Raw genomic sequence first — 55054 nt, 5'->3', positions numbered from 1 at the left:
CGTGCGAGGCGCGCGGGAACACAATCTGAAGAACGTCGACGTCAGCATCCCGCGCGACGCGCTCGTCGTGTTCGCCGGCGTGTCCGGGTCGGGCAAATCCTCGCTCGCGTTCGGCACCCTGTATGCCGAAGCGCAGCGCCGCTACCTGGAATCGCTGTCGCCATACGCCCGCCGCCTGATCGATCAGGTGGGCGTGCCCGACGTCGACGCCATCGACGGCCTGCCGCCCGCGGTGGCATTGCAGCAGCAGCGCGGCACGCCCAACGTGCGCTCCACGGTGGGCAGCGTGACGACCCTGTCTAGCATGCTGCGCATGCTGTACTCGCGTGCCGGCACGTATCCCGCGCGCCAGCCCATGCTGTACGCCGAGGACTTTTCGCCGAACACGCCGCAGGGTGCCTGCCCGCACTGCCACGGCCTGGGCTATGTGTACGACGTGACCGAGGCGTCCATGGTGCCGGACCCGTCGCTGTCCATTCGCGAGCGGGCCATTGCCTCGTGGCCGCCCGCCTGGCACGGGCAGAACCTGCGCGACATCCTGGTGACGCTGGGCTACGACGTGGACAAGCCGTGGCGCGACCTGCCCAAGAAGGATCGCGACTGGATCCTGTACACCGACGAGCAGCCGACCGTGCCCGTCTACGCCGGCTTCACGCCCGCCGAGACGCGCGCCGCGCTGCGCCGCAAGGCCGAGCCCAGCTACATGGGTACCTACACCGGCGCGCGCCGGTACGTCATGCACACGTTCGCCACCACGCAAAGCGTCATGATGAAAAAGCGCGTGGCCCGCTTCATGACCGGCGCGCCCTGCCCGGAATGCGGCGGCCGGCGTCTGAAACGCGAGGCGTTGTCCGTGACCTTTGCGGGCCTGGACATCGGCAGCCTGTCGCAACTGCCGCTGGCCCGCATCGCCGAGATCCTGACGCCCGCCGCCGAAGGCCGCTTCGACGACGCGGCCGGGAAAGCCGGCACGACCCGCAGCAAGGCTGCCGGGGTGCGCGCCAACGCGCGCCGCGTGGCGGCGGGCGGGCTGTCGCATGCGGGCAGCAGCGACGTGCGCCGCACGCCGGACGCATCGCCCGAGAAACGCATTGCCGCGCAGCGCATCGCGCACGACCTGGTCGAGCGCATCGGCACGCTGCAGGCGCTGGGCCTGGGCTATCTGGCGATGGACCGGTCCACGCCGACGCTGTCGCCCGGCGAATTGCAGCGCTTGCGCCTGGCCACGCAGATCCGCTCCAACCTCTTTGGCGTGGTGTACGTGCTGGACGAGCCCTCGGCGGGCCTGCACCCCGCGGATGGCCAGGCGCTGCACCGCGCGCTGGACCAGCTCAAGGCGGGCGGCAACACGCTCTTCGTCGTGGAGCACGACCTGGATACGCTGCGCCGCGCCGATTGGCTGGTGGACGTGGGGCCCGGCGCGGGCCAGCATGGCGGACAGGTGCTGTACAGCGGTCCGCCAGACGGCCTGCGCAAGGTCAAGGAATCGGTCACGGCCAAGTATCTGTTCGATGCCCGGCCCGCCAGCCGGCGCACGCCGCGCGAGCCCACCGGGTGGCTTGAGTTGCGCGGCATCCACCGCAACAACCTGCATGGCGTGGACGCGCGCTTTCCGCTGGGGGCGTTCACGGCGGTGACGGGTGTGTCCGGGTCAGGCAAATCCAGTCTGGTCAGCCAGGCGCTGGTCGAACTGGTGGGCGAACATCTGGGCCAGGAGCTGCCCGCCGAGGAATCCGACAGCGACCTGCCGCAGCCCGGCAACCTGCCGCGCACGACGGGCCGCATCCATGCCGGCGCGCAAGCCATCAAGCGGCTGGTCAATGTGGACCAGAAGCCCATCGGCCGCACGCCGCGGTCCAACCTCGCCACGTATACCGGCCTCTTTGACCACGTGCGCAAGCTGTTTGCCGGCACCAAGGCCGCCCGGTCGCGGCGTTACGGCGCCGGCCGCTTTTCCTTCAACGTCGCGCAAGGGCGCTGCGAGACCTGCGAGGGCGAAGGCTTCGTCCACGTCGAATTGCTGTTCATGCCCAGCGTGTATGCGCCGTGCCCCACGTGCCACGGCAGCCGCTACAACGCCAAGACGCTCGAAGTCGAATGGAATGGCCGCAACATCGCGCAGGTGCTGGACATGACCGTGGACGAGGCGCGCGCGTTCTTCAAGGACGAGGCCGTCGTGTCGCGTCCCCTGACGCTGCTCTCTGAAATCGGACTGGGCTATTTGCGCCTGGGCCAGCCCGCCACGGAACTGTCCGGCGGCGAGGCGCAGCGCATCAAGCTGGCGACCGAGCTGCAGCGCAGCCAGCGCGGCAACACGCTGTACGTCCTGGACGAGCCCACCACGGGCCTGCACGCGGCGGATGTGGACAAACTGATGACGCAATTGCACGGCCTGGTCGACGCCGGCAACACCGTGGTCGTGGTGGAACACGACCTGCGCGTGGTGGCGGGCAGCGACTGGATGCTGGACGTCGGACCCGGCGCCGGCGAGGCAGGCGGCGCGATCGTGGCAGCCGGCACGCCGCAGGCGGTCAGCCGCGGCAACGCCGGCGTCACGGCGCAGTTTCTGCGGCCTTTCTTTGATTGAGGAAACATGGCGGTCATCGACCGGCCCTGAACGCGGCTAGGGCTGCTGCCGCATTTCGTCGGCCAGCGTGTCCCGCATGCGCTCCATGCTTTCCTGGCCGACCTCGATCAAGCCGCCGATCGGTTGGTCGATGTCCAGGATGAAGGTCAGCACCAGGGCGATCAGCGCGGCAAACATGCCGGTCGACACGGGCCGCCGCCGTCCGTACAGGCCAGTGCCGTAGGCGATGTAGGCCATCGAACCGGCGGCCACGATGAAGAGCAGGTAGTACACCGGCTCCGGCACGTGGTTTTCCAGCGCAACGCGCCGCTTTTCGTTGATCTGCGCCATCTCGTTGATGGCCTGGATGAACATGATGGTGGAGATGGTCGGCGGGTTCTCCGCCCGGGCCGCGACCGCCGCCCGGATCTGGCGTTCGATGCGGCGCGCGGTGGCGTTGGCGGCGGCAAAGCGCGGCGAATCCTGATCGGCCAGGTGGTAGTCCAGCGATGCCGAGGCGTATTCATGCAGCATCTTGGCCACCGCAGGCCGGTGTTCGGCGGGAATGAGCTGCGATCGCCAATAGGCGTTGCCGATGGCGTTGGCCTCTTCCAGCACCAGGTTCTTGCGCGTCTCGAAGCGCGTGACCGACATGGCGAACGTAAACCCCAGCAGCAAAGCCAACAGGCCCAGCAGCGCGGTCTGCAGCGCGGTGATGTGCGTCTTGGCGGCCTCATCGGCCGGCTTGCGCAGCCGGCGGCCGAGCCGGTAGGCAAGCTCGATGACGGCCAGGAAAATGATGAGCACGACGAAAAAGATGATGACTTCGTCAACTTCCCGCAGCATGCCGTCTCCCCCCGGTTTGGATGTGCGCATCAGCGTAAGCCGATTGCGCGGCGGCGGCAATCGGGCGTGGCCCTGACGCCCCGCCCGTCAGCGAAATGCCAACATCTTGGAGTAAGGTGTCGCTTCCCAACTTGAAGACCCCGCACGGAGCAGAACTTGAAATACCGCAAACTCGGCCGTACCGACCTGGACGTCAGCCTGATCGGGCTGGGCACCATGACCTGGGGCGAGCAGAACACCGAAGCTGACGCGCATCAGCAACTGGACTACGCGCTGGAGCGCGGCGTCAACCTGGTCGACGTGGCCGAAATGTACCCGGTGCCGCCCAAGCCCGAAACGCAGGGCCTGACCGAAACCTACATCGGCACGTGGCTGGCCAAGACGGGCCGCCGCAACGACATCGTGCTGGCCAGCAAGGTCGCCGGCCCCGTGCGCGACCCCAAGCGTCCCGGCCACATCCGCGACGGCAAGACCTTCCTGGACCGCAAGAACCTGACCGCGGCGCTGGACGCCAGCTTGAAGCGGCTGCAGACGAACTACCTGGACCTGTATCAGCTCCACTGGCCCGACCGCACCACGGCCACGTTCGGCCAGCTGAACTACCCGTGGGTCGAAGACGAGCACACCGTGCCGATCGAGGAAACCCTGTCGGTGCTGCAGGACTTCGTGCGCGCCGGCAAGGTGCGCCACGTGGGCGTGTCCAACGAAACGCCGTGGGGCGTCAGCCAGTTCCTGCGCCACGCCGAAAACCAGAACCTGCCGCGCATTGCCTCGATCCAGAACGCCTACAGCTTGCTGAACCGCGTGTTCGAGATCGGCCTGTCGGAATTCACGCACCACGAAGGCGTGGGCCTGCTTGCGTATTCGCCGCTGGCGATGGGCATGCTCTGCGGCAAGTACCTGGACGGCGCCAAGCCGGCCGGCGCCCGCCTGACGGTCTTCTCGCGCTTTACCCGCTACAGCAACCCCCAGGCAGAAGCCGCCACGCGCGAATACGTGGAACTGGCCCGCGCACACGGCATCTCGCCGACGCACCTGGCGCTCGCCTGGGTCAACCAGCGCCCCTTCGTCACCAGCAACCTGATCGGCGCGACGTCGCTGGAACAGCTCAAGGAGAACATCGACAGCGTCGACGTGACCTTGCCGGCGGACGTGCTGGACGCGATCAACCAGATTCACACGCGGCATCCGAATCCGGCGCCTTGAGACGAGCAAGGTGTGAAGGGCAGAAAGAATTCAATGCCCTGATCGGACGCTATTGATCTCCGTAGTGGTCTACGTGCAAAAGCTCACTTGCGAAAGCGGTGGGCTTTTTGCTTTGCATGAAGGGATGCCAATGCGTCAGGCCATTTTCGTGTTTATCTGATTCAAGCCGCTTTCTTCGGCGCTCAAACTCCGGTGCATCAGCAATTGCCAGGAGCCATGATGACAGGGCGCCCGATCATTCGTGTTGGCGACAAGACCACCCATGGCGGCACGGTGATGGAGGGGTTTTCGTCCTACATCCAGATTGGCTGCGCCACGGTGGCAGGATTGCTTTGCGCGCTGACGCTGTTTTGGTATTTCTGCCGACCGGTCGTGGTTATTCACTATTCGGCTGCGGGAGGTTCCCCGATCGGCTATGTCTACGATACCGACGTGTACCTCGCTAGAAGAACGCTACACCCCGGTGAGTCGGCGATGTATTACACCGATTGGCATCACGCTTCCGACTACTGGACCTCGGTCAGCTTGCCAGCGGAAAGCGGGGATCATGTGGAAGTAAACGGCCCGTTCAGCCGAGTGGATGTGTACGTGGGTCCGGATGCGAAGGTACAACGAACCACCATTCGACATGGCTTTTTTGCGCGGTTTAGCGAGCCAAGCGAACCCTGCGAGCCTACGGCGCACGAACCGAACGACAACGGTAGTCCGGGTAGATGAAGGCGATTAGCGCCGGTTACCCGGGGCGCGTTCTTCTGAAGCTATGTGCCGCCCTGTGTGCTTTATTGGCAACGCTATGCGCGAGTCTTATCCTTTGGGGTTTTCTGGCGCCTCCTGTTGTCGTTCACTACGCGCAAGACGCCGAAGCGCCGGTGCTGGTTTTCTTCAATGACAACGATCGCATCAGACGGGAGATCATGCATCCCGGCGAGTCAATCATCTTTCCGACCGCGATGTTCGCTTTGCCAAATTCATGGATTGATGTAAGCACGCCATCCGTCCATCTCAAAAGTCAGCAAATCCACGGCAAGTTCAGTCGCGTCGATGTGTGCATCGATGCGCAAGCACGGTTCAGCGCCCAGACAAGGCACGCGTATTTCGCGCGGTTCACGTCGCCAAGTGAGCCCTGCAAGGTTGCCGATCACGGCCGGCGATAGGCCGGCACTTCCCACAACTTCCCCGGCGCGAAGCCCTCCTGTTCCCCCTTCTTTGCATACCCCAGCGGATTCGCAATCACCCGGCAGCCGTCCTTCACGTAGTCCTGCGGACAGTGCAGATGTCCGTGTATCCACACGTCAGCCAGCGGCAGCAACCCGTCCAGCGCGTTGCAGAATCCCGCTGTCCCCGGCGTGACCCCGTAGCGCGGATCGGCGCTGGCTAGCGTGGGTGCAAAGTGCGTGATCGCTACCGTCGTGCCGTCGAAGGGCACGCGCAACGCGGCGTCCAGCCATTGTTGGCAGGCAAGGCCCTGCTCGCGCATCTGTTCGGCCATGAAGGGTGCGCCGTGGCGGCGCATTTCGGCCTTTTCCAGATAGAAGTCCGCGGCCCGGAACGCTTTGGCGCGTTTTTTCAGGACTTCTCCCAGCGCGTCGTCCGGCGCGGCAAGCGCGTCGAAGTCCGTCCACAGCGTCGTGCCCACGAAACGCACGCCGCCGATCACCGTGGTCTCCCGTTCCAGCCATAGGATGCCCAGGGTCTCGCACAGGTCGCGCAGGCGCGCATGGGTCTCGTCGAAATCCACGTTGTCGTATTCGTGATTGCCCGGTACGAAGAGAACAGGCGTGGGCCAGCCTTGGCGGGGCGAATAGTCGCCCAGGCCGAAATCGTCCCGCTCCAACCGTGAGCCCTGGCGGTATGAGCCGATGTCGCCGGCCAGCACCAGCAGGTCGGCCCCGGGCGAAGGTTGTGCCACGAAGGTGGGATCGGTTTCAAGATGCAAATCGGAAAGCAATTGGATCTTCATGGGCCCTATCTTAGGCGACGCGCGGGCGCGCTGCGTCCGACCGGCATCCATGCGACACTTTCCCCCAAGCATTTGCCGACCCCACGGCAATCACCCAAACCCATCACCCATCGGATACAGGAGGAACTCCCATGCGTATCGTGTTTGCCGCCGCAGCGCTTCTGCTTGCAGCGGGGGCGCAGGCCCAAGTGCTCAAGTGTGACCAGGCCTCGACCCAGACCGACATGAACCTGTGCGCGGACCAGGCCTATCGCAAGTCCGACGCCGACCTGAATGCCGCATACAAGGAAGTGACCGAGCGGCTGAAAGACAGCAAGGACGCGTTGACGCAATTGCAGGCCGCGCAGAAAGCGTGGCTGTTCTTTCGCGATGCCGAATGCGCGTTTTCGTCAGCAGGCGTTACGGGCGGCAGCGCGTATCCGATGGTGCTGAGCCAGTGCCTGGACAAGCTCACGCAGGCCCGCACCAAGGAATTGCGCGCGTACCTCGCGTGCGAGGAAGGCGACACCAGCTGCCCGGTGCCCCGCAAGCCATGAGCGCCGCCAGGCAGACTGGCGGGGATCCGCTCAAGCCAGACCCCGGCAGCCCGGACGCCGCTAGCCCGGACGCCGGCAGCCCGGACACCGGCAGCCTCGACCCTGGCCTGATCGTCGACGAGCACGGCGTGCCGCGCTGCTTCTGGCAGCCGTCCATGCCGGACTATCACGATCATGAATGGGGCCGGCCCGTGGCGGACGACCGGCGGCTGTTCGAAAAGATCTGCCTGGAAGGCTTTCAGGCCGGCATGGCGTGGATCACCATCCTGCGCAAGCGCGAGGCGTTTCGCGAGGCGTTCGACGATTTCGACATGGAACGCGTGGCGCGCTATACCGAGCGCGACGTGGAGCGCCTGATGGGCAATGCCGCCATCGTGCGCAACCGCGCCAAGATCGTGTCGGCCATCAACAACGCGCAGCGCGCGCGCGAACTGGCCGATGAAACCGGGTCGCTCGCCGGCTGGCTATGGTCGCACGAGCCGCCGCCGCAGGCGCGTCCGGCGGCCGTGGACCGGCACTACTGGGACAACAATCCCACCTCCAAGGCGTCGATCGAACTCTCGCGCGCGTTGAAGCGGCGCGGCTGGACGTTCGTCGGGCCAACCACCATCCACGCCTTCATGCAGGCCGTCGGGATGGTAAACGAGCACATGAGCGGCTGCGTCTGCCACGGGCAGATCGAGGCGGCTCGGGCGCGCTTCCGGCGCCCCGGCTGAATCAACGCGCCGCAACGCCGGCCCGCGCCCGCGCAAGCGCGCGGAGCACCGCAAAGGCGTCAGACCACGCTGATCCGCAGTTCAGCCAGCAGCGCCGCCGCCTGGGTCTTGGAGATGGTGGCGCCCGCCAGCCGCGCGGCGGCCGACAGGTCCAGACCGCCCAGATCGGCCTCGCGCAGGTCCGCGCCTTCGAAGTGCACGTTTTTCAGGGTGGCGTTGCGCAGGCTGCCGCCGTGAAAGACCGTCTCGCGGAAATCGCTGCCCGATAGGTCCGCGTCCGAGAAATCGAGCTGAAGCAGGTTGCACTTGCGAAACGACACGCCGCGCAGCAGGGCGCCGACCAGCCGGCATTCCTCGAGCGACCACCCCAGGCACGCGATGCCATCGAAATCCGAACCTGTCAGCTTGCATGCTCGCAAGCGCGCGCTGGCCAGCCGCGCACGGCGCCAGTTGGCATTGTTCAGGTCGCAGTTCTGGAAGGAGGCCTCGCTGGCGTCGGCCGAGGCGAAATTGGCCGACCCGCCCCGGCAGCGCAGCCATTGCGTGTCGGTCAGGTCTGCACCTTGGAACGAGGCGCCGGCGATCGCGCAGCCGCTGAATTGAAAGCCGCGCAGATCCAGGCGCGAAAAGTCCGCCTCCTGGAAGTCGCAATCGACGAATGACAGCGGGACGCCCGGGGCAGCCTCGATCAGGGCCAGCATCGCCTTGCGGTCGATATCCTGGCCCTCGATCGGTGGCGGTACGGTTTGCGTCATGCGGATCAGGCCGACGCGTCGGACTGCATGCGGCCCAGGATGAATCCGTCCACGGCGCTGGTGCGGCCGCGCCACAGGGTCGGCTGTCCCGCAATGGGCGTGCCGTCAGCGGTGAAGAACAGCGCGTCGGCCAGGTGGATGTAGTTGGGCAGCGGGTCGACGGGCTGCGGCAGGCGGAACACATCGCCCAGTTCGGCCAGCGAAGCGTGCACGGTCTGGCGCGTGTCATCGTCCATCGACGCCAGCGAGCCCGAAAAGCTGGCGGCGAAGGTGTCGAAGTACTCGGCGCCCGAAACGATCGAGCCGGACACCAGCATGCCGCCCATCTGCAAGGTCACGCCAATGCTCTCGATCTGGCTGCCGTTGTTGACCAGGTTGACCAGGAACTGCAGGAAGGCGTCCGCCGTGGGTGCGGCGGCAGCAGGCTGGCTGGCGGCGGAGGTGTCGATGCTCATGAGAGGGGTCTCTGAAAGGTTTGCAAGAGGCACAAGATACTCGAAGGACGCTGAAAATGGTCGCGCGGCAATCCCGCGAGAAGCGGGCCGATCGGGCGCCTGACCGGGCCTTCCGGCGGCGCGGGTGGGGAGTATGTTGGCACCCTGACCGCCATTCCCTTTGGAGCCTCCATGAACCGCGTGAATTTCCTGGGTATCAATGCCGGCGCCGGCCAACCCGCGTCCGCCCGCAACGCCAACGCCACTGCCGGCGAGGGCTTTCGCGCGGCGTTCGCCGACGCCACCGAGCGCAACCGTTCGGCCATGGGCCGTGGCGTCTCGGGCGCCTCGCAATCCGCGCCGTCGCAGGCCGAGCAGGAGTTCATGGACTACGCCGCGATGTCGATCGAGGACAAGATGTTCTACGCGGCCCTGGCAAGCCTGGGCATTTCCAAGGAAGAGTACGACGCCATGTCGGCCGCCGAACGCCTGGAAGTCGCCCAGAAGGTGTCCCTGGCAATGCAGCAGCTAGCCAAGGCCGAAAATACGAAGGAAGTGCTCTGAGGTCCTGACGGCCCAATGCGAAAAGGCCCGCTTGCGCGGGCCTTTTTCACATCACCATCCCCAGCAGGTGCCCGCCGCCGGCTTGCCGCAGGTGCGGTAGTTCACCGCGAACCACAGCTTGCCCGCGCCGCGCGGCGTGCCGTCTGACGTCTTGACGTCGTTGCGCGGCAGTTCTTCCAAGGTGTCGCGCGCGGTCTTGGTGGGCGAGCCGCTGGCCGCGTTGGGCGCCAGCACGATGCGGCCCAGGCTGGCGGCATCGCGGTCCTCGAACACGATATCCGTGTCGTTCAACGCGCTCATCTTCAAGGAGGCATCGCGCACGGCGGCGGCGTAGCTGTCGCTGGCGCCGGTCGGCAGGATGTCCTTGTTCAGCGTGCTGACCGCCAGGATCTCGGCGGGCGTGGCCGGCGCCTGCATCTTGTACTGATCCAACCCGGGCAGTTGGCCCGCCGCGGCCTGCCGGCGCAGCCAGTCGCCCCACAGGAATTCCGCGAACTCGGGCAGGTTGCCGTTGCTGTAGGCGATGTCGCGGGTGAAGTACACCAGCGAGCGATAGCGGTCTTCCTGCATGCCGCCGGGTTCCTGCGCATGGGACAGCCCCAGGCGCGTGGGCAGCTGGTCGACGGTGATGGGCTGATTCTGCCCGTCGCGCAGCCACGCTCGGCGCTCGTCCACCAGGCGTTGCCAGAAGGCGGACGCGGTCGTCAGATCGCTGTAGTTGGCGTCGACCTTCACCCACACCGGCAGCTTGGGGCCGCCGTCAAAGATCTCGCGCAGGGACGAGAACGTGTGGTGGCCGTCGGTCAGGTACAGATTGCCGTCCCAGCCCACCACCACCGTCTTCAGGTTGGCGGTGTGGGTGCCCGGCGCGTCCAGGCAGGCGAACGTGTCGGGCTGGTCCAGGCGGGCGGCGCGGGCTTCGGCGATGCTCTGGAACTTCTGCGCGCGCTCGGCGCCGCCCACGTCTTCGCAGTAATCGTCGAACTTCTTGCCGACCGTGCGGTTCAGGTAATCCAGCTGCAGCACCGGATCGGCCGCCCAGGTGGCGCGGTCGAAGTCGCCCTGCCAGCGGCCCAGCTTGTAATAGATCTGGTCATAGCCGATCGCGGCCTGCGTGGGGTGCAGTTCCTCGATGCGGACCTGGATCACGTCGCCCGGCTTGGTCTGCAGGTAGGCCGTATTGCGCGGGGGCGTTTCAGGTTGCGGTTCCGGAGCGGGCGTCTGCGGCGGCGCCGGGGTTTCGGCGACAGGCGGCTGGACGGCGTCATCGTCATCGTCGCCGCCGCCATTGCAGGCGGCCAGGACCAGCGGCAGCAACGCCAGGGACAGGGCGCGGGCAAGGCGCGTTCGCGGACGGAATACGGGCGAGAACTCGGAAGGGGAACGAGAAGGCATGACAGTTCGTGGGAGGCTGCGATCAGTAAGGGAGGCCGATCATGCCGGACGCGTGTTTCCTGCGCATTGCACGTCACCATGAATCTGACCGAGCATAGCTTGCGCGGCGCGCAGCAGGGAGATAATGGCAGCGCGCCCGGCGCGGGACCGTGGCGCGATACCGGAAAACCCAGGGAGGCTGCCGGCAATGGCTTACATCAACTTCTGGCGCGTCTGCTTCGCGCTGACGCTCAGCGCAATCGGCTTCGGTGCGGCGGCGGACGACCGGGGCGCGCAACTGCTGGAGGCGTCCGGCAAGGGCGACACGGCGCGGGTGCGCCAATTGCTGGCCGCAGGCGCGCCGCTCGAGGCGCGGGACGGGCAGGGCAACACGCCGCTCCTGCGCGCCACACAAGGCAACCACGCAGCGGCCGCGGCGGCGCTGATCCAGGCTGGCGCGGACGTGAACGCCAAGAACGGCATGCAGGACAGCGCCTATCTATTGGCGGGCGCGCAGGGGTATCGCGAGATTCTGGAACTGACGCTGACGCACGGCGCGGATCTGAAAAGCACCAACCGCTACGGCGGCACGGCGCTGATACCTGCTTGCGAGCGGGGTCATGTCGAGGTCGTCAAGCGTCTGCTTCAGGCTGGGGTGGATCCGAACCATGTCAACCGGTTGGGTTGGACCGGGCTGCTGGAAGCCATCATTCTGAGCGATGGCGGACCGCGTCATCAGGCCATCGTGGGGCTGCTGATCGAAGGGGGCGCGGACGTGAATCTGCCGGACAAGGACGGCCGCACGCCGTTGCAGCACGCCCGCCAGCGCGGGCAGACAGAGATCGTCCAGATGCTGGAGCGCGCCCGGGCGCGGTAGCGGCCCGGGCGGCGGGGTGGGCCGGCGCCGCGCAGGCGGACCGGCCCGGCACACGCTTAGAACTGGTGGCGGATGCCCACGCCGGCGGCGGTGCTCTTGACGCCGTCGATGAACGCGTAATCCGTGCCGTACGAACCGTAGGCGTACAGGTTGGTGCGCTTGGACAGGTCGTAGGTGTAGCCCACGCTGTAGACGTTCATGTTGGCGTCGCCGCCCGTCAGCTTGTCGTTGGACGGGGCCACGTGCTGCCACGATGTGAAAAGGCTGCCGGCCGCGCTGAGGGGGAACGTTGCGCCCAGCATGTAGGAATTGGCCTTGAAACCGTCCACGAAGCGGTTGATGCCGAATTCATCGCTGAAGGGCGTGCCGGCCGGCAGGTCCTGGCCAACGAACCAGCCGTCGGTAGTGCGGCCGTAAGCGGCGGCCAGCTTGACCACTTCCAGGTCGTACGACGCGCCGATGGCGTACTGGCGCGGCGTGGCGCCGTTGTCGATGGAACCGCGGTTGGAACCGTTCAGCTGGTCATACGTCAGCGTCACGTTCAGCGGACCTTGCACGTAGCGCAGGCCGGTCGTGATGCCGCGGGTGTTGTCGGCGGTCTTGAAGCCGGTCTGGTCCGTCGTCGTGTCGTCCACGCTGAACGAGTAGCCCACGGCGAATTCAAAGCCGTTCACCGACGGGGTGCGGTACATGACCATGTTGTCCCAGCGCATGGTGTTGGCCGCGCTGAACCCCAGGCCCAGGTTGGACTGGGTGTAGCTGGTGTAGAAGGGATCGATGTCGGCCAGGTAGTTGGAGCCGACCGTGGCCTGGCGGCCGAATTCGAGCGAGCCCCAGGCGTCGTTGGCCAGGCCGATGGTGGCTTGGCGGCCGAACAGGCGGCCCGACTGGCCGCGGCTGCCGTTGGCGGAGTCAAAGCCGCTTTCCAGCTTGAAGACGGCACGCAGGCCGTCGCCCAGATCTTCGGATCCGCGCAGGCCCCAGCGGGAGCCGGCCTGGATGCCGTTGATCATGCCGACTTTGGAACCACTGTAGCCATCGCCCTTGATCTTGTTGTAGCCGAGGCCGGTGTCGATGACACCATAGAGGGTGACTGACGGTTCTGCCTGGGCAACGCCTGCGAAAGAGGCCAGCATTGCCGCGGCGAGCAGCGTCTTTTTCATCCGGAAAACTCCTGTGTTGCAGTTGAAGAAAAAGCAAAAGGAACACGGCGCCAAGCATCAACCCGGCGGTGTTCCTCGGGGCATAGTGTAGAACAATGCGTTAATTGTCGTTATCCGCCGTCAATTTTTGCCAAAATTCGAAGTTGTTCTAGTGGCGCACGCGCCCGAAACCTGCGCAGGCGGATCGGGGCCGGATTGACCTGGATCCGTCATAGTGGCATCTTGCCCAAAACCCGAATCTTGGAACCCTCGTCTTGGAATTTCCCCAGCCGCTCGTCACGGTCGACGCCGTCCTTCTCACCCTGCGCGAATCCGGCCTGGAAGTCGCGCTGCACCAGCGCGACCGCGAGCCCTTCCAGGGCGCGATGGCGCTGCCTGGCGGCGTGGTGCACGCCGACGAGGACGCGTCCACCGAAGACAGCATCCGGCGCGTGTTGCGGGAAAAGACCGGTTTCGAGCCGCGCTACCTTGAGCAGCTGCAGGTGTTTTCGGGCATGGATCGCGACCCCCGGCAGTGGTCGCTGTCGGTGGCCTACGTGGCCCTGGTGCCCGCCGCCGAACTGGCCGCCGCCACGCGCGCCGAGTTCCGCTTTGTCAGCGTCGACGCGCTGCCGCCGCTGGCGTTCGATCACGCCGCCATCGTCCGGGCGGCCGTGGATCGCCTGCGCAGCAAGTCCACCTATTCCACGCTGCCGTTCTTTCTTTTGCCCGAGCGCTTCACGCTGACGCAGCTGCAGCACACCTACGAGGCGATCCTGCAGACCCGGCTCGAGAAGTCCAATTTCCGCCGCAAGATGGAAGCGTGGGGCGCGCTGGAGGCCACCGACGAACAGGTCGGCGGCGCGCAGCGGCCGGCGCGCCTGTACCGGCTGAAGGATTTCACGTTTTTCGACCGCAGCGTCGGATGAGGCGTGAGCGCGTCCAATCAAATGCAAAGATAGTTGCACAACGACAATAAGTAGGCTTATACTGGCGTCACTTAGTTTTGAAATGCCACTAAGGGACGATCATGTTCACCATCACTGCGGTCATTGAAGGACAACGCCTGACCGATACGCCGGCAGCGTTCCGGTTTCCGGGCGGCGAAATGCAGGTCACCATTCCGGCAGGGTTGCGCGAGCAGGCGGACGCCGCCCGCGAATTTCGCATCCATGCCTTGTTGAAGTCGGCCGACGACGTGATGCAGTTGTTGCTGTTGACCGATGCCCTGCGCCGCCTGAACCCCGCCGTGCCGGTGCACCTGGACATGCCCTACGTGCCGTACGCCCGCCAGGACCGCGTGTGCAATCCGGGCGAGGCGCTGGGCGCCGCGGTGTTCTGCAAGCTGATCAACGACCAGCAGTACGCCACCGTCACCATCGTCGAACCCCACAGCGACGTCACGCCCGCGCTGCTCGCGCGGGTTCGGATCGCCGATGCCGCCGCCTTCCTGAAAAAGGCGCTGGCCGCCCCGGCCTTTGCGCAGGGTGTCACGCTGATGGCGCCGGACGCCGGCGCCCGCAAGCGGGTGCAGGCGCTGGCCAAGGCGCTGGGCGTGGCGGATGTGCGCTACGCGGAAAAGGTCCGCGATCCGCAGACCGGCCGCATTACTGAAACCCGCGTGCCCGACGATATCCCGGCCCAGCCGGTGCTGGTGGTCGACGACATCTGCGACGGCGGACGCACGTTCCTGGAACTGGCCGCCGCCCTGCGCGGCAAGACCCGCCAGCCGCTCTACCTGTATGTCACGCACGGCATCTTCAGCAAGGGTCTGACCGAACTGAAGGCCAACTACGCCGAGATTTTCACCGCCTACGACTGGACTCGCACCGAAGACGCCCCTGTGCCGGGCGCCGCCGCAGCCGTCCTGGTCAACTAAGTAGCCAAGAAGGAAAACGCCATGAATGCCCCCGACACCCTGGCCCCCGCGCTCAAGAACGGCCTGAATCCCTTTCTGCAGGCGGATTTCTACAAGACCGGCCACCCGTTCCAGTACCCCAAGGGCACCAACAAGATCCTTGCCAACTTCACGCCGCGTTCCGCGCGCCTGGCGCCGGTGCTGCCCGAACTGTTCGACGAGAAGATCGTCTGGTTCGGCCTGCAGGGCTTCATCAAGGAAATCCTGATCGGTCTTTTCAACCGCGAGTTCTTCGGCAAGCCGGCCGCGACGGCGGTGCGCCAGTACCAGCGCCGCGTGGACAACGCGCTGGGCAAGGGCGCGGTCACGGTCGACCACCTGCAGGCGCTGCACGACCTGGGCTACCTGCCGCTGGAAATCCGCTCGGTGCCCGAAGGCGCCCGCGTCGACATCCGCGTGCCGCCCGTCACCTTCATCAACACCCAGCCGGAATTCGCCTGGCTGGTGACCTACATCGAAACCCTGTTCAGCTGCGAATCCTGGAAGCCGTCCACGGTCGCCACCATCGCCTTCGAATACCGCAAGCTGCTGACCTACTTCGCGCAGCTGACCGGCAGCCCGATGGCGTTCGTGGACTGGCAGGGCCACGACTTCTCGATGCGCGGCATGGCCGGCCTGTACGACGCGCGCAAGTGCGGCGCGGGCCACCTGTTGTCCTTCACCGGCACCGACACGATCCCGGCCATCGATTACCTCGAAGACCTCTACCTCGCGGATTCGGATCGGGAACTCATCGGCGGCTCGGTGCCGGCGACCGAACACTCCGTGATGTGCCTGGGCAGCAAGGAAGGCGAGATCGAAACCATCCGCCGCCTGGTCAAGCAGGTCTATCCGGCGGGCATCGTGTCCGTGGTGTCGGACACCTGGGACTTCTGGCAGGTGGTCACGGATTTTGCGGCGGCGCTCAAGTCCGAGATCATGAGCCGCGAGCCGGATGCGCTGGGCAACGCCAAGGTCGTGTTCCGCCCGGACTCGGGCGATCCCGTGAAGATCCTGACTGGCTACTTCTGCACCGATGTGCCGGGCGTAGACGACCGCGCTGCCCTGCAAGCGGCGCAAGCCGCCGGCTTTGAGGCCGTGCGCGATGCGGCCACCGGCAACTACTGGCTGCTGGGTGAAGACGCCAGCGCGCGGCAAGCCCTGCGCGCCGCCGAGGTGAAGGGCGCCGTGCAATGCCTGTGGGACACCTTTGGCGGGGTAGAGACCGAGCGCGGCTACAAGCTTCTGGATCCGCACGTCGGCCTGATCTACGGCGACTCCATCACGTTGACCCGGGCGCGCGACATCCTGGTGCGGCTGGAGCGCAAGGGCTTTGCCTCGGGCAACGTGGTGCTGGGCATCGGGTCATACACCTATCAGTACCTGACGCGCGACACCTTCGGCTGGGCGCTGAAGGCCACATACGCCGAAGTCAACGGCGAACCGCAGGAACTGGTCAAGGACCCGGTCACCGACTCCGGCGTGAAGAAGTCCGCCAAGGGACTGCTGCGCGTGGAAGAGACGCCAAGCGGCTACGTGCTGCACGATCAGCAGACGCCCGAGCAGGCGGCGGGCGGGGCGCTGGTGCCGGTGTTCCGCGACGGCGAGCTGCTGGTCGAACAAAGCTTGGCCCAGATCCGGGCGCGGCTGCAGGGATCGTGGGTGTGCCCCGATCCGGGCAGCATTCGCTGGCCGGCCTGCTGATGCCGCCGGCGTGAGCCGGCCGCCCAAGCGAAACGGCGCCCGAAAGGGCGCCGTTATTTTTACCGCATGAGGTTCAGGCCTGCCGGCGCGCGCGCTTTTCCTCGCGCACGAAGATCACCACGCCCACGATCACCATCAGCGCCAGCGCATACCAGGTGATGGCGTACGTCAGATGGTTGTTCGGAAAGTTGAGCATCGTCAGGCCGCCCACCGGTTCCCGCGCGGGATCCTTGCCGGGGCTGGACGCCGCATCCGCATCGATGAAGTAGGGCGCCACGTCGGTCAACCCGCGCGCCGCCGCGATGCCGGGCAGATCGCGCGAATACCAGAGGTTCGCGGCCGGGTCGTTGTTGCGCAGAAAGCCGCTGGCCGGCTCGCCCATGCGCAGCAGGCCCGTCACCTGGCCCGGGGCGGCGGGCTGGGCGGCATTGGCCGGGTCCTTGCGCCAAGCCGGCAGCACGAAGCCGCGGTTGACCAGCACGGTGCCGCCGTCCGCCAATTGCAGCGGCGTCATGACCCAATAGCCGCTGCCCAGTTCGGTCGCGGCCTGCACCAGCGTCTGCTTGTCGAAGTGGTACGTGCCGGCGGCGGTGACGTGGCGGTATTCCGCGTTGTCCGGGGTCAATTGCGCCCATTCGCTTTTGCCGGGGGCGGGCGTGGCGGGCGCGTGGGCCCGCTGATCCACCTGCGCGATCAAGGCGCGCTTCCAGGCCAGCCGGTGCACCTGCCAGGTGCCCAGGGCGCAAAGCCCGGCAAAGAGGGCGACCGCCAGCAACCCCAGGATGACCAGGGTTGCCTTGCTGCGCGGATGTCGGGAGGTGTCGCGTGAAGAAATGTCTTTGACTGCTGCCATCAGGGCATCTTGCGCATGTCATGCGGGGACATGGGCATCATGTTGGAGTTCAAGTGATACATGATCCAGATGGATCCGCTGAGCGTGATCACGACCAGCACCAGCGTGAATATTAACGCCAACATGTTCCAGCCGCTTTCGGACTTGGTGTCCATGTGCAGGAAGTAGACGATGTGCACCACGATCTGCACGACGGCGAACGCCAGGATCACCAGGCCCGTGACGCGCGAGCTGTCGATGACCCGGTCCATCACCAGCCAGAACGGGATCGCCGTCAGGATGGCCGCCAGCACGAAGCCGGTCATGTAGCTCTTGAAGGTGCCGTGGGCGGCGGCGTCGTCATCGTCATGGTGGCCATCGTGATGATCGTGGCCATGATGGCCGCCGTGGCCGGTGTCGGCCAGGTTATCCATGTGCGACGTCATGGCAGCACTCCCATCAGGTACACAAAGGTGAACACGCCCACCCAGATCAGGTCCAGGAAGTGCCAGAACATCGACAGGCACATCAGGCGGCGGCGGTTTTCCGGGATCAGGCCGTGCAGGCGGACCTGCAGCATCATCGTCACCAGCCAGACGATCCCGAAGGTGACGTGCAGCCCGTGCGTGCCGACCAGCGTAAAGAAGGCCGACAGGAAGGCGCTGCGCTGCGGGCCCGCACCCTGGTGGATGAGGTGCCAGAATTCGTAGATTTCTAGCGACAGAAAGCCCAGGCCCAGGATGCCGGTAACCGCCAGCCACAATTGCGTGGCGCCGATGCGGTTGCGCCGCATCTCCAGCATGGCAAAGCCATACGTGATCGAGGACAGCAGCAGCAGCGTCGTGTTCACCGCCACCAGCGGCAGGTCGAACAGGTCCGCGCCGGACGGCCCGGCCGCGAAGCTGCGGCCCAGCACGCCGTAGACCGCGAACAGGCACGCGAAGATGAGGCAGTCGCTCATCAGGTAGATCCAGAACCCGAGCAGCGTACCGTTCTTGGGATGGTGTTCGCCAGGAACGTAGAAGACCGGTTCCTGAGCCGGCGCGGCGCCGCCGGGCATGGGGTGGGCGAGGGTATCAGACATGTTGCGCTAGCAGCCTTGTGCGGGCGTCTTCCGTGGCGACGACCTGTTCGGCCGGCACGTAGTAGTCGCGCTTGTAGTTGAAGGTATGGATGATCGACACCAGGATCAGCGCGGCAAACGCCAGCACCACCAGCGGCCACATGTGCCAGATCAGCGCAAAGCCCAGCACCACGCTGATCCCGGCCAGCACGATGCCCGCCCACGTGTTCTTCGGCATGTGAATCGGAATGAAGCCCTGCTGCGGACGCTGGTAGCCGTGCTGCTTCATCTGCCACCAGGCGTCCAGGTCATGCACCCGCGGCGTGAACGCAAAGTTGTACACGGGCGGGGGCGACGACGTGGACCATTCGAGCGTGCGGCCATCCCACGGATCGCCGGTGGTGTCGCGCAACTGGTCGCGGCGGCGGTAGCTGACCACGAGCTGGATGATGAAGCTGGCGATGCCGCACGCGATCAGCAGCGCGCCAAAGGCCGCGATCTGGAACCAGATCTGCAGCGACATGTCCTCGAAGTGGTTCACGCGGCGCGTCACGCCCATCAGGCCCAGCACGTAAAGCGGCATGAAGGCCACGTAAAAGCCCACCAGCCAGAACCAGAACGAACACTTGCCCCAGAACGGATCAAGCTTGTAGCCGAACGCCTTGGGAAACCAATAGGTGATGCCGGCCATCAGTCCGAACAGCACGCCGCCGATGATCACGTTGTGAAAGTGCGCAATCAGGAACAGGCTGTTGTGCAGCGCAAAGTCGGCGGGCGGCACGGCCAGCAGCACGCCCGTCATGCCGCCGATCACGAACGTGACCATGAACCCGAGCGTCCACAGCATCGGCACTTCGAACCGGATGCGCCCGCGATACATGGTGAACAGCCAGTTGAAGATCTTGGCGCCGGTCGGGATCGAGATGATCATTGTCGTGATCCCGAAGAACGAGTTCACGCTGGCGCCGGACCCCATGGTGAAGAAGTGGTGCAGCCACACCAGGTACGACAGCACGGTGATCACGACCGTGGCGTACACCATGGACGCATAGCCGAAGAGGCGTTTGCGGCAATAGGTGGACACCACCTCGGAGAAGATGCCGAACGCCGGCAGGATCAGGATGTAGACCTCGGGGTGGCCCCAGATCCAGATCAGGTTCACGTACATCATGGCGTTGCCGCCAAAGTCCGCCGTGAAGAAATTGGTGCCGACATAGCGGTCCATGGACAGCAGGGCCAGCACCGCCGTCAACACCGGAAAGGCCGCCACGATCAGCACGTTGGTGCACAGCGCCGTCCACGTGAAGATGGGCATGCGCATCATCTTCATGCCGGGCGCGCGCATCTTCACGATGGTGACCAGCAGGTTCACCCCGGATAGCAGTGTTCCCACGCCCGCTATCTGCAAGGCCCATATGTAATAGTCCACGCCTACGTCCGGACTGTGCAGTATCCCCGATAACGGCGGATACGCCAGCCAGCCGGTGCGGGCAAATTCCCCGACGAACAGCGACATCATCACCAGGATCACGCCGCCGGCGGTCATCCAGAAGCTGAAGTTGTTCAGGAACGGAAACGCGACGTCGCGCGCGCCGATCTGCAGCGGCACGATGAAATTCATCAACCCCGTGACCAGCGGCATCGCCACGAAGAAGATCATGATGACGCCGTGCGCCGTGAAGATCTGGTCGTAATGGTGCGGCGGCAGATAGCCGGTGGAATCGCCAAAGGCCACGGCCTGCTGCGCCCGCATCATGATGGCGTCGGCAAAGCCCCGCAGCAGCATCACGATGCCCAGGATCACGTACATGATGCCGATCTTCTTGTGGTCGATGCTGGTGAACCATTCGTGCCACAGGTAGCCCCACTTCTTGTAGTAAGTGACGGAGCCCAGCACGACGATGCCGACGATCGCCACCACGAAGAACGTGACCAGCAGGATGGGCTCGTGGTAAGGAATGGCGTCCCAGGTCAGACGGCCGAAGATCAGCTTGGTGAGGTCAGGTTGATCAGGCATCTCGATTCCAGCAAAAAGACCGCGTTTACATGGCGCACGTGCCGAGCTGAAAAACCTGCCGCGCTACAGCAGCAATCCTTCGGTGGCCGTGCACATGGCGCCCACGTACTTGCGCGGCGGCGTGTCCGTGAGCCCCAGGCGCTCGCGCGTCTGGGGATCCAGGGTGGTCAGGTTATGCGCGCCCGGAATGCCGGCGCCGCCTTGCGAGTCGATCGCCATCGCGTCGCGCATGCACATGCGGTTGGGCTCGACGCATCGGTTCACGATGGCGTCGAACAGGCCCGGCGCAACGGTGGCGTAACGCTGCACCGGGTTGCGCTCGCTGGGTTGTTCAAGTTTCAGGTACGCCGCGCGGTCCAGCGTGGCTTGCGACTTGCGCGCCTGCCCGACCCAGTCGTCAAAGCCTTTCTGGTCCAGGCCATGGAAGCGAAAGCGCATGCCGGAAAACCCCGAGCCGCTGTAGTTGGCGGACAGGCCCTCGTATTCGCCGGGGTGATTGATGACGGCGTGCAGCGTGGTCTGCATGCCGGGCATCGCGTAGATCTGGCCGGCCAACGCGGGCACGAAGAATGAATTCATCACCGATGACGAGGTGATCTTGAACTGGATGGGACGATCGACCGGCGCGGCCATTTCGTTCACTGCCGCCACGCCTTGCTCGGGATAGAGGAACAGCCACTTCCAGTCCAGCGCCACCACTTCGACCACCAGCGGCTTGGTGTTGGGCGGCACCTCGCGGCCTTCGGACAGGCGCGCCAGCGGTCGGTAGGGATCGAGCTGGTGGGTGCTGACCCACGTGAGTGCGCCGAGCGCGATGATGATGAGCAGCGGCGCGGCCCAGATCAGAAGCTCCAGCATGGTGGAGTGGTTCCAGTCGGGATCGTAGGCGGCGTCCTTGTTGCTGGCGCGATAGCGCCAGGCGAACAGCAAGGTCAGGATGATCACCGGCACGATGATGATGAGCATCAGGCCGGTGGAGATGATGATCAGGTTGCGTTGTTGCACGGCCACGTCGCCCGACGGCGAGAGCAAGACCGCATTGCACCCGGCGAGCAGCGGCAGGGCGGCAAACAGGATCAATCCGCGAAGCCTTGCGAAGGACGACATAGTCATACCCCGAAACGTAACCGTGCGAAGTAAACGAAACACTACGCTGGAAGCCGCGAAAAATCTAGGGTAAAAAGAGCAAAAGTATGCACGGCCGCGCATGCGGAGCCGTCCTGGGCCGTAAGGCTTGCGGGGTGCGGCATGATGCGCGTACTGTCATGCAGGTGTGTTGCAAGATCGTAGACAAGGCGTATTCAGATCCTTTTTTTGCGAGCGAATCCATGTCGACCACCACGCAATATCCTGGTCATCCCTCTCCCGTTTCCGGACCTGGGGCGATCAGCGGCGGGACCAGCCACGCCAAGGTGGCGCCTGGTGAGATCGCCGTGGGCGTGGTGGTGGGACGCGCCTCGGAATACTTCGACTTCTTCGTATTCGGCATCGCCTGCGTTCTGGTTTTTCCGAAGGTGTTCTTTCCCTTCGAAGCACCGCTGGAAGGCACGCTCTGGGCCTTCGTCATCTTCTCCTTTGCCTTCATCATGCGTCCCATCGGCACGGCCGTGTCGATGGCGATTCAGCGCCGATGGGGCCGCGCCACCAAGCTGACCGTTGCCTTGTTCGTATTGGGCACCGCGACCGTGGGCATGGCGTTTCTGCCGGGCTATGAATCCATCGGCGTGCATGCGATCACCTTGCTTGCCGTGTTCCGCTGCCTGCAGGGGCTGGCGTTCGGCGGATCGTGGGACGGCCTGCCATCGCTGCTGGCGCTGAATGCGCCGCCCAATCGCCGCGGCTGGTATTCGATGATGGGACAGCTGGGCGCGCCGGTCGGGTTCATGGTGGCCAGCGCGCTTTTTCTTTATCTGCACGTGACGCTCACGCAGTCGGACTTTCTGGAGTGGGGCTGGCGCTATCCGTTCTTCGTGGCGTTTGCCATCAACGTGGTGGCGCTCTTTGCGCGGCTGCGGCTGGTCGTGACCGAGGAATACACGCAGCTGCTTGAAGAAGGCGAACTCGAACCTATCAGCATCCGCGAGATCGTCAGCCAGCAAGGCTACAACCTCTTCATCGGCGCCTTCGCCGCGCTGGCGAGCTATGCGCTGTTTCACCTCGTCACCGTTTTTCCGCTGTCGTGGATCGCTGTCAGCGGCACGCAACAGATTTCGGATGTGCTGATCGTGCAGATCATTGGATCGGTGATTGGCATCCTGGGCACGATCGCCTCCGGATGGCTGGCCGACCGCATCGGCCGGCGCACGACGCTGGGGCTGCTGGCCATGCTGATCGGCGTGTTTGCGGTGGTGTCGCCCTGGCTGCTGGGCGGCGGGCCGAAGGCGCAGGACGCGTTCATTCTGATCGGCTTCGCGCTGCTGGGCCTGTCCTACGGCCAGGCGTCGGGCACGGTCACCGCCAACTTCACGCGCCGGTTCCGCTATACCGGCGCGGCGCTGACGTCCGACATGGCATGGCTGGTCGGGGCGGCCTTCGCGCCGGTGGTGGCACTGGGCCTGTCCGCGCGATTCGGGCTGGTGGCGGTCAGCGTGTACCTGCTGTCGGGTGTGGCGTGCACGCTGCTGGCGCTGCGGATCAACAAGGTGCTTGAGACGCGCGATTGAATGGGTGCTGCGGTTTTGCGGCGGTGTCTGACACCTTTCAGACCTTCCAGACGGTTCAGCCCAGATACCCTTCCAGCACATTCGCCACGTTGATGCCCACGTCCGCGACCGCATAGCCGCCTTCCATCGTGAACACCACGGGCAGCCCGAGCCCAGCCAGCATCTGACCGACCTGCAGATAGTCGGCGCTCTTCAATTTGAACTTCGAAATCGGATCGCCTTCGTAGGTGTCCACGCCCAGCGCGACGACCAGCGCGTCGGCCTTGAACGCGCGCACGGCGTCTATCCCCTGCTGCAAGGCGGCGGTCCAGGCCGTGAAGTCGCTGCCGGCGGGCAGCGGCAGGTTCAGGTTGCAGTCCTGGCCGGCGCCTTCGCCGCGCTCGTCTGCATAGCCCAGATAGAACGGATACTCGGTGGTCGGGTCGCCATGGACCGACACGGTGAGCACGTCGCCGCGGTCATAGAAGATGCTTTGCGTGCCGTTGCCATGGTGATAATCCACGTCCAGCACCGCGACGCGTTGTGCCCCCGCGTCGCGCAGCGCCTGCGCCGCCAGGGCCGCGTTGTTCAGGAAGCAATAGCCGCCAAAGAAGTCCGGACCGGCGTGATGGCCGGGCGGCCGGGTCAACGCCATTGCCGCGCGCAGGCCCTGGCCCTGGGATACGGCGCGCGCGGCGTCGATGGCGCAGGCGGCGCCCGCAGTGGCCGCCTCCCAGGTGCCGGCCGTCAGCGGACAGCCGCTATCGAACGAGAACAGGCCCACGCGCGCCGCGAAATTGGTGGGCTCGATGTCGTGGCGAAATCCGCGCACCGGCCAGATCGACGGCAGCACGTCGATATCGGCATTGGCCGGATCCAGCGCCACCCATTCGTTCCAGGCGCTTGCCAGAAAATCCACATAACGCGGCGTGTGCACCCGTTTGATGAGATCCATGTCCGGGCTACCGGGCACGCGCAGTTCGCCGATGCCGCGCTGGCGCAGCGCGTCCAGCACGAACGCCAGCCTTGCCGGCGTTTCATGGCAAGGCACCAGTTTGCCGCGGAACATTTCGTGGCGGCCGCTGTGTTTGTTGTGAACGGGGTTGTGGAAGATCAGCACGATGGGAAGTCCTGGATGGATCAGGCGGGCGGATGCGCCCTGATGGTTCGCCCTTATAGCGGCCGGAAAATATACAGCGCCACGGCGGGCAGCTCACGGAAAATGGAATAGAGGTCGCGAATTTCGAAGAATGGCGGATAGGCGCCGCTGACCTCGGCCACGCCCTGGCGCTTGAGCGCGAGCATCGTGCGCGGCACATGGAAATACTGCGTCACGGCCAGGGCCCGTGTGTAGCCGTGTTCGCGCATGTAGGCGCTGGCGTGACGGGCGGTGGCCCACGTGTCCACCCCCGCACTGTCGACGACGATTTGGTCCTCGGGCACGCCGCGCGCCAGCAGGTAGTCGCGCATGGCGGCGGCTTCGTCCGTGCCGGCCGGATCCACGCCGCCGCTGACGAACAGAATGCGGCATCGGGACGCGGCATAGCAGTCGTAGGCGCGGTCCAGCCGCGCGGCCAGGCGCGCAGAGGGTTGTCCGCCGGGTTGAACGGTGTTGCCCAGCACGACGGCCACGTCGGCGTCGCGGGCGCCGGTCAGCAGGCCCGTCGCCGCAAGCGCCACGGCCGCCACCAGCACGATCGCCGCCAGAACGATCAGGGCGCGGGTCACGATTCGGCGGGGTGAAAGTGTCATGGCGAAGGGCGAGTTCAGGGCGAGGGCAGAGCTTACGGCAAAAGGCGCGCCAGACGATGCCGGGGGTTGAACGATTACGGCTGCCTGGCCGGGAAGTCTGCGGCCCGCGCTAGCGGGGTAAACGCGCAGTGCGCGCCAGCAGGAGCTCCTTCATCCTGGTTAGAATGCCCAGATTGGCAACGCCCCGCGCCGTCGTGGCTGGCGCACCGTCCCCATGAACCTGCCGTTTCCCATCCGCCAAGAATGTCCTCCCGGCGCCTGTGTGTGCGACCGGGACCGGTTGCTGGCCAATCCGGCGTCCGACCTGCGCATCCTGCGGCTGACTCGGGAAGAAGAAAAGCGCCTCGTCGCGCGGCTGGAAAACATCACCAGCCTGGACGACCTGCGGGCCATGCAGGGCCGCATCCAGGCCCAGCTTGGCATCGTGATCCACATCACGCCCAGCGAAAACGAGGTGCGGACCTCGCGCGGCATCTCGATTCAATTGGAAGAATTGCCCGGCCTGTGCCGCAAGACGCGGGCATCGCTGCCCGCCGCGATTCGGCGCGGTTTCGACAACCGGCCCGAGATCGTCTATGCGCTCCTGAACGAGCGCGACCTCTTGAGCGGCACGTGATCGCGGTCAAGGACCGCGGTCAGTTTCCGCGAACGGCGGGGCAAGGCGCAAGCGGCACCACGTCCGCCGGCGCGCGCCCGGCGTCGGGTCGCGTGACGTCGCGTTTCTTGCCCGTGCGGGCGGGATAGATCAGCAGCACGGCGCTGCCGGGTTCCAGCTTGGGACTCTGCGCCGTGCCATAGGCCACCGTCCAGCCGCGCAAGGCCAGCGGCGCCAACGTGTATTGCAGGGCCGAGCCATGCGCGACATGGGCGACCTTGCCTGCGTACAGTTCCTGTTGGGGTGTGTCGACGCCGTCGATGGTCTGGTAGGTGGCGATGCTGACCAGCGCCGCGGACTCGCCAGGGCGCGCCAGCACGGCGGTCTTGTATTTGCCGGGCGGCACGTCCTGCAGGTTGACGGTGACCTGCGCGCCGCCCTGGCCGGCGGCATCCAGGTGCACGCCCACCACGTCGGCGTGCGAGAGCGTCCTGTCGCTGGTGTTGCGCACCCGCACGCTGTACTGCCCCGATGTTCCCGTCACGGTGCAGACCGCGACGCCGTGGGGAGACGCTGCCTGGGCGGACGCCGCGCCGGCGCAGGCCAGCAGCGCCGAAAACGGCAGGGTCAGGCAGCGGGTAGATCGAGACAGCACGGCACGCTCCGGGTAAGGGCAGCGTACCGGGCGGCGCGTTGCCTGCCCCCTTTTTACACCACTTGCCGCCCCGGGGCCTGCTGCTCGCGCTTGCCAGCCAGCCAGTGCAGGATCAGGGCAACCACCAGCAGGCCGGCCATGATGAAGCCCCAGAAGATCCAGCCGAGCACGGAGATCAGCGTGCCGAGGCTGCCTGCGAAGGGCAGCACCTGGTTAAGACCCTGCGCGGCCCAGACCAGGCCGCCCTGCAGCGATTCCAGCCATGCCGGATCCACCCAGGGGGCCGCCCAGGCCGGCGCAACCCATTGCGAGGTGTCGACGGCGGAGCCGGGCACCTGCGTCGTGGCAATGGTGGCCAGCACCCAGTCGGTCAGTTGCAGGGTCAGCGCCACCAGCCCGGTCCAGAGCGCCGCGAGGACGGCAAAAGCGAGCCAGATGATTTTCTTCATTGATGTGGTACTCCGATGACTCAAAAAGAACCGCCACGATAGCGGCGATTCTATTTCCGAAAAACCAGAGTGGATGTGACAAACATTAAGATAAAACCGAAGTTTTTGCCTGGGAAAGAATCTCGCGGACCAGGGGATGGTGCTGGCCGCGGCGGTTGCGGATGGCGTGGATTTCCTCGTGCACGTCCTCGCAGCGCGCCAGCGGCCGCAGACCGCGCAACAGCGCGACGTCGTCCCCGCCCAGGCGGCTCAGCGGAAACACCCCCAGGCCCCGGGCCGCGAATACCGACATGAGCGCGCTGTCCTCGAATTCGCCCACCACGTTCGGATACACGTTCTGTTCGGCAAACCAGCGGTCCAGCGTCTGTCGCAGCACCGAGTGACCCGTGGGCAGCAGCACCGGCAGCCGCTCCAGGCAGCGCGGAAAATCCAGCGTGTCCGACTTGCGCACCAGCTTGGCGGGGCCGTACCAGTCCACCGGCGAGGACACCAGGCGGTCGCTGGTCAGCCGCAGGTTGGGGTTGGCGGGGGCACCCTGGCCGGCCAGCACCAGATCCAGGTGATGCCGCGCCAGCTCGCCCAGCAGCTCCTCCACTTCGCCTTCATGGCAGGTCAGGTGCAGATCGGGCGTATGCAGCACGGGGCCCAGCAAGGCGTGGGCCGCCAGCTTGGAAATGCCGTCCGACAGGCCCACCGACAGCCGCACGACGGGCTTGGTGGCGGCCGCGCGCACCTCCTGCGGCAGCACTTGCCCGATCTGGAAGATTTCCTCGGCGCGGGCGAACGCCGCCTGGCCGGCATCGGTCAGCGCCACGCCGCGCCCGGCTGGCTTTAGCAACTGATGGCCCAGGTTTTTTTCAAGTTCCCGGACCTGGGCGCTGATCGTCTGGATGGCCATGTCCAGGCGCTCGGCGGCGCGGGAAAACCCGCCCTCCTTGGCAACCATCCAGAAGTAATACAGGTGGCGGTAGTTCAGCATGGGTGTCGGCTCACTTCGGTTTTTTCGAACCTTAACTCACTTTCAGGCTGATTTCTCCATTCCAGGCACAGCGGGATCATGGGCACCTTCGAATCTAGCGGGGTCAACCATGGACACTCTGATTACCTTCTTCAACGCCGATTTTCTCGGCACGCCGGCGTGGAGCTGGCTGCTCTTCGTCGGTATCGTCGTCAGCCTCCTGGCCTTTGACCTGGGCGTGCTGCACAAGGAAGACCGCGAGATCGGCGTGCGCGAAAGCCTGTTGCTGTCTGCCGGCTACATCACCGCGGCCGTGCTGTTCGGCGGCTGGGTCTGGTGGAACATGGGCGCGGAAAGCGGCATGGCCTACTACACGGGCTTCATGATCGAAAAATCGCTGTCCATGGACAACGTGTTCGTGATCGCGCTTATCTTCAGCTTCTTTGCGATCCCGCGCCAGTACCAGCACCGGGTGCTGTTCTGGGGCATCCTGGGCGTGATCGTGCTGCGTGCCACCATGATCGGCCTGGGCGCCGCCCTGGTCAGCAACTTCGGCTGGCTGCTGTATCTGTTCGGCGCGTTCCTGGTGTTCACGGGCATCAAGATGTGGATGATCGCGGACCAGACGCCTGACATCGCCACGAATCCGATCCTGAAGTTCCTGAAGCGTCACATGCGTGTCACGGACGACCTGCGCGGCAACGCGTTCATGGTGACCGAGGTCGATCCGGCCACGTCCAAGAAGGTGCGTTATGCGACGCCGCTGCTGCTGGCGCTGGTGCTGATCGAGTTTGTCGACCTGGTGTTTGCCGTGGACTCGGTGCCCGCGATCTTCGCCATCACGACCGACCCGTTCATCGTGTACACGAGCAACATCTTCGCGATCCTGGGCCTGCGTGCGCTGTACTTTGCCCTGGCGGCGATGATCCACCGCTTCCATTACCTGAAGTACGCGCTGGCTCTGGTCCTGGTGTTCATCGGCACGAAGATCTTCCTGGTCGGTTTCATCGGCAAGGTGCCTCCCGCGATTTCGCTGGGCGTGACCTTCAGCCTGATCCTTGGCGGCGTGCTGTTCTCGCTGTGGAAAACCCGCTCGGATGAACTGAAGCCGCAGTAACCCTGGCGTCCCGCCTTCCAACCGCCCGCCGGCGACAACCGGCGGGTTTTTTTATGGCGGCCTTTTTGTGCAGTCCATATGCAGCCGATATGGCAAGCGACGCCACTGTGAATTTGTCAGCGGAAAAGGCGAAGCGTACAGTCGGCGCTACCCCCATCGCCACGCAAGGAACGATCATGAACAGCTGGTCCGCCAAGCAGTATTCCGCCTTTGAAAACGAACGTACCCGCCCGGTGCGGGACCTGGTGGCGGCCCTGCCCAATCTGCTCGTCAAGCGCGCCGTGGACCTGGGCTGCGGGCCGGGAAATTCCACCGAAGTGCTGGCCAGCCGCTATCCGGACGCCGAGATCTCGGGCATGGACAGCTCGCAGGACATGATCGATGCGGCGCGCAAGCGCTTGCCGGCGCTGTCGTTCGAACTGGCCGACATCGCCACGTGGAATCCGCCGCAGCGCTATGACGTGATCCTTGCCAACGCCGCGCTGCAATGGGTGCCCGACCACGAGACGCTCTACCCCGCGCTGGTGGCCAAGCTGGCCCCCGGCGGTAGCCTGGCGGTGCAGACGCCCGACAACCTGGAAGAACCCGCGCATCGTCTGGCCAGGCAGGTGGCCGGCGAGGCGCCCTGGGAGGCCAAGATTGGCGGCGTCAAGCATCCGCCGCGTCACAGGGCGGCCTGGTATTACGAACTTCTCAAGCCGCATTGCGGCACGCTGGACGTATGGTGCACGACCTACCACCATCCGCTCGCGGGCGCCGCCGCCGTGGTCGAGTGGTTCAAGGGGACGGCCTTGCGGCCCTATCTGGACAAGCTGGATGCCGCCGAACAGGCCAGTTTCCTGGCGCGCTATCAGTCGTTGATCGAGCAGGCCTATCCGGCGCTGGCCGATGGCACCGTGCTGCTGCCGTTTCCGCGCCTGTTCATCGTGGCCGGTTCCAGACAGGCGTGACCCGCGCGCGCGTTCATGGCGGCGTGGCCTGCGGGTCGCTCTTGTCCGCGAAATAACGCGCGGGCGTCTTGCCCAGCGTCTTCTTGAACATCGTGATGAAGGCGCTGACCGACTCGTAGCCCAGGTCTTCGGCCGTGCGCTGCACCGACACGCCCGCCGACAGCCGTTGCAGCGCCAGGATGATGTGCAGCTGCTGACGCCAGCGGCCGAAGCTCATGCCGACCTCCTGCTGCACCAGCCGCGCCAGCGTGCGTTCGCTCATGGCGACGCGCTTGCCCCACTGTGCGACGGTGCTGCGGTCCGCCGGATCCGCGTTCAACGCGCCGGCGATTTCGCGCAGGCGCGGATGATCCGAGATGGGCAGGTGCAGGTGCTCGGTGGGCATCTGCGACAACTGGTCCATCAGCACGTCGGCCAGTCTGCGGTTGGCGGGCGCCGCCGCGTCGGCAGGCGCCAGGTTGGCCAGGTGCACGACCAGTTCGCGCACTAGCGGAGTGATAGCCAGCGTGCAGCATGCCGTGGGCAGGCGCGGCGCGTCGGCCGGCACGAACAGGAAGCAGACGCGGCCATTGGCCGTGACTCGGTTGCTGTGCGGCACGCCGCCGGGGATCCAGACGGCGCACTGCGGCGGCACCATCCACAGGCCTTGCGGCACCGAGCAGGTGACGCCGCCGCGCAGCGCCAGGACAAGCTGGCCCATGTGATGCCGGTGCGTCGGCGATTCGTTGTCCTGCTCGGCCGCATGCACGGGCATGGCGAACGCCCATTGCGTGGCGGAATCCGGATCGAAGGGGGCGGGCGGCGTGTCGGGCGTGCGCATGGGCGTCGGCGCTGCAAAAGGGGAATGTGGCCGAATTGCGGGAAAGGTTGTCATTATCTCGAAATTCGGTAAGGCGCGCGGCGCGTAAGCTGGTGGCCTTTCCGTCTCCCTTTGCCGACGCCCGAATGACCATGCACGTTTCCCGTCCTTCGACGCCACCCAGCCGCCCGGCGCTGCTGATCCTGGGCATTCTCTGCATTGCGATGGCCCTGCGCGCGCCGTTCACCGGCGTGCCGCCGCTGATCGGCCTGATCCGCGCCGAGCTGGACCTGTCGTCCGCGGCGGCCGGCATGCTCATCACGCTGCCGCTGCTGGCCTTCGCGGTGGTGTCGCTGTTCGCCGCGGGGCTTGCGCGCCGGTTTGGCCTGGAGCGCACGCTCTTTGCGGCGATGCTGCTCGTCGCTGGCGGTATCGTGATCCGCACGATGGGTGCGGCGGCGGGGCTGTACGCGGGCACGGCCATCATCGGCGCGGGCATTGCGTTGGGCAACGTGCTGCTGCCCAGCCTGTTGAAGCGCGACTTCCCGCAGCGCCTGGCGGGGCTGACGTCGGCCTACGTGCTGACGATGGGTCTTGCGGCGGGACTGGCCTCGGCCGTTGCGATTCCGCTTGCCAATCTGCCCCTGGGCGGCTGGCGGTTTTCGACGCTGTGCATGCTGGCGCTGCCGTTGATCAGCCTGCTGTTGTGGCTGCCCCAGCTTGCGGGCCACACGCCGCCCGCCGCGACCACCGCCCACGCGCCGCACGGCGTGCGTCTGTGGCGTTCGCCGCTGGCCTGGCAGGTCACCGTGTTCCTGGGCATCAATTCTTTCGTGTTCTATGTGGCGGTGAGCTGGCTGCCCGCCATTTTGCGCGACGCGGGTTACTCTGCCGAACGCGCCGGATCGCTGCATGGATTCATGCAGCTGGCGTCCGCGGCGCCCGCATTGTTCATGGCGCCGCTACTGCGCCGGTTGAGGGATCAGCGGGTTGCGGCGTTCTGCGCGGCGGGCGCGTCGTGCGTCGCGTTCGCGGGCCTGATCGCGGCGCCCTCGTGGGGCGCGTTGTGGATCGCGCTGCTGGGCCTGGGCACCGGCGCGGGCATCATCCTGGGCCTGGCGTTCGTGGGACTGCGCGCCAGCCATGCGCAGCAGGCCGCGGCGCTGTCGGGCATGGCGCAATGTGCCGGCTACCTGTTCGCCGCGACCGGCCCCGCGCTGGTGGGCGGCTTGCATGACAAGCTGGGCGGGTGGGGCGCCGCCTTGGGCGTGTGCGCGGCGTTGTGCGCCGTCATGGCGGTGACCGGGCTGTATGCGGGGCGTGCTATTCAGATTGGCCGGGCGGGCGCTTCCAAAGACGCACCAGCGTTTCCGGCGCATCGGCCTCCGGCACGTCAAAAGTGACCCGCGCGGTATCCGCGCCTTCGAATTCCACTTCCACGTGGAAGTAGCGCTGATCGCCGCCCGCGCCGGCGCTGCCGGGCATGGCTTTCGGGGCGGCATGCAGGATCGCGTCGCAGACCTCCTGCCGCACGCCAGGCGGGCAGGTGGCCATGTCGATACGGCGCGGCTGGGCAAGGCCGGGCAGGTATGCCAGGCCGCCCTCGCGGCTAAGGCGCACGAGCTGGGCAAGGTCGAGGGGCGGCAGTTCGATCATGGCAGCACGCCCACGGCCTTCCAGGCCTCGTCGATGGCGCGGCGCACGTCCGCTCCGTGTTTCTCGCCGGCGACCAGCAGCGTCAGGCCCGCAAAATCCTTGAACGCGGCATCGTGGCGCAGGCGCTTGTCGCACAGCGTGTCGTACCAGACGTGCCCCGCGCCGTTCCACGCATTGCCGTCCAGCGCCGTGGCGGCCAGATAGAACGCGCGGTTCGGAATCCCCGAGTTGATGTGCACGCCGCCGTTGTCGCGCGGCGTATCGACGTAGTCCCGCATGTGCGCGGGCTGGGGGTCCGTGCCCAGCACGGGATCGTCGTACGCGGTGCCCGGCTCGGCCATCGAGCGCAGCGCGCGCGCTTGCACGTTTTCCGTGAAGAGACCTTGGCCGACCAGCCAGTCCGCCTCCCGGGCCGTCTGCCCCAGCGAATACTGCTTGACCAGCGCGCCGAACACGTCGCACAGCGATTCGTTCAGCGCGCCGGGCTGGCCTTGGTAGAGGAGGGCGGCCTCGGTGTCGATCACGCCATGGGTGAGCTCGTGGCCGATGATGTCGACCGCGACGGTGAAGCGGTTGAAGATCTCGCCGTCGCCATCGCCGAACACCATCTGCGCGCCGTTCCAGAAGGCGTTTTCGTAGTCCTCGCCGTAATGCACCGTGCCGATCAGCGGCAAGCCATGCGCGTCAATGGAGTGCCGCTTGTACACATTCCAGAAAAGCTTGTAGGTCGAGCCCAGATGCGCGTAGGCCTCGTCCACCGCGGGATCGCCGCTCGGCCGTGCGCCTTCGGCGCGTACCAGCTTGCCGGGCAGCGTGGTGCCGTTGCCGGCGTCGTGCACGGCGCGGTCGGGCGTGCCCGCCGGCGCCACCTGGCGCGCCGGCGCCAGCGTCGCGCGAGGTGGCTGTCCCGCCATCTCGCGCAGGCTGCGCTGCTGCTGATCGATGATCATCGTCTTGACGGCAGGCATGCTGACGCGCGCATCGGTGTGCTGCGCAAGCCGGTCCAGCATGTATGGCGGGACCACTCCGATGAGGGGAGCGGACTCGGAAGGGCGGGGCATGGTCGATCTCCGACAAGCGCGCCGGATGGGCCCCGGCGCGGTCCTGTTTAACGTAGCAGATGGGTGAACAGGGAGCCGTAACAGGATGCGGCGCGATGCGCCCCGGCAACGGGCGCGCCTCGACAGCGCCGCGCCGATCCGGTAGGGTCTTGCGCTTTCCTGTCATGCCGGGCCCTTGCAATGCCGACTCCCGATTACCGCATCACTGCCCTGACGTTGACCGATACGCACGTGCTGTTGACGCTTGCCGACGGCCGCGAGGTCAGGGAGCCGATACGGCGGCATATCCGCCTGCATGAAGCCACGCCCGAGGCACGCCAGGCGTGGCAACTGGTGGATGACGGCCACGGCGTCGTGTGGCCCGCGCTGGCCGCGCCGGTGCCGCAGGGCATGCTCAACGTGCACGATCTGCTGTGGGACTTGCGATACGAGCAGGCCATGGCGGCGTTGCAGGCGGCCGGATGGAAGCTCGACCGCTTGTCCCCCACCGACCAGGAACTGGTTGCGCTGTGGCGCATGGAGGCGGACATCAATAACGGCGGCTTCATGCAGTTTCTGTGCAACTGGGGCGACGAGACCTGCCAGCTTGCCTTGAAGGCGCTGCGCAAGATCGGGGCCGTGCACATGCTGGACGTACTCTCGCGCATGCGCGCGCTGATCGACCGCTTCGAGGCGTCGCCCGAGGTGGTGCAGCTCAACGATATCTACGGCGCGATGACCGAGGCGGAGCAGGAAGAGCTGGAGACGCTGGACCACGCGTTCTGGGACTATCCCGATCCGCTGTCCCGGTTGGGGTTGCGCTGGTACGGGACGTAAAACCGCCGAAAACACCGCGTGTGAAACGTTCGGAAACGTATCGCCACATTACGTTGACACCCGCTTGCGGCAGCGCGTCCGCTGCGGGCTAGAATCCCGTCCTTCTTTCCCGGGGGGGGACGCTCGATGCGGTATTTCCTGATCTTGGTGGGGGCGGCGGTCATCGCCTATCTGCTCGCGCGCGGCATCGCAGCGGTGCTCTCGGACCGTAAACGCAAAAGAACAGACAGGGATTGGAAGTGAAGATGAAGCCGACAGATATCCAGATGGTCAAGACGATCGGCGCGGTCAAGCCGCGCAAACTGACATTCGCCATTGGCACCGCGCTCATCTTTCTGCTGATCCTGTTCATCGCGTTCGGCTCGTGGTTCCAGGTGGATCAGGGCGAGCGCGGCGTGGTGCTGCGCAACGGCAAGCTGGTGCGCGTGGCCGAACCCGGCCTGGATTTCAAGACGCCGTTCATCGACAACGTGATGACGGTGTCCGTGCGCGACCACACCTTCGTATTCGAAAAGCTCGAGGCCTATAGCTATGACCAGCAGCCGGCCACGCTGCGCGTGTCGGTGACCTACCGCGTGCCGTCCGAGCACGTCGCAGAGCTCTATTCCGAATACGGCACCATCGCCAATCTGCAGATGCGCGTGCTCGAGCGCAAGACGCCGGACGCGGTGAAGAACGTATTCGGCCAGTACACGGCCGTGCGCGCCATCCAGGAACGCCAGAAGCTCGGCCTGGATGTGAACAGCGCCGTCCTCAAGACGATGGAAGGCGCGCCGGTCCAGGTGGTGGGCGTTCAGATCGAGGAAGTGGGTTTCTCGCAGGCCTACGAGCATTCGATCGAACAGCGCATGCTGGCCCAGGTGCAGATCGAAACCACGCGCCAGCAAAAGGAAACGGCGATGATCACCGCCGAGATCCAGGTGGTCAAGGCCAAGGCCGAGGCCGACGCGCGCCGTCAGCAGTTCACCGCGGAAGCCGACGGCATCCGCATGCGCGGCGAAGCCGAGGCGGCCTCGATCCGCGCCAAGGCCGAGGCGCTGGCCGCCAACACCAACCTCGTCAGCCTGAACGCCGTGGAAAAATGGGATGGCGTGCTGCCGTCCACCCAGGTGCCGGGCGCGGCGCTGCCGTTCATCGGCATCAAATAGCCTTTGCTTCGGGCAGGTTCGCCGGCAGGGCAGGCCCTTCCTGCCGCCGGCGCGCGAAGTCCACGACATGCTCGCCGGACACCGCCTTGCTGTAGTACCAGCCCTGCACGATGATCTCCGCGCTGGACGCCAGCGCGGACAACTGACCATCGGTTTCCACACCCTCGACAATGATCTGCAGGTTCAATGCCTCGCAGAACCGCAAGAGGCCGCTCATCACCAGCGCGCCCCTTCACCGATACCTGGCCCCGCGTCTGGTCCAGCACCTTGGTCAACCTGTCCAGGTAAGCCGGCGATGACAACGAGGCACAGGCACAGCAACGCGGTGGGCAGGTGCGGCAGCCGGTGGCGGATCGACAGCATGTAGCCGATGGCCGTGCCGGCCAGGAGCGGCATGACGGCGGACAGCGCGCCGTGCAGGTCGGCCAGGGCATCGGCAATGCCGCCCGGCAGGCCCAGCAGCCGGGCGCAGACGGACAGCACCAGGAACAGCGCGGACACCAGCAGGCAGGGCATGGCCCAAAGCAGGCCTTCGCGGATGGCGCGCAGGGAATTGGCGCTTGCCAAAGCGGCCAGCCGATCCCTCGGGTACTGCGGGAAGATCGATTTCGGCATTGCCGTCGTAGGGCGCAGGGGGAGCGGGCGGCCCGTGTCCGTCCGGCGGGTAAAAATCCGTTGCCGCATGCTAGCGCCTGAATTCGGGCTTTAGCAATCCAAAAAAATGCGGTCGGCCTAGGGATTCCCCTCTGTCAATAATGCGTTGTCCCGGCTTTTTGACCGGGGACAAGTCTGGCCGGACGCTATACGATCGGAGAAACGCCGCTCTTTCGTAGACGGCGGCGCCTAGCGCACACGCTTCACCAGGAGGAGACCTGGATGTCTCAGTTGGATTGGACGCCCGGCGATACCGTGCCGGATCGTCAGGGTTATTACGAGACGCGGCTGGACACGGGCGGCACCGCGATTTCGCTGTACAGCGTATTGGGGTGGATGCCCGTGAAGACACCGGGCAACCTGGTGAGCTGGCGCGCCTTGCCCCCCGCCGTCGAGCGCCAGGAGGCCGAACGGCATCTGCAGGAGATCCGCGCCGCGCAGAGCCACGTGCCGATGGATTACTAGGCTGCGCGGCCAGACGGCTGCCGGCGGGCCACGCCTTGCAAAGACGAAAACCGCATTTATAATTGCGAATCATTTTCATCTTGTCTTTGCTCTCAGGCGGTGACGCCGGGCCGCACCGTCATGCCATCCTCCTCGTTTGCCTCTCATGCAGAGGTGCAGTCCGTTTACCAAGCCCATCACCAGTGGCTGCGTGGCGTGTTGCAACGCAAGCTGGGCAATGCGTCGGACGCGGCCGACCTGGCTCACGACACGTTCGAACGACTGATCCGCGCCAATGTCCGCGAACCGCTCAATGAGCCGCGCGCCTATCTGCGCACCATCGCCACGCGTTTGCTGATCGGCCGGGCACGCCGCGCCGCGCTGGAGGCCGCCTATGCCGAGACGCTGGCGCTGCAGCCCGTGGCGGTCGAGCCTTCGGTCGAGTCCCGCGCCCTGATTCTGGAGGCGCTTGCCGAGGTTTGCGAACTGCTGGACACCCTGCCCATGACCAGCCGCCGGATCTTCCTGATGGCGCAGATCGACGGCCTTTCCTATGCCGAGATCGGCAATGCCTTGGGCCTGACGCCCAACGCCGTGCAGAAGTCGCTGGCGCGCGCGCTGGTGCACTGCTACACGGCCGTGTACGGCTGAATCCCGGTTCCATGGACAACGCCAAGCTGCTGCGGCCGCACGCACCCGAGGCGGGCGCCATCGACCCCAAGGTGATCCGGCAAGCGGCGGACTGGTGGGCGCGTCTGCGCGAAGACGCCAGCGCCGTAGATCGGGATCGCTTCGAGCAATGGCGTCGGGCGGCGCCCGCCCACGAGCTGGCTTGGCAGCGGCTTGGCGCATTGACGCGCGACGTGGCGGCGGGCGTGGCGCAGGCCGGGCCGTCGGTGGCATCGCGCACCCTGGCGCAGGCGCCGCTGATCCAATCGCGGCGCACGGCGATTCGCCTGATGGTGGCGGCCGTTGGCATGGGCCTGGGCGCCTGGGCCGTCGGCGAGCGTGAAACGATTCGCCAGTTGTCCGCGGACCTGCGCACCGGCACCGGTGAACGCCGGTCGGTGATGCTGCCCGACGGCACGCAGGTGCAGTTGAACGCAGGCACGGCGGTCGACCTGCGCTATACCGCCAGCCAACGCGAACTGGTGCTGCTGCAAGGCGAGATCCTGATCGAAACTGCGCCCGACGCCAATGGCCGGCCGTTCAGCGTGCGCACACGTGGCGGCGTGCTGACGCCGGTGGGCACACGCTTTGTGGTGCGCGATCTGGAATTGGGCCGCGTGCGGGTGGCGGTGCTGCAAGGCGCGGTGGACGTTCGCGGCTTGGCGCCGGACGCGACGCCGCGGCGCGTGCGGGCGGGCGAACAGGCGGACTTCACCGTGGACGGCGGCTTTGCGGCGCGGACGCTGGAACCGGGCGTGTCCGCCTGGCTTGACGGCATGCTGATCGCGAATGAAATGCCCTTGTCGGAATTCCTGAATGAACTCGGACGCTACCGGCCGGGCCTGCTGCATTGCACCGGCGAGGCGGCCGGGCTGCGTGTGGTGGGCGCGTTCCCGCTGGCTGACACCGACAAGGTGCTGGCCATGCTTGAGGAAATCCTTCCGGTGCGGGTGCGCCGCTACACCCGCTACTGGGTGACGGTGAGCCGGACGTGAGCCACCTCGTTGCAGGCCGATTCCCGGTGGCAGCGGGTTTTTTTGTAACCGCAACGGCGGATATCCCGATCTCGCGCTTCATGTAGGAAAAGCAGCCCGTGTCTTGGGGCTGCGCCGATCCTTCATGAGCCTGGGAACCCTTTCATGTCACCTCGTCCTGTCCGCGCCGCGGCCCTTGTCCGTCCATCCCTGCGGCGCACGGCGCTGAGCATCGCATTGCGCCGTTTCGCGCCCTGGGTTGCGGCGGCCGTGTTGGCGCCAGCGCCGGTGCAGGCCCAGACCCAGGCCCCGGCGCCGCGCACCGTGGCATTCAGCATTCCCGCCGGTCCGCTGAGCGCGGCGCTCGGCACGTTTGGCGTGCAGGCGGGCGTGATGGTGGCGTCCGATCCCGGCCTGACGGCCGGCGCCATGACGGGGGGACTGACGGGCACGTATGGCGTGCAGGCCGCGTTGGAACGCCTGCTGGCGGGCACGGGACTGCAGGCGGTGGCCCGCGCCGAGGGCGGATACCGCCTGCGGCAGGCGCCCGCCGAGACGACCGCGACACTGGCGCCCGTGATGGTGACGGGCACCTACAACACCACGACGGACGGGACGGGTTCGTACACGTCGCCAGCGGTCACCATCGGCAAGACGGCGCAGGCGCTGAAGGACATTCCGCAATCCATCACCGTGCTGACGCGCCAGCGGATGGACGACCAGGACATGACCAGCCTGCCCGACGCCGTCAACAACACGGCGGGCATGGTGGGCGTGCAGGGCGTGGGCGCCGGCGTCGCGATCAATTCCCGCGGTTTTCCCGTTGACCTCTTGCAATACGATGGCGTGTCCCTGCTGCGCAACAGCTACAGCCTGGGCAACTGGGAGCAGGACTCGCTGGTGTTTTATGACCGCGTGGAAATCCTGCGCGGCGCAGCCGGCCTGTTGCAAGGCGCGGGCAGCCCGGGCGGGGCGATCAACCTGGTGCGCAAGCGGGGTGGCGCGGAGCCGTCGGTGGTTGTGACGGGCAAGGTTGGGTCGTGGGATCACTATGGCCTGACGCTGGATGCGGGCGGCCCGCTCAATGAATCGGGCACGCTGCGCGGGCGAGTCGTGCTGGACGAGGATCGCAGCCATTCGTACATCGACTACGTGTGGGACAAGACGCGCAACCTGTACGCCGCGCTGGATTTCGACGTTACCGAAGCCACGACGGTAGGCCTTGGGGTGAGCAACCGGTACAGCCGGTCGCGGCCGATGTTCGTCGGTTATCCGCGGTTCGAAGACGGTGGCAGCATCGACCTGCCGCGCTCGACGTTCACCGGCTCGACCTGGAACCGGGCCACCAACGACCAGACCATCTTCAATGCCGACGTCACGCATCGCTTGAACGCATCGTGGCGTTTCAGGCTTGCCGGCGTGGCGATGGACGAAGACAACACGACCGTGCACCAGCGTGTTGCGGGGGCCGTGCAGCGCGACGGCAGCGGTCTGAACTACGGCAACTTCGGCGTGGATTTCAAAAGCCGCCAGCGCGGGATGGACATGTCGGTGGCGGGCGACTTCGACGCTTGGGGCATGGCGCAGGAGGTGGTGGTGGGCGCCAACTATTCCAAGCTCACGACGAATGACCGGTTCACCCGTGCCTGGGAGAGCGGCGGCAATATCTTCGATCTTGATCATCACCGTCCGTGGCAGGACATGGACTCCATCGCCCAGGCCAGCGGCTACGATTCGCGCAGCGCCTACGACATCCGGCAGAAGGGCATCTATGGCACGTGGCGCGTCAAGCCCATCCAATCCCTGGCGCTGATCGGCGGCGGTCGCGTCGGCTGGTTCGATTACCGCTACAGCGGGGGCGGCGACACGACGACATCCACCACGTCTGGCCGTTTCATTCCCTACGCCGGGATCGTGTATTCGCTCACCGACAACTGGTCGGTCTACGGCAGCTACACCACGGTGTTCGAGCCCCAGACCCAGCGCACCGTATCGGGCAGCCTGCTCAAGCCGATCGAGGGCAACAACTACGAGGTCGGCGTCAAGGGCGAACTGGCGGACGGCCGGGTCAACGCCCTGCTTGCGCTGTTCCGCTACGACCACAAGAACCGCGCCGTCAACGATTACGACGCCGGATTTGCCTGCAATGGCTGGTATTGCTCGCGCGCGGCCGGCAAGGTCCGCAGCCAGGGCGTGGAAGCCGAAATTTCCGGCGAGGTGATCAAGGGGCTGGAACTGTATGCGGGCTATGCCTACAACACGACGAAGTTCCTGGAAGATCCGGACAACCAGGGCAAGATCTTCAGCACCTGGACGCCCAAGCACATGCTGCGACTGTGGGCCAATTACAGGCTGCCGGGCTCGTTGAACCGCCTGAGCGTGGGCGCCGGCGTGAATACGCAGACCGCCACGACCAGTTCGGACCGTGAGTTCAAGCTGGCGGGATTCACGATCTGGAATGCGCGTGTGGGTTATCAGGCCACGCCGGAACTGAGCTTCGGACTGAACGTGAACAACGTGTTCGACAAGAAGTACTACGTGCCGTCCTACAACACGCTATCCGGCAACAACTACTATGGCGAGCCGCGCAATGTGATGTTGACGGTTCGCTACGCGCCCAGGCTGTAAGGATGCTCTCGGCGGCTCGTGTATAACCGTCCTGGACGGCGCCACCGATGCGCGCTGTGCAAGGAGCTGATTTTGCGCGAGTTTGTTGCGACGTTCCTGGATGCCGGCCTGCTGGTGCTGGCGGTGCTGGCCTTCCTGTTGCCGGCGCTGTCGGCGCTGGCCCTGGTGCTGCGCGTAAAGGCCGGCAGGTTTCCCCGCCTGAACACGCCGGGCTGGCGCCGCGCAGGCATCGTGGTGCTGTGGCTGCCGTTCATCGTGATGGCCGTGTATGGCGGCACGGCATGGTGGGCGGCCAGCGTCTACGACCGCTACTATTTCTTCGGCCTGCTGATCTGCTTTGCGTATCTGCTGTGCGCCATGCTGTTGTCGGCGGCCGGCCTGTTCTGGATCCGCACGACGCGGGGCCGGCACCCCTGAACACTGCCCCATCAGCGCATCAACGCATGCACCTGGCTCGACAGGTCATCGAGCATGAAGGGTTTGAGCAGCACCGGCGCGTCGCTGGCCGGAACATTGGCGCCTTCGGCGCTTTCGCCGTAGCCGGTGATGAACAGCACCTTCATCCCGGGCCGCATCGTGCGGCCGGTTTCCGCCACGCGCCGGCCGTTCACGCCGCCCGGCAGCGCCAGGTCGCAGACCAGCAGATCGATCCGCGGCAGGGCGGTCAGTTGCCGCAGGGCGCTGGCGCCATCGGTGGCCTCGATCACGTCGTAGCCCATTTCCCTGAGCACTTCGGCCGTGACTTCGCGTACCGCGGGGTCGTCCTCGGCCAACAGGACAGTGCCCCCTTGGAGGACGCGGGGCGGCTGGCCCGCCGCCGCGACGGCCGATGCCATGTCGATCTCGGCGCCGCCGTGGCGCGGGAAAAACAGGTCGATGTCGGTGCCCTGGCCCGGCTGGGAGCGCACCTGCACATGGCCGCCCGATTGCCGGACGAAATCGTGCACCAGCGACAGGCCCAGACCCGTGCCGCGGTCGGCCGGCTTGGTGGTGTAGAAGGGCTCGAACATGCGTTGCACGGTTTCGGCCGTCATGCCGCAGCCTGTGTCGGAAACGCGCAGCAGCACGTGGTCGCCGGCCTGCAGGCCACGGTCGCTTGCGGCTTGCGCGTCCAGCGTGACGTTGCGCGTTTCGATGCGCAAGACGCCGCACGCGCCGAGGGCGTCGCGCGCGTTCAGGCACAGGTTCAGAAGGGCGTTCTCGAGCTGGTGCGAGTCGACCCATACGTGCCACAACCGGGGCGCGCAGTCCATTTCCAGCGTGACGGCGGATCCGGCGCTGCGCGCGATCAACGCTTCCATGCCGGCGATGACGCCATTGATGTCCACCACCGTGCGCTCGAGCGGGTGGGTGCGCGAGAAGGTCAGCAGGCGCCGCGTCAGGACGGCCGCCTTTTCGGCGCCGCTTTTTGCCACGGCGATGTGGCGGTCGAGGTCGTCGGTGAGGCCGCGCGCAAGACGTTGCGAAAGCAGTTCCAGGCTGCCTGAAATCCCCGTCAGCAGGTTGTTGAAGTCGTGCGCGACGCCACCGGTCATCTGGCCGATGGCTTCCATTTTCTGGCTTTGCCGCAGGGTCTCTTCCGCCAGGCGCAGCGCATCGGCCTGGGCCTTTTCGGCCTCGACCCGCGCGGTGGTCTCGATGACGGTGTCGATCATGCCGACGACCTTGCCATGTTCGTCGCGCACCGGGCTATAGCAGAACGTGAAGTGCGCCAGCTCCAGGCGGCCGTACCGAGCGAGCTCGACGGGATAGTCCTCGATGAAGGTGGCCTCGCCGGCAAAGGCGCGTTCGGCGATGGGGCCGATCTGGGACCAGGCTTCGCGCCAGATATCGCTGAACGGGCGGCCCAATGGGTCGGGCTTGGCGCCCAGGATGGGCACGAAGGCGTCGTTGTAGATGGAGATCAGGTCCGGGCCCCACACCAGACAGGCCGGAAACCGGGACGACAGCACCATGCTGACGGCGATGCGCAGGGAGGGGGACCAGTTGGAGAGGGGGCCGAGCGGGGTGGCCGACCAGTCATGGCTGGCGACCCGGGCGCCCATTTGCCCGCCGCTGGCAAGGAACTGAGGCATGGACGGGTCGTTCGGCATGGCACTCGTGGCTGTGGCGGGAAGGTGTCCGATTCTATCGCACCACCCCGAAGCACGCGCGGGGGCGGACGGCTCGTATAGAATAAAAACAATTCCTATTTGCATGAAAGCCGAGGTGCGCCTTGCCTGCGCCGCTAATTCCATCCGCCGACAACGTCACGAAGCTCTATCGCGAACACCACGGCTGGCTCTCGGCATGGCTGCGCAAGAAGCTGGGCAGTTCCTTCGATGCCGCCGACCTGGCGCACGACACTTTCGTGCGGCTGATGGCCGGCCGGCGCCGGGAAGACTGCGGCGCCGAGCCGCGCGCGCTGCTGGCCCACATCGCCAAGGGCCTGGTGGCGGACCACTGGCGCCGCCGGTCGGTGGAAGACGCCTACCTGGCCGCGGTGGCGCAAGTGCCGCCTGCCGAAGCCCCCTCGCCGGAGGCGCACGCACTGATCCTGGAAACGTTGCACGCCATCGACGCCGCTTTGCATTCGCTGCCGTCCCGCACGCGCGAGGTCTTCCTTCTGTCGCAGTTCGACGGCATGCGCTATGACGAGATCGCCCGGCAGCTTCGCGTGTCGCTCTCGACCGTAAAGCGCCACATGCAGGCTGCTTTTGCCGCCTGCCTGATCGCCTACCAGGCGGATGCGGCATGAACGCGGTCATCGACCCCGCCATCCTTAAAGAGGCGGCCGGCTGGCTGGTGCGCGTGCAGTCCGAGACGCTGTCGGCGGCGGATAGCGCGGCGCTGGACCGTTGGCGGGCCCGCAGCGCCGATCACGAAGCCGCGTGGCAACGCGTCGAGACGATGTTGCGCAGTTTCGGCCAGGTCCCGCCGCACATCGGCGGGCAGACGTTGCGCCAGGCGCACCGCGCCGGGCGCCGGCAGGCCGTGCGGGCGCTGGCCGGGTTGCTGGTGCTGGGACCGGCGGCCTGGATGGCTGCGCGCGAACTGCCCTGGCGAGAATGGCGCGCGGACTTGCGCACGGCCACGGGCGAGCTGCGCCGCATCGCGTTGGCCGACGGCACGCAACTGGTGCTGAACACGGCCAGCGCCGTGGACGTCGACTACACCCCTGCCCAACGCGTGCTGTGGCTGCGCGCGGGAGAAATCCTACTCACCACGGGGCAGGATCCCGCGCCCGTGCGGCGCCCCTTCCTTGTGCAGACGACCCAGGGTGTGCTGCGTGCGCTGGGAACGCGCTTCATGGTGCGCGACGAGGGCGCCCGCGTCCGCGTGGCGGTGTTTGAGGGCGCGGTCGAGGTCCGGCCTGCCCGGGAAGGCACAAATCCGTTGGTGCTGGCCGCGGGCGAACAGACCGTCTTTTCCGCCGAGGGGGCCGCCGCGCCCGTCTCCGCTGATCCGCTGGCGGCATCGTGGGCGGACGGCATGCTGGCCGCGCGCAACTGGCGGCTGGCCGATCTGGTGGCCGAGCTGGGCCGCTACCGCCACGGCGTGCTGCGCTGCGATCCCGCGGTGGCCGGCCTGCGGGTGTCGGGGGCGTTCCCGTTGAACGACATCGACGCCAGCCTGCGCATGCTGGAAAAGACGCTGCCGGTGCGGGTGAGCCGAGTGACGCCGTGGTGGATCACGGTCGCGCCGCGCGCCGCCGTTACACATTAATCGCCGATCGGCTGACACTTTTTTCCGCTTCGTCCGGTGTACCGGGTGAACCGCCGCGACATGCGCGCCACCCCATACCCACGAAGGATCGCTTGATGGTTTCCCGACTCTCCCGTCCGCCCCGCCTGCCGCGCGGCCTTGCCGTTCTATCGCCAGCGGTGTCGCTGGTCCGGGCCGCCGGCCTTGGGCTGGCGCTGATTGCGGCCACGGGAACGCTGGCGCCGGCACACGCGGCCGAGCCCGCCGCTGCCGCCGCGCGCAAGTCCTACGCCATCGCGGCCGGACCGCTGGGCGACGTGCTGGCGCAGTTTGCCGCCACCGCGGGGGTGCCGCTGTCGTTCGATCCCGCCTTGGTGGCGGGCCAGCATAGCGACGGGCTGCAGGGCGCGTACACCGTGCGCGAAGGGTTCGCCCGCCTGCTGTCGGGGTCCGGCTACGCCCTGTCGGAACAAGGCGGCGGCGCGTACTCGTTGCGCAAGCTGCCGGTGGCCGCTGGCGAGACTACTGTGCTGCCCGCGGTGACCGTGGCCGGGACAGGCGTGAGCCCGTCCGCGCTGCCCGCCGAATTTGCCGGCGGCCAGGTGGCGCGCGGGGCGCGTCTGGGCCTTCTGGGCAATCGCGACGTGATGGATACGCCGTTCAATGTCACCAGCTATACGTCGGAATTGCTGGCGAACCGTCAGGCCGTGACGCTGGCCGATGCGCTGACCGTCGAACCGTCGGTGCGCTTTACCGGCCAGATCGGCGGCGTGACCGACTCGTTCTACATCCGCGGCTTTCCAATCGGGGAAGGCAACCTCGGTGAAATCGCCTTCGACGGCGTCTACGGCGTGGCGCCCAACTACCACGTCTTCACCGACTACATCGAACGGGTGGAAGTGCTGAAAGGGCCCGCGGCGCTGCTGTACGGCATGTCGCCAAACAGCGGCGTGGGCGGTGTGATCAACATGGTGCCCAAACGCGCGCTGCCCGAGGACCTGACCCGCGTGTCGGCCGATTACGTCGGCGACTCGCAGTTTGGCGCCCGGGTCGACCTGAGCCGCCGGTTTGGCGACGCTGGCGAGTGGGGCGTGCGGGTCAACGGCATGCAACGGCAGGGCGATACGCCGCTGGACAACATGTCCTCGCGCACGACCATCGGCGCGCTGTCGCTGGATTACCAGGGCGAACGGCTGCGCGCCTCGCTGGACCTGCTGACGCAGCACGAGAAGATCGACGCCCCGACGCGGCCGTTCCTGGTGGCGCCCGGGATTGCCGTGCCCCGCGCGGCGGACGGCCGCCGCAATGCCACGCAGCCGTGGGGATGGTGGAAGTCCGACGGCCAGTCGGCGCTCTTGCGCGTGGAGTACGACATCAGCGACCGGCTGACCGTCTTTGCGGACGCGGGCGGTTCGGACACCGCGGTCTCGCGCCTGTCGGACCAGACGCCCACCATCGTGAACGAGGCCGGCGACACGGTGGTGACGCCCAACAACTTCCGCTTCCAGGTCGACCGCAGCACCTATAACGCCGGGCTGCGCGCCAAACTGGACACGGGGCCGGTGCGCCACGCCGTCAGCTTCATGGGCAGCCTGTACAGCGACCGCAACAGCCAGGCCAGCGTGAACGGCACGCCGCTCACGTCCAACATCTACCGTCCGATCACCCGTCCCGAGCAGCATATTCCCGCGCCGGCCAACGTGCCCAAGGTGTCCTCATCCGATCTGTCCGGGCTGGCGCTGGCCGACACGCTCAGCATCCTGGACGAGCGCGCGCAGCTGACGCTGGGCCTGCGCCACCAGCGCATCGAGTCGCGCAACTTCAATGGCGCGACGGGCGTGTGCACCGTCAGCTACGACGAAAGCGCGACCACGCCGCTGGCGGGCCTGGTCATCAAGCCCTGGCACAACGTGTCGCTTTACGCCAACTACATCGAAGGCCTGAGCAAGGGCGACGTGGCGCCCGCCACCGCCATCAATTCGGGAGAGGTCTTCAAGCCGTACAAGGCCAAGCAGAAGGAAGTGGGCATCAAGGTGGAGCTGGACAGCGCGATGGTGACGCTGAGCGCCTTCGAGATCACCAAGCCCAGCGGGCAGCTCACGAACGGGGTGTATGCCGCCGACAGCGAGCAGCGCAACCGCGGGCTGGAGCTGAATGTGGCCGGCGAGCCGTTGCGCGGCCTGCGCCTCTTGGGCGGCGTGACGCTGCTGGATGCCGAGCTGATGCGCACCAGCAGCGCGGCCACGCAGGGCAACCGGCCGGTGGGCGTGCCGACCGTCGCGGTCAATCTCGGCGCCGAATGGGATACGCCGTGGGTGACTGGGCTGACCTTGACGGGCGGCATGGTCTATACCGGCCGCGAATACATCAACCAGGCCAACACGCAGTCCGTGCCGTCGTGGACGACGTTCGACCTGGGCGCGCGCTATGCCTTGAAGGTGCAGGGCCGGGACGTCACGCTGCGCGCCAATGTGGTCAACGTGTTCAACCGCGCGTACTGGTCCGGCGTGGCGTCGTACGGCACGATCTCGCAAGGCGTGCCGCGCACCGTGATGCTGTCGGCGTCGATGGACTTCTAGGGGCCAGCGAACACCATGCATACCGGGCTGCCAACGGGCAGCGCGTAGTCGTCATGCGTCAGCGTGCCGCGCGCCGGATCGACGCGAAAGCGCTGCAGCGTGTCGCTGTCTTCGTTCAGCGCGAAGAGAAACCGGCCATCGGGCGACAGTGTGAAAAAGCGCGGCGTGCGGCCGTGGGTGCGGGCGTGCTGCACCGGTGCGAGCCGTCCGCTGGCCGGATCCACGCTGAACACCGCGATGCTGTCGCCGCCCCGGTTCGACGCATACAGATGCAGGCCGCCCGCGCCGAGCGCGATGCCGGCGGCGCGGCTGTTGCCGGTGTAGGTGTCGGGCAGGGTGGGCAGCACTTGAAAGGGTAGCAAGACCCCTTCCTGCACGGCGTACGCGGTGACGGTGTTGTCCAGTTCGTTGACGACATACAGCCATTGGCCGGAAGGATGAAAGACGGCGTGGCGCGGCCCCGCGCCCTCGCGCGTGGCGACGGCGCTGGCGGGCTGCGCGGCCAGGCCGCGCGCGTCCGCCGCATACAGAAAGACCCGGTCAAGTCCCTTGTCCGGCACCGCGACATACCGGCCCGAGGGGTCCAGCACGTTGAAATGCGGCTTGGAAAACGGCTGTTCCTTGCGGTGCGGGCCCGGCTCGCCGGCCAGCGGCACGGTCTGCGCCACGGCCTGCAACGCGCCGTCCGCCGCCACCGGCAGCACCGCCAGCGTGCCCGTCAGGTGGTTGGACACCATCAGGTAGCGGCCCGAGGGCCCCAACGCCAGATGCACGGGATTGCGGCCTTCGCATCCTTGCGTGTGCCACGGCGTCAGCGTGCCATCGCGCGGATCACGGCGCAGGGCGCTGACCTCGCTGCTGTCGCCATGCACGGTGTAGAGCACGGCAAGGGTGGGGTGCGGCAACAGATACGACGGGTTGTGCAACCCGCCCACGACCTGTTTGAGCGTCAGCGTTCCCGCGCTGGGCGCGTAGTCGTACACGCTGATGCCCTCGCCGCGGGCGTTGCGTTCCCGGGTGGTCCGGGAGCCGATGTAGACATGCATGGCGCGAGCCTCTTTTCTGCCAGTTGAAAGCGGCCGCGCCCCGCGCGGCCTACGAAGTCAGGATGCCGCTGATGCGGGCCAGGTTGTCGAGCGTGCTGCGCAGATGGGCGGCCAGCGCGTCGGCCGCTTCGTCGTTGCGCTCGCGTTCCAGCAGGTCCAGGATGGCCAGGTGCTGATCGCAATGCTGTTTGTAGCGGCTGCGGTCCTGCATCGAGCGGTACGACAGCAGGCGGCGCACGCGGTTGACACGTTTGATCGTGTCGATGAAGAACGGATTGCCCGAGGCTTCCACCAGCGACTCGTGGAATCGCACGCCGCGATCGTGCAACTGATCGGCCGTGTCGGTGGCGATGCCGCCCTCAAGCAGGTGCAGTTCGGCGGCGCGGCAGCGCGCCAGCACGGATTTGTCGATGTGAAAGCCCGGTTCGCGCAGCGCCGCCGGCTCCAGCGCCAGGCGCAGCCGGTAGGACTGCAGCAGGCTGTCGGGCGTGGTCATCATGGAAGAGAATTCCCACCCGTAGCCCGGCCGGCGCTGCGCCCAGCCTTCCTGCGAGATGCGGGCCAGCAGCGCCTGCGTCTGCGCCTGCGTAAGCGCGTAGCGCGTGCGCAGCAGCGCTTCGCTGCACTGCATGGGCAATTCGCCGCGCAGCAGTTCGTCGGCCAGCGCGAAGTACGTCTGCGTGACGATGTCGTCCGCCGACGGGGGCGTGATGTCCGCGGGGGCGTCGCCCGTCGCGTCGAAGTCGCGCAACAGGAAATACCCGCGGTTGGGCTTGCGCGCCACGACGCCGTGCTGCGCCAGGATGCCCAGCGCATCGTTGACCGGCGACCGCGACAGCCGCAGGCGGTCGGCGATTTGTTGCGCGCGCAGGTGCGCGCCCTCCAGCAGGCGGTCTTCCCGGATCAGGTCCAGGATTTTCGTGACGGTATTGGTTTGCGCGCTCATGGGTGGCGGACGGCCGATGACAGGGTGTCCGACAGGATAGCGGGAATGACGCCGCCCAACTGCAACAGGCGGATCTCCAGCCGCGTTTCGACAGCGGCGGTGGCGGTCAGCGGTTCGGTCCCGCCCTGTGCGCGCAGAATGCGCACCGGGATGGCGGCGCGGGGCGTCAGCGCGGCGGCGTCGGCATCGATGTCGATCCGGTCGCCCGGTTCCAGCCGCAGGGTGCCGGGCGTTACGCCGTCCGGCAGGCGCAGCGGCAGGATGCCCATGCCGATCAGGTTGGACCGGTGGATGCGTTCAAAGCTGACGGCCAGCACCGCACGGATGCCGAGCAGGCGCTGGCCCTTGGCCGCCCAGTCGCGCGACGAGCCCGTGCCGAAGCGCGCGCCCGCCACCAGCACCACCGGCTGTGAGGCCTCGGCGTAATGTGCGGCGGCCTCCCAGATGGGTTCCAGTCTGCCGCTGGGCGCATGCAGGGTGTGGCCCACGGGCGCCGGCGGACAGAGCAGATTCGTCAGGCTCTTGCTGTAAAACGCGGCGCGCATCATGACTTCCCAATTGCCGCGGCGCGAGGCGAATACATTCAGGTCATTGCGGTCGTCGCCGCGTTCGACCAGGAAGTCGGCGATCAGGCTGTCGGGCGGGATCGCGCTGGCGGGCGACAGATGGTCGGTCGTGACGTCGTCGCCCACTACCAGCAGCGGATACGCGGTGTAGCGCCCAAGCTGGCTGCCCCCCTCGGTGCTGGCAAACGGCGGCCGGCGCAGCGCGGTCGAGGCAGGGTCCCACGGAAACCGCGCCGATGCAGGCGATTGCAGGGCCTGCCAGGCGGGATTCGCGCTGGCGATCTTGAAGGCCGCGCGATAGTCCTCGGGACGCTGCCCCGCGGCCAGGGCCGCATCGATCTCCGCTTCCGTCGGCCACAGGTCCGCCAGATGCACCGCGCGGCCGTCGGGCGTCACCTGGACGGGGTCGCGGCTCAGGTCCCGTTCCGCGTCGCCCGCCAGCGCGAACGCGATGACCAGCGGCGGCGACATCAGAAAGCCCAGGTCCAGGTCGGGATGAATCCGCCCCGTGAAATTGCGGTTGCCGGACAGCACCGCGACGGGGTGGATCGCGCCGTCGGCCAGGGCATCGCGCACCACGGCCGGCAGCGGGCCCGAGTTGCCGATGCAGGTGGTGCAGCCGTAGCCGACGATGTCAAAACCCACGGCGGCCAGGTCGTCCAGGAGACCCGCGCGTGCCAGATAATCGGCGGCGGCCGGCGAGCCCGGACCGAGCGAGGTCTTGACCCACGCCGGCGGCCGCAAGCCGGCCTGGCGCGCCTTGCGGGCCAAGAGGCCGGCGGCGGTCAGCAGGCGCGGATCGGACGTGTTGGTGCAGCTGGTGATCGCGGCGATGGCGATGGCGTGGCGGGGCAGGGACGCGTGCGTGCGCGGCGTGAAATCCAGCGCGGCAAGAATCGCGCGGGTCTGGCCGTAGGGATGCAGGTCCTGCGGGCGCTTGGGGCCCGCCACGTGCATCTGCACGGCGTCCAGCGCAAGGTCGACCACGCGGGTATAGCGCGGCTCGGCGTTCGCATCCAGCGCGATGCCGGTGCATCGCGCGTAGGCCTCGATGCGCGCGATCTGCGCCTCGTCGCGGCCCGTCTGGCGCAGGTAGGCCAGCGTTTCCCCGTCGATCGGAAAGTAGCCCGTGGTGGCGCCGTACTCGGGCGCCATGTTGGCGACGACGCAGCGGCTGCCGGCGGGCAGCGTGGCCACGCCCGGTCCGAAGAATTCGACGAATTCGCCGGAGACGTGGATGGCGCGCAGGCGCTGCGTGACGGTCAGCGCCAGATCGGTGGCGGTCACGCCCGGCTGTAGCGCACCGGTCAGCCGCACGCCGATCACATCGGGAATGCGCAGCATCGTCGGCATGCCGAACATGACGGTCTGCGCCTCCAGCCCGCCCACGCCCCAGCCCAGCACGCCGATGCCGTTGATCATCGGCGTGTGGCTGTCGGTGCCGATCATCATGTCGGGATACAGCGCGATGCCGTCGGGGCCGGGTTGCTGGCAGACCACCGTGGCCAGCTGCTCCAGGTTGATGGTGTGCATGATGCCGGTGCCCGGCGGGTGGATGCGCACATTCGTCAGCGCCTTGGAGGCCCAGCGCAGGAAGCGGTAGCGCTCGGCATTGCGGCGCAGTTCAAGGTCAAGGTTGCATTGCGCCGCGTCGGCGCGCGCATAGGCCTCGACGGCCAGCGAGTGGTCGACCGACACGTCAACCGGCAGCATGGGGTTCAGGACCGCCGGATCGATGCCGGCCTCAGCCAGCGCATCGCGCATTGCGGCAATGTCGACCAGCGCGGGGGTGCTGGTCGTGTCGTGCATCAGGACGCGGCCGGGTTGGAAGGCGATCTCGGCTTCGCTGGTGCCGTGCGCCAGCCAGCCGAACAGGGCGGCCACGGCGGCGTCGCGCTCGGCGCCCTGCATGTTGCGCAGCGCGTTTTCTAGCAGCAGGCGCAGCACGACCGGCAACCGGAAATAGTCCGCGCCGAACGCAGCCGGCAGGTCCGGGCAGGTGTACCGGGTGCCGTCCAGGGTGAAGTGCGTGCGGCGCAGCGGGGCATTGGTGTTTTCCATAGCTGCCAGTTTTGCATATTGACTGCATAAAATGCAATTAAGGACAAACCCGGCCGCGCAATGACGCTGGCCCCTCAGGAGACAGACCATGCCCCCCATTCGCACCCTCGCCGCTGCCGCGGCCCTGGCGTTCGCCGCCTCATCCCCCGTGCACGCCGCCGACCTCCCGGCCAACCGGCCGATCACCTTGATCGTCCCCTTTGCGGCGGGCGGCGGCGTGGACGGCATGGGCCGTCTGCTGGCCGAGCGGCTGCGCAGCGAACTGCCGCAGGGCGTCGTCGTGGAGAACAAGCCCGGCGCCAGCGGCATGCTGGGCGCGGCGGCGGTCGTGCGCGCCGCGCCGGACGGCGCCACGCTGCTGCTGGGGTCGGCCGGCGAGACCGCCATCAATCCCCTCGTCTTCAAGACCAAGATGCAGTACCAGCCCGAAAAAGACCTGGCGCCCATTGCGCTGATCGCGCGTGTGCCCAACGTGCTGGTCGCCAATCCCAAGCTGCCGGTCGCCTCGGTCGAACAGTTGGTCGCCTATGGTCGCGCGCATCCCGACAAGCTGACGTATGCGACCAGCGGCGTGGGCAATCCGCAGCACCTGAACGGCGAGCTGCTGCAGTCGCTGGCGGGCATCAAGATGGTTCACGTGCCGTACAAGGGCGCCGCGGCGCAATTGGTGGACGTGGCCGCGGGCAGCGTGGACCTCACCTTTGTCAGCCTGGCGGGCGCCTTGCCCTTCATCAAGAGCGGCAAGGTCAAGCCGCTGGCGGTGACGTCGGCCAAGCGCGCGTCGTTTGCGCCGGACATTCCGGCGCTGGCCGAGTACGCGCCGCTCAAGGACTACGCGCTGGAAAACTGGTTCGGCGTTTTCGTCCCGGCGGGCACGCCGCCGCAGGTGCAGCAAAAGTTGGCAGCCGCCATCGACCGCGCGCTGAAAGATGAGAAATTCGTGGCCAGCATTCGCGAGTTGGGCGGCGAAGTGCAGCCCATGAGCCAGGATGCATTCCGGGCATTCATCAAGGCGCAGACAGCGGTGTTTGCCAAGGTCGTGGCCGACGGCAACATCACGGCCGAGAATTGATCGGGACGCGCGCCGGACCGCTGCGTGGTTTGCGGCTACGGCGCGTCGTGCAGCATCAGACTGAGGCTGACGTGTTCGCCGCTGCGCACGCGACTGATCGCCTGGCGCACCGTGACGCGGTAGATGCCCTGCGCGCCTTGCACGGGCCGGTGCGACGTTGCGATCACCGCCGCGTCGCCCAATCCCATCGGCAGCACCAGGGGACGGGACTGCATCCGAGGGCGCTGCTCGGTCATGACCAGTTCGCCGCCCGTGTGGTCAACACCGGGTTCGGACAGCAGGACGATCAGCCGCAGCGGAAATACGCAGGTTCCCTCGGCGTGCTGCAGCAGCGGCTGGTAGCCGTCCGTTGGCAGGCGCTGGATGGCGGACAGGTCGCGCGCTTGGCCCGCCAGGCGGTTCTCCTGGGTGTAGGCGGCCAGCGTGTCGGGATACAAGGTGTCCAGATCCAGCGCGGCCGCCCAGGCGCGCGCGATGGGAAGCAGGCGGTCGTAGAGGCCGGCGCGCAGGCGGGCAAGCGGCGCGGGCAACGGGTCGGGCAGGGGGCCGGACTGCGGCAAAGCGTGAGCCAGCGCGCGCGCGTCGTCCGGCGCGTAAAGCCCGGGCAGCATCGTCCAGCCCTGCGCGTTCAGGTCCTGGACAACGCAAGTCCAGTCGTAGTGGCCGAGCGGCCGGGAGGCGGGCATGGTCATGGTCAGTTGGTCGTCGAAACGACAGCTTAGCCACTCCCGCCCGCCCGGGCACTCCGCCGCTTGCTGCGTGGCGGCCCGGCCACCCGGGGAGGCAGTGGCCGTGCAGTATGCTTACCCGCTTCATGGACACTCCCTTCGCTGCCCCCAATGACTGATTTTCCCTTTGACGCCGTGCTGTTCGACTGCGACGGCGTGCTGGTCGATTCCGAACCCATCACCAGCCGCGTGCTGACCGAGATGCTCAATGAGCTGGGCTGGGGCATCACGCACGCCGAGACGATGCAGATCTTCACGGGCAAGGCGGTCAAGGACGAACTGCCGCTGATCCAGGCGCGTACCGGCGCCACGATCACGCCAGCGTGGTTCGACCAGTTCCGCCAGCGCCGCAACGACGCGCTGGACCGCGACCTGCTCGAGATTCCCGGCGCGCCGCATGCCGTGCGCGCGCTGCACGAGGCGCTGAGCGGACGCATTGCCGTGGCCTCGGGGGCAGACCGGCGCAAGGTCGAGCTGCAACTGGTCAAGGTCGGGATTGCAGACTGCTTCGAGGGCCGCGTCTTCAGCGGCCACGAAATGCCGCGCAGCAAACCCTTCCCGGATGTGTACTTGGCGGCCGCGCAGGCGCTTGGCGTGGATCCGAAGCGTTGCGCGATCGTGGAAGACACCGTTACCGGCGCGACGGCGGGCGTGGCCGCCGGCGCCACCGTGTTCGGTTACAGCCCGGGCGAACCCGGACACAGCGGCGCACAGGCGCTGCGCAGCGTGGGCGTGGCGCACGTCTTTACCGACATGCGCGCGCTGCCGGCGCTGCTGGCGGGTTGGCAAGCCGCCGCCTGACACGCAACGGCCGCGCCGCACGCGCGCGTCCGGGCGTGGCGGACTGCCCGCCGCCTGCTATGCTCGGTTTCTCCTCGGATCCAAGGACGCGTCGATGTCGCAAATCTGGCTGGAAATCTGGACTGCCGTGCGCACTGAATTTGCCGATATTCCCGATGTGGCAGAGGCAACGCGCATCGTGCTGCGCTTAAGCATGGCCGTCCTGTTGGGCGGCCTGCTGGGTTACGAACGGGAACGCAGCGGCAAGGCGGCCGGGTTGCGCACGCATATGCTGGTCGCGCTGGGCGCGGCCATTTTTGTGCTGGTGCCGTTGCAGGGCGGCATGGACGTCGGCGACCTGAGCCGCGTGCTGCAAGGCGTGATCGCGGGCATCGGCTTTCTGGGGGCGGGCGCCATCATCAAGCTGGGCGCCGAGCGCGAAATCCACGGTCTCACCACGTCGGCCAGCATCTGGATGACGGCCGCCATCGGCGTGGCTGCGGGCATGGGTCGCGAGGCCACGGCTGTCGTCAGCACCTTGATGGCGCTCTTCGTGCTGGCCGTGCTGCGGCGCGTCGAAGCGCGCATTTCCGAAAGCCAGGCAAAGTCCGTGATTTCCACGGACGACAAGTAGCCGTCCTGCATAGCAGGCCTGGCCGGATGCCGGTGCCGGTCCGGCACAAGCTTGCCGGGCCGCGCGTCAACTGCCTCCCGACACTTCGATGAACGATCCGCTGGTATAGCCCGCCTCGTCCGAAAACAGCCACATCACCGCCCCGGCCACTTCTTCGACCGTGCCGCCGCGGCGCAACGGAATGACGCTTTTCAGCCGGTCCACGCGGCCCGGTTCGCCGCCGCTGGCGTGCATCTCGGTGTAGATCGTGCCCGGGCGCACCCCATTCACACGGATGCCTTCGGGTGCAACTTCCTTGGACAGGCCGATGGTCAGCGTGTCCATCGCGCCCTTGGACGCGGCGTAGTCCACGTATTCGTTGGGCGATCCCAGACGGGCCGCGGCCGAGGACACGTTGACGATGGCGCCACCCTGGCCGCCGTGGCGCGGCGACATCCGCCGCACCGCTTCGCGCGCGCACAGGAATGCCCCGACCACGTTGGTGGAAAGCACCCGGTGCAGG

General features: G+C 66.7%; 56 protein-coding genes (2 of these 56 running past the window's edge). 29 read left to right on the top strand and 27 right to left on the bottom strand.

Going from position 1 to position 55054, the window contains the following annotated elements:
- A protein-coding gene (locus tag QEP15_RS20540; protein ID WP_152382434.1) for an excinuclease ABC subunit UvrA crosses the window boundary here: on the top strand, nt 1–2587 show its 3' portion. It extends 50 nt beyond the left edge of the window; only the last 2587 of its 2637 coding nucleotides appear in the window; its start codon lies off the left edge, out of view; the stop codon is at nt 2585–2587.
- A 36-nt stretch (nt 2588–2623) separates the two neighbouring features.
- On the opposite strand, the gene QEP15_RS20535 is transcribed toward QEP15_RS20540, so the two are convergent.
- Nucleotides 2624–3412, bottom strand: coding sequence for a bestrophin-like domain (locus QEP15_RS20535; protein WP_152382433.1), 789 nt, complete (start codon nt 3410–3412; stop codon nt 2624–2626).
- Between the two features lie 156 nt (nt 3413–3568).
- Here QEP15_RS20535 and QEP15_RS20530 point away from each other — a divergent pair, with 156 nt between their 5' ends.
- The 3 genes from QEP15_RS20530 to QEP15_RS20520 all read left to right on the top strand — a co-directional run bounded on the left by QEP15_RS20530 (nt 3569) and on the right by QEP15_RS20520 (nt 5772).
- Entirely contained in the window at nt 3569–4618 is a 1050-nt protein-coding gene (locus QEP15_RS20530; protein WP_280147954.1) for an NADP(H)-dependent aldo-keto reductase, read from the top strand.
- Between the two features lie 216 nt (nt 4619–4834).
- Entirely contained in the window at nt 4835–5335 is a 501-nt protein-coding gene (locus QEP15_RS20525; protein ID WP_152382431.1) for a PAAR domain-containing protein, read from the top strand.
- Nucleotides 5332–5772 (top strand): hypothetical protein, encoded by a 441-nt coding sequence (locus QEP15_RS20520; protein ID WP_152382430.1) that lies wholly within the window; start codon nt 5332–5334, stop codon nt 5770–5772. The genes QEP15_RS20525 and QEP15_RS20520 overlap by 4 nt, the downstream gene beginning before the upstream one ends.
- On the opposite strand, the gene QEP15_RS20515 is transcribed toward QEP15_RS20520, so the two are convergent.
- Nucleotides 5757–6578 (bottom strand): metallophosphoesterase, encoded by an 822-nt coding sequence (locus tag QEP15_RS20515; RefSeq protein ID WP_280147953.1) that lies wholly within the window; start codon nt 6576–6578, stop codon nt 5757–5759. The two genes, QEP15_RS20520 and QEP15_RS20515, sit on opposite strands and share 16 nt — an antisense overlap.
- Before the next feature lie 131 nt (nt 6579–6709).
- Between QEP15_RS20515 and QEP15_RS20510 the strand changes: the two genes are divergently transcribed.
- A complete protein-coding gene (locus tag QEP15_RS20510; protein WP_180097960.1) occupies nt 6710–7114 on the top strand; it encodes a lysozyme inhibitor LprI family protein in 405 nt (134 codons plus the stop codon).
- A gap of 155 nt (nt 7115–7269) precedes the next feature.
- Nucleotides 7270–7830 (top strand): DNA-3-methyladenine glycosylase I, encoded by a 561-nt coding sequence (locus QEP15_RS20505; protein WP_227741398.1) that lies wholly within the window; start codon nt 7270–7272, stop codon nt 7828–7830.
- Nucleotides 7831–7889: 59 nt separating this feature from the next.
- Here QEP15_RS20505 and QEP15_RS20500 read toward each other — a convergent pair whose 3' ends face one another.
- Nucleotides 7890–8585 carry a pentapeptide repeat-containing protein gene (locus tag QEP15_RS20500; RefSeq protein WP_152382426.1) on the bottom strand — a complete coding sequence of 232 codons (696 nt, stop codon included), beginning with the start codon at nt 8583–8585 and terminating at the stop codon, nt 7890–7892.
- A gap of 5 nt (nt 8586–8590) precedes the next feature.
- Nucleotides 8591–9040, bottom strand: coding sequence for a gas vesicle accessory protein GvpU (gene gvpU / locus QEP15_RS20495; RefSeq protein ID WP_175155199.1), 450 nt, complete (start codon nt 9038–9040; stop codon nt 8591–8593).
- A 171-nt stretch (nt 9041–9211) separates the two neighbouring features.
- Here gvpU and QEP15_RS20490 point away from each other — a divergent pair, with 171 nt between their 5' ends.
- Nucleotides 9212–9583 (top strand): hypothetical protein, encoded by a 372-nt coding sequence (locus QEP15_RS20490; RefSeq protein WP_280147952.1) that lies wholly within the window; start codon nt 9212–9214, stop codon nt 9581–9583.
- 51 nt (nt 9584–9634) lie between these two features.
- Here QEP15_RS20490 and QEP15_RS20485 read toward each other — a convergent pair whose 3' ends face one another.
- Nucleotides 9635–10978 carry a ParB/Srx family N-terminal domain-containing protein gene (locus QEP15_RS20485; protein WP_175155197.1) on the bottom strand — a complete coding sequence of 448 codons (1344 nt, stop codon included), beginning with the start codon at nt 10976–10978 and terminating at the stop codon, nt 9635–9637.
- Between the two features lie 187 nt (nt 10979–11165).
- Here QEP15_RS20485 and QEP15_RS20480 point away from each other — a divergent pair, with 187 nt between their 5' ends.
- Nucleotides 11166–11834, top strand: coding sequence for an ankyrin repeat domain-containing protein (locus tag QEP15_RS20480; protein WP_152382423.1), 669 nt, complete (start codon nt 11166–11168; stop codon nt 11832–11834).
- Between the two features lie 56 nt (nt 11835–11890).
- Here QEP15_RS20480 and QEP15_RS20475 read toward each other — a convergent pair whose 3' ends face one another.
- Nucleotides 11891–12997 carry a porin gene (locus tag QEP15_RS20475; protein WP_152382422.1) on the bottom strand — a complete coding sequence of 369 codons (1107 nt, stop codon included), beginning with the start codon at nt 12995–12997 and terminating at the stop codon, nt 11891–11893.
- Between the two features lie 254 nt (nt 12998–13251).
- On the opposite strand from QEP15_RS20475, the gene QEP15_RS20470 reads away from it, so the two are divergent.
- The 3 genes from QEP15_RS20470 (at nt 13252) to QEP15_RS20460 (ending at nt 16577) form a co-directional block, all read left to right on the top strand.
- A complete protein-coding gene (locus QEP15_RS20470) occupies nt 13252–13905 on the top strand; it encodes an NUDIX hydrolase (RefSeq protein ID WP_056326188.1) in 654 nt (217 codons plus the stop codon).
- Between the two features lie 101 nt (nt 13906–14006).
- Nucleotides 14007–14855 (top strand): ribose-phosphate diphosphokinase, encoded by an 849-nt coding sequence (prs, locus tag QEP15_RS20465; protein WP_280147951.1) that lies wholly within the window; start codon nt 14007–14009, stop codon nt 14853–14855.
- Between the two features lie 21 nt (nt 14856–14876).
- The gene (locus QEP15_RS20460) at nt 14877–16577 is read left to right on the top strand and encodes a nicotinate phosphoribosyltransferase (RefSeq protein ID WP_152382420.1); all 1701 of its coding nucleotides are present in this window, start codon (nt 14877–14879) and stop codon (nt 16575–16577) included.
- Between the two features lie 73 nt (nt 16578–16650).
- Here the strand turns inward: QEP15_RS20460 and QEP15_RS20455 are convergent, their stop codons facing one another.
- The 5 genes from QEP15_RS20455 to cyoA all read right to left on the bottom strand — a co-directional run bounded on the left by QEP15_RS20455 (nt 16651) and on the right by cyoA (nt 21596).
- The gene (locus tag QEP15_RS20455; protein WP_152382419.1) at nt 16651–17430 is read right to left on the bottom strand and encodes an SURF1 family protein; all 780 of its coding nucleotides are present in this window, start codon (nt 17428–17430) and stop codon (nt 16651–16653) included.
- Nucleotides 17430–17855: a cytochrome o ubiquinol oxidase subunit IV gene (gene cyoD / locus QEP15_RS20450; RefSeq protein WP_369818574.1), complete on the bottom strand. Its 426-nt coding sequence runs from the start codon at nt 17853–17855 to the stop codon at nt 17430–17432. The genes QEP15_RS20455 and cyoD overlap by 1 nt, the downstream gene beginning before the upstream one ends.
- A complete protein-coding gene (cyoC, locus tag QEP15_RS20445) occupies nt 17852–18493 on the bottom strand; it encodes a cytochrome o ubiquinol oxidase subunit III (protein ID WP_056326198.1) in 642 nt (213 codons plus the stop codon). The genes cyoD and cyoC overlap by 4 nt, the downstream gene beginning before the upstream one ends.
- Complete coding sequence (gene cyoB / locus QEP15_RS20440) at nt 18486–20489, bottom strand: cytochrome o ubiquinol oxidase subunit I (RefSeq protein ID WP_056326200.1); 2004 nt, start codon at nt 20487–20489, stop codon at nt 18486–18488. The genes cyoC and cyoB overlap by 8 nt, the downstream gene beginning before the upstream one ends.
- Nucleotides 20490–20552: 63 nt before the next feature.
- Nucleotides 20553–21596 (bottom strand): ubiquinol oxidase subunit II, encoded by a 1044-nt coding sequence (gene cyoA, locus QEP15_RS20435; protein ID WP_175155195.1) that lies wholly within the window; start codon nt 21594–21596, stop codon nt 20553–20555.
- A 221-nt stretch (nt 21597–21817) separates the two neighbouring features.
- On the opposite strand from cyoA, the gene QEP15_RS20430 reads away from it, so the two are divergent.
- Nucleotides 21818–23152 carry an MFS transporter gene (locus QEP15_RS20430; protein ID WP_056326974.1) on the top strand — a complete coding sequence of 445 codons (1335 nt, stop codon included), beginning with the start codon at nt 21818–21820 and terminating at the stop codon, nt 23150–23152.
- A 55-nt stretch (nt 23153–23207) separates the two neighbouring features.
- Here the strand turns inward: QEP15_RS20430 and QEP15_RS20425 are convergent, their stop codons facing one another.
- Nucleotides 23208–24251, bottom strand: a complete 1044-nt coding sequence (locus QEP15_RS20425) for a histone deacetylase family protein (protein ID WP_175155194.1) — start codon at nt 24249–24251, stop codon at nt 23208–23210.
- Between the two features lie 53 nt (nt 24252–24304).
- Entirely contained in the window at nt 24305–24883 is a 579-nt protein-coding gene (locus QEP15_RS20420; protein WP_280147950.1) for a YdcF family protein, read from the bottom strand.
- 214 nt (nt 24884–25097) lie between these two features.
- On the opposite strand from QEP15_RS20420, the gene QEP15_RS20415 reads away from it, so the two are divergent.
- Nucleotides 25098–25499: a hypothetical protein gene (locus tag QEP15_RS20415; protein WP_175155192.1), complete on the top strand. Its 402-nt coding sequence runs from the start codon at nt 25098–25100 to the stop codon at nt 25497–25499.
- A gap of 19 nt (nt 25500–25518) precedes the next feature.
- Here the strand turns inward: QEP15_RS20415 and QEP15_RS20410 are convergent, their stop codons facing one another.
- The 3 genes from QEP15_RS20410 to QEP15_RS20400 form a co-directional block, all read right to left on the bottom strand.
- A complete protein-coding gene (locus tag QEP15_RS20410) occupies nt 25519–26133 on the bottom strand; it encodes a hypothetical protein (protein ID WP_223572606.1) in 615 nt (204 codons plus the stop codon).
- A 53-nt stretch (nt 26134–26186) separates the two neighbouring features.
- Nucleotides 26187–26582, bottom strand: a complete 396-nt coding sequence (locus QEP15_RS20405) for a hypothetical protein (protein ID WP_056326221.1) — start codon at nt 26580–26582, stop codon at nt 26187–26189.
- A gap of 85 nt (nt 26583–26667) precedes the next feature.
- A complete protein-coding gene (locus QEP15_RS20400; RefSeq protein ID WP_062839719.1) occupies nt 26668–27561 on the bottom strand; it encodes a LysR family transcriptional regulator in 894 nt (297 codons plus the stop codon).
- A gap of 109 nt (nt 27562–27670) precedes the next feature.
- Here QEP15_RS20400 and QEP15_RS20395 point away from each other — a divergent pair, with 109 nt between their 5' ends.
- The gene (locus tag QEP15_RS20395; RefSeq protein WP_062839718.1) at nt 27671–28657 is read left to right on the top strand and encodes a TerC family protein; all 987 of its coding nucleotides are present in this window, start codon (nt 27671–27673) and stop codon (nt 28655–28657) included.
- 176 nt (nt 28658–28833) lie between these two features.
- Entirely contained in the window at nt 28834–29607 is a 774-nt protein-coding gene (gene tam / locus QEP15_RS20390; protein WP_152382414.1) for a trans-aconitate 2-methyltransferase, read from the top strand.
- 13 nt (nt 29608–29620) lie between these two features.
- Here the strand turns inward: tam and QEP15_RS20385 are convergent, their stop codons facing one another.
- Nucleotides 29621–30427, bottom strand: coding sequence for an AraC family transcriptional regulator (locus QEP15_RS20385; RefSeq protein ID WP_062839716.1), 807 nt, complete (start codon nt 30425–30427; stop codon nt 29621–29623).
- A gap of 131 nt (nt 30428–30558) precedes the next feature.
- On the opposite strand from QEP15_RS20385, the gene QEP15_RS20380 reads away from it, so the two are divergent.
- Entirely contained in the window at nt 30559–31809 is a 1251-nt protein-coding gene (locus QEP15_RS20380; protein ID WP_175155191.1) for an MFS transporter, read from the top strand.
- On the opposite strand, the gene QEP15_RS20375 is transcribed toward QEP15_RS20380, so the two are convergent.
- A complete protein-coding gene (locus tag QEP15_RS20375; RefSeq protein ID WP_063952390.1) occupies nt 31730–32062 on the bottom strand; it encodes a protealysin inhibitor emfourin in 333 nt (110 codons plus the stop codon). The genes QEP15_RS20380 and QEP15_RS20375 overlap by 80 nt on opposite strands.
- Nucleotides 32059–33123, bottom strand: coding sequence for a M4 family metallopeptidase (locus QEP15_RS20370; RefSeq protein WP_180097978.1), 1065 nt, complete (start codon nt 33121–33123; stop codon nt 32059–32061). The genes QEP15_RS20375 and QEP15_RS20370 overlap by 4 nt, the downstream gene beginning before the upstream one ends.
- Nucleotides 33124–33303: 180 nt before the next feature.
- Between QEP15_RS20370 and QEP15_RS20365 the strand changes: the two genes are divergently transcribed.
- The gene (locus tag QEP15_RS20365; RefSeq protein WP_280147949.1) at nt 33304–33939 is read left to right on the top strand and encodes a DMP19 family protein; all 636 of its coding nucleotides are present in this window, start codon (nt 33304–33306) and stop codon (nt 33937–33939) included.
- Between the two features lie 245 nt (nt 33940–34184).
- Nucleotides 34185–35087 carry a prohibitin family protein gene (locus tag QEP15_RS20360; protein WP_373980262.1) on the top strand — a complete coding sequence of 301 codons (903 nt, stop codon included), beginning with the start codon at nt 34185–34187 and terminating at the stop codon, nt 35085–35087.
- Here the strand turns inward: QEP15_RS20360 and QEP15_RS20355 are convergent.
- Both QEP15_RS20355 and QEP15_RS20350 read right to left on the bottom strand, forming a co-directional pair.
- Nucleotides 35080–35304 carry an EAL domain-containing protein gene (locus QEP15_RS20355; RefSeq protein ID WP_226846934.1) on the bottom strand — a complete coding sequence of 75 codons (225 nt, stop codon included), beginning with the start codon at nt 35302–35304 and terminating at the stop codon, nt 35080–35082. The two genes, QEP15_RS20360 and QEP15_RS20355, sit on opposite strands and share 8 nt — an antisense overlap.
- A complete protein-coding gene (locus QEP15_RS20350) occupies nt 35304–35702 on the bottom strand; it encodes a hypothetical protein (protein WP_312542389.1) in 399 nt (132 codons plus the stop codon). Before QEP15_RS20350 ends, QEP15_RS20355 begins: the two co-directional genes overlap by 1 nt.
- A gap of 261 nt (nt 35703–35963) precedes the next feature.
- Here QEP15_RS20350 and QEP15_RS20345 point away from each other — a divergent pair, with 261 nt between their 5' ends.
- From QEP15_RS20345 to QEP15_RS20325, 5 genes are all read left to right on the top strand, one after another.
- Complete coding sequence (locus QEP15_RS20345) at nt 35964–36206, top strand: hypothetical protein (protein WP_056326242.1); 243 nt, start codon at nt 35964–35966, stop codon at nt 36204–36206.
- A 120-nt stretch (nt 36207–36326) separates the two neighbouring features.
- On the top strand, nt 36327–36836 hold the full coding sequence (locus QEP15_RS20340) for a sigma-70 family RNA polymerase sigma factor (protein WP_280147948.1): 510 nt from the start codon (nt 36327–36329) through the stop codon (nt 36834–36836).
- 11 nt (nt 36837–36847) lie between these two features.
- Nucleotides 36848–37849: a FecR domain-containing protein gene (locus QEP15_RS20335; protein WP_280147947.1), complete on the top strand. Its 1002-nt coding sequence runs from the start codon at nt 36848–36850 to the stop codon at nt 37847–37849.
- A 144-nt stretch (nt 37850–37993) separates the two neighbouring features.
- On the top strand, nt 37994–40456 hold the full coding sequence (locus tag QEP15_RS20330) for a TonB-dependent siderophore receptor (RefSeq protein ID WP_280147946.1): 2463 nt from the start codon (nt 37994–37996) through the stop codon (nt 40454–40456).
- A 72-nt stretch (nt 40457–40528) separates the two neighbouring features.
- Entirely contained in the window at nt 40529–40873 is a 345-nt protein-coding gene (locus tag QEP15_RS20325) for a hypothetical protein (RefSeq protein ID WP_280147945.1), read from the top strand.
- Nucleotides 40874–40884: 11 nt separating this feature from the next.
- Here the strand turns inward: QEP15_RS20325 and QEP15_RS20320 are convergent, their stop codons facing one another.
- A complete protein-coding gene (locus tag QEP15_RS20320; protein WP_280147944.1) occupies nt 40885–42531 on the bottom strand; it encodes an ATP-binding protein in 1647 nt (548 codons plus the stop codon).
- Nucleotides 42532–42671: 140 nt separating this feature from the next.
- Here QEP15_RS20320 and QEP15_RS20315 point away from each other — a divergent pair, with 140 nt between their 5' ends.
- The 3 genes from QEP15_RS20315 to QEP15_RS20305 all read left to right on the top strand — a co-directional run bounded on the left by QEP15_RS20315 (nt 42672) and on the right by QEP15_RS20305 (nt 46719).
- Nucleotides 42672–43193: a sigma-70 family RNA polymerase sigma factor gene (locus QEP15_RS20315; protein ID WP_280147943.1), complete on the top strand. Its 522-nt coding sequence runs from the start codon at nt 42672–42674 to the stop codon at nt 43191–43193.
- On the top strand, nt 43190–44161 hold the full coding sequence (locus QEP15_RS20310) for a FecR domain-containing protein (protein WP_280147942.1): 972 nt from the start codon (nt 43190–43192) through the stop codon (nt 44159–44161). The genes QEP15_RS20315 and QEP15_RS20310 overlap by 4 nt, the downstream gene beginning before the upstream one ends.
- A gap of 95 nt (nt 44162–44256) precedes the next feature.
- Nucleotides 44257–46719: a TonB-dependent siderophore receptor gene (locus tag QEP15_RS20305; RefSeq protein ID WP_280147941.1), complete on the top strand. Its 2463-nt coding sequence runs from the start codon at nt 44257–44259 to the stop codon at nt 46717–46719.
- Here the strand turns inward: QEP15_RS20305 and QEP15_RS20300 are convergent.
- The 3 genes from QEP15_RS20300 to acnA are packed head-to-tail and all read right to left on the bottom strand — an operon-like array spanning nt 46716 to nt 51338.
- Nucleotides 46716–47765: a lactonase family protein gene (locus QEP15_RS20300; protein ID WP_280147940.1), complete on the bottom strand. Its 1050-nt coding sequence runs from the start codon at nt 47763–47765 to the stop codon at nt 46716–46718. The genes QEP15_RS20305 and QEP15_RS20300 overlap by 4 nt on opposite strands.
- Before the next feature lie 49 nt (nt 47766–47814).
- Complete coding sequence (locus QEP15_RS20295; RefSeq protein ID WP_226846916.1) at nt 47815–48711, bottom strand: GntR family transcriptional regulator; 897 nt, start codon at nt 48709–48711, stop codon at nt 47815–47817.
- Nucleotides 48708–51338, bottom strand: a complete 2631-nt coding sequence (gene acnA / locus QEP15_RS20290; RefSeq protein ID WP_280147939.1) for an aconitate hydratase AcnA — start codon at nt 51336–51338, stop codon at nt 48708–48710. Before acnA ends, QEP15_RS20295 begins: the two co-directional genes overlap by 4 nt.
- 88 nt (nt 51339–51426) lie before the next feature.
- On the opposite strand from acnA, the gene QEP15_RS20285 reads away from it, so the two are divergent.
- Entirely contained in the window at nt 51427–52410 is a 984-nt protein-coding gene (locus tag QEP15_RS20285) for a Bug family tripartite tricarboxylate transporter substrate binding protein (RefSeq protein ID WP_280147938.1), read from the top strand.
- A gap of 35 nt (nt 52411–52445) precedes the next feature.
- Here QEP15_RS20285 and QEP15_RS20280 read toward each other — a convergent pair whose 3' ends face one another.
- Nucleotides 52446–53102, bottom strand: a complete 657-nt coding sequence (locus QEP15_RS20280) for a 2OG-Fe(II) oxygenase (RefSeq protein ID WP_217618693.1) — start codon at nt 53100–53102, stop codon at nt 52446–52448.
- A 147-nt stretch (nt 53103–53249) separates the two neighbouring features.
- Here QEP15_RS20280 and QEP15_RS20275 point away from each other — a divergent pair, with 147 nt between their 5' ends.
- Both QEP15_RS20275 and QEP15_RS20270 read left to right on the top strand, forming a co-directional pair.
- Nucleotides 53250–53939 carry an HAD family hydrolase gene (locus QEP15_RS20275; protein ID WP_217618692.1) on the top strand — a complete coding sequence of 230 codons (690 nt, stop codon included), beginning with the start codon at nt 53250–53252 and terminating at the stop codon, nt 53937–53939.
- Between the two features lie 94 nt (nt 53940–54033).
- The gene (locus QEP15_RS20270) at nt 54034–54552 is read left to right on the top strand and encodes an MgtC/SapB family protein (protein ID WP_217618691.1); all 519 of its coding nucleotides are present in this window, start codon (nt 54034–54036) and stop codon (nt 54550–54552) included.
- 66 nt (nt 54553–54618) lie between these two features.
- On the opposite strand, the gene QEP15_RS20265 is transcribed toward QEP15_RS20270, so the two are convergent.
- Nucleotides 54619–55054 carry the 3' portion of an SDR family oxidoreductase gene (locus QEP15_RS20265; RefSeq protein WP_175155186.1) on the bottom strand. 311 nt of this gene lie beyond the right edge of the window, so only the last 436 of its 747 coding nucleotides appear in the window; the start codon falls outside the window, past its right edge; its stop codon occupies nt 54619–54621.

Origin of the sequence: Achromobacter mucicolens (assembly GCF_029866465.1) — a bacterium.
GTDB lineage: Bacteria > Pseudomonadota > Gammaproteobacteria > Burkholderiales > Burkholderiaceae_B > Achromobacter > Achromobacter mucicolens.
Note: the sequence above shows the minus strand (reverse complement) of the source record. Positions and strands in the feature narration are given on the sequence as shown.

Coding starts and splice junctions, on each gene's coding strand:
- QEP15_RS20405 (WP_056326221.1), bottom strand. CDS start 26,582: ATGAAGAAAATCATCTGGCTCGCTTTTGCCGTCCTCGCGGCGCTCTGG.
- cyoC (WP_056326198.1), bottom strand. CDS start 18,493: ATGTCTGATACCCTCGCCCACCCCATGCCCGGCGGCGCCGCGCCGGCT.
- QEP15_RS20505 (WP_227741398.1), top strand. CDS start 7,270: ATGCCGGACTATCACGATCATGAATGGGGCCGGCCCGTGGCGGACGAC.
- QEP15_RS20375 (WP_063952390.1), bottom strand. CDS start 32,062: ATGATCGAACTGCCGCCCCTCGACCTTGCCCAGCTCGTGCGCCTTAGC.
- QEP15_RS20295 (WP_226846916.1), bottom strand. CDS start 48,711: ATGAGCGCGCAAACCAATACCGTCACGAAAATCCTGGACCTGATCCGG.
- QEP15_RS20285 (WP_280147938.1), top strand. CDS start 51,427: ATGCCCCCCATTCGCACCCTCGCCGCTGCCGCGGCCCTGGCGTTCGCC.
- QEP15_RS20485 (WP_175155197.1), bottom strand. CDS start 10,978: ATGCCTTCTCGTTCCCCTTCCGAGTTCTCGCCCGTATTCCGTCCGCGA.
- cyoA (WP_175155195.1), bottom strand. CDS start 21,596: ATGTCGTCCTTCGCAAGGCTTCGCGGATTGATCCTGTTTGCCGCCCTG.
- QEP15_RS20345 (WP_056326242.1), top strand. CDS start 35,964: ATGTCTCAGTTGGATTGGACGCCCGGCGATACCGTGCCGGATCGTCAG.
- QEP15_RS20400 (WP_062839719.1), bottom strand. CDS start 27,561: ATGCTGAACTACCGCCACCTGTATTACTTCTGGATGGTTGCCAAGGAG.
- QEP15_RS20535 (WP_152382433.1), bottom strand. CDS start 3,412: ATGCTGCGGGAAGTTGACGAAGTCATCATCTTTTTCGTCGTGCTCATC.
- gvpU (WP_175155199.1), bottom strand. CDS start 9,040: ATGAGCATCGACACCTCCGCCGCCAGCCAGCCTGCTGCCGCCGCACCC.
- QEP15_RS20335 (WP_280147947.1), top strand. CDS start 36,848: ATGGACAACGCCAAGCTGCTGCGGCCGCACGCACCCGAGGCGGGCGCC.
- prs (WP_280147951.1), top strand. CDS start 14,007: ATGTTCACCATCACTGCGGTCATTGAAGGACAACGCCTGACCGATACG.
- QEP15_RS20480 (WP_152382423.1), top strand. CDS start 11,166: ATGGCTTACATCAACTTCTGGCGCGTCTGCTTCGCGCTGACGCTCAGC.
- QEP15_RS20320 (WP_280147944.1), bottom strand. CDS start 42,531: ATGCCTCAGTTCCTTGCCAGCGGCGGGCAAATGGGCGCCCGGGTCGCC.
- QEP15_RS20525 (WP_152382431.1), top strand. CDS start 4,835: ATGATGACAGGGCGCCCGATCATTCGTGTTGGCGACAAGACCACCCAT.
- QEP15_RS20515 (WP_280147953.1), bottom strand. CDS start 6,578: ATGAAGATCCAATTGCTTTCCGATTTGCATCTTGAAACCGATCCCACC.
- QEP15_RS20490 (WP_280147952.1), top strand. CDS start 9,212: ATGAACCGCGTGAATTTCCTGGGTATCAATGCCGGCGCCGGCCAACCC.
- QEP15_RS20365 (WP_280147949.1), top strand. CDS start 33,304: ATGCCGACTCCCGATTACCGCATCACTGCCCTGACGTTGACCGATACG.
- cyoD (WP_369818574.1), bottom strand. CDS start 17,855: ATGACGTCGCACATGGATAACCTGGCCGACACCGGCCACGGCGGCCAT.
- QEP15_RS20305 (WP_280147941.1), top strand. CDS start 44,257: ATGGTTTCCCGACTCTCCCGTCCGCCCCGCCTGCCGCGCGGCCTTGCC.
- QEP15_RS20360 (WP_373980262.1), top strand. CDS start 34,185: ATGAAGCCGACAGATATCCAGATGGTCAAGACGATCGGCGCGGTCAAG.
- QEP15_RS20475 (WP_152382422.1), bottom strand. CDS start 12,997: ATGAAAAAGACGCTGCTCGCCGCGGCAATGCTGGCCTCTTTCGCAGGC.
- QEP15_RS20275 (WP_217618692.1), top strand. CDS start 53,250: ATGACTGATTTTCCCTTTGACGCCGTGCTGTTCGACTGCGACGGCGTG.
- QEP15_RS20370 (WP_180097978.1), bottom strand. CDS start 33,123: ATGCCCCGCCCTTCCGAGTCCGCTCCCCTCATCGGAGTGGTCCCGCCA.
- acnA (WP_280147939.1), bottom strand. CDS start 51,338: ATGGAAAACACCAATGCCCCGCTGCGCCGCACGCACTTCACCCTGGAC.
- QEP15_RS20340 (WP_280147948.1), top strand. CDS start 36,327: ATGCCATCCTCCTCGTTTGCCTCTCATGCAGAGGTGCAGTCCGTTTAC.
- QEP15_RS20385 (WP_062839716.1), bottom strand. CDS start 30,427: ATGCGCACGCCCGACACGCCGCCCGCCCCCTTCGATCCGGATTCCGCC.
- QEP15_RS20460 (WP_152382420.1), top strand. CDS start 14,877: ATGAATGCCCCCGACACCCTGGCCCCCGCGCTCAAGAACGGCCTGAAT.
- tam (WP_152382414.1), top strand. CDS start 28,834: ATGAACAGCTGGTCCGCCAAGCAGTATTCCGCCTTTGAAAACGAACGT.
- QEP15_RS20280 (WP_217618693.1), bottom strand. CDS start 53,102: ATGACCATGCCCGCCTCCCGGCCGCTCGGCCACTACGACTGGACTTGC.
- QEP15_RS20350 (WP_312542389.1), bottom strand. CDS start 35,702: ATGCCGAAATCGATCTTCCCGCAGTACCCGAGGGATCGGCTGGCCGCT.
- QEP15_RS20415 (WP_175155192.1), top strand. CDS start 25,098: ATGAACCTGCCGTTTCCCATCCGCCAAGAATGTCCTCCCGGCGCCTGT.
- QEP15_RS20520 (WP_152382430.1), top strand. CDS start 5,332: ATGAAGGCGATTAGCGCCGGTTACCCGGGGCGCGTTCTTCTGAAGCTA.
- QEP15_RS20310 (WP_280147942.1), top strand. CDS start 43,190: ATGAACGCGGTCATCGACCCCGCCATCCTTAAAGAGGCGGCCGGCTGG.
- QEP15_RS20430 (WP_056326974.1), top strand. CDS start 21,818: ATGTCGACCACCACGCAATATCCTGGTCATCCCTCTCCCGTTTCCGGA.
- QEP15_RS20500 (WP_152382426.1), bottom strand. CDS start 8,585: ATGACGCAAACCGTACCGCCACCGATCGAGGGCCAGGATATCGACCGC.
- QEP15_RS20380 (WP_175155191.1), top strand. CDS start 30,559: ATGCACGTTTCCCGTCCTTCGACGCCACCCAGCCGCCCGGCGCTGCTG.
- QEP15_RS20510 (WP_180097960.1), top strand. CDS start 6,710: ATGCGTATCGTGTTTGCCGCCGCAGCGCTTCTGCTTGCAGCGGGGGCG.
- QEP15_RS20270 (WP_217618691.1), top strand. CDS start 54,034: ATGTCGCAAATCTGGCTGGAAATCTGGACTGCCGTGCGCACTGAATTT.
- QEP15_RS20420 (WP_280147950.1), bottom strand. CDS start 24,883: ATGACACTTTCACCCCGCCGAATCGTGACCCGCGCCCTGATCGTTCTG.
- QEP15_RS20455 (WP_152382419.1), bottom strand. CDS start 17,430: ATGGCAGCAGTCAAAGACATTTCTTCACGCGACACCTCCCGACATCCG.
- QEP15_RS20330 (WP_280147946.1), top strand. CDS start 37,994: ATGTCACCTCGTCCTGTCCGCGCCGCGGCCCTTGTCCGTCCATCCCTG.
- QEP15_RS20300 (WP_280147940.1), bottom strand. CDS start 47,765: ATGCATGTCTACATCGGCTCCCGGACCACCCGGGAACGCAACGCCCGC.
- cyoB (WP_056326200.1), bottom strand. CDS start 20,489: ATGCCTGATCAACCTGACCTCACCAAGCTGATCTTCGGCCGTCTGACC.
- QEP15_RS20355 (WP_226846934.1), bottom strand. CDS start 35,304: ATGAGCGGCCTCTTGCGGTTCTGCGAGGCATTGAACCTGCAGATCATT.
- QEP15_RS20395 (WP_062839718.1), top strand. CDS start 27,671: ATGGACACTCTGATTACCTTCTTCAACGCCGATTTTCTCGGCACGCCG.